General features: G+C 49.6%; 53 protein-coding genes and 3 pseudogenes. 36 read left to right on the top strand and 20 right to left on the bottom strand.

Annotated features, from left to right (window positions below):
* Positions 1–65 precede the first annotated feature (65 nt).
* The 6 genes from B5G04_RS09595 to B5G04_RS09570 all read left to right on the top strand — a co-directional run bounded on the left by B5G04_RS09595 (position 66) and on the right by B5G04_RS09570 (position 11160).
* Positions 66–416 carry a helix-turn-helix domain-containing protein gene (locus B5G04_RS09595; RefSeq protein ID WP_087247927.1) on the top strand — a complete coding sequence of 117 codons (351 nt, stop codon included), beginning with the start codon at positions 66–68 and terminating at the stop codon, positions 414–416.
* Positions 417–430: 14 nt separating this feature from the next.
* Positions 431–811 carry a helix-turn-helix domain-containing protein gene (locus B5G04_RS09590; protein WP_087248047.1) on the top strand — a complete coding sequence of 127 codons (381 nt, stop codon included), beginning with the start codon at positions 431–433 and terminating at the stop codon, positions 809–811.
* A gap of 6 nt (positions 812–817) precedes the next feature.
* Positions 818–2398: a DUF4099 domain-containing protein gene (locus B5G04_RS09585; RefSeq protein ID WP_087247929.1), complete on the top strand. Its 1581-nt coding sequence runs from the start codon at positions 818–820 to the stop codon at positions 2396–2398.
* A gap of 152 nt (positions 2399–2550) precedes the next feature.
* Positions 2551–4653, top strand: a complete 2103-nt coding sequence (locus tag B5G04_RS09580) for a type IA DNA topoisomerase (protein WP_087247931.1) — start codon at positions 2551–2553, stop codon at positions 4651–4653.
* Positions 4654–4817: 164 nt separating this feature from the next.
* Positions 4818–5270: a DUF1896 family protein gene (locus B5G04_RS09575; protein WP_087247933.1), complete on the top strand. Its 453-nt coding sequence runs from the start codon at positions 4818–4820 to the stop codon at positions 5268–5270.
* Positions 5257–11160, top strand: a complete 5904-nt coding sequence (locus tag B5G04_RS09570) for an N-6 DNA methylase (protein WP_087247935.1) — start codon at positions 5257–5259, stop codon at positions 11158–11160. Before B5G04_RS09575 ends, B5G04_RS09570 begins: the two co-directional genes overlap by 14 nt.
* Before the next feature lie 128 nt (positions 11161–11288).
* Here B5G04_RS09570 and B5G04_RS09565 read toward each other — a convergent pair whose 3' ends face one another.
* The 9 genes from B5G04_RS09565 to B5G04_RS09530 form a co-directional block, all read right to left on the bottom strand.
* Entirely contained in the window at positions 11289–12116 is an 828-nt protein-coding gene (locus B5G04_RS09565; RefSeq protein ID WP_239414074.1) for a Fic family protein, read from the bottom strand.
* A gap of 2 nt (positions 12117–12118) precedes the next feature.
* Entirely contained in the window at positions 12119–13321 is a 1203-nt protein-coding gene (gene pncB / locus B5G04_RS09560) for a nicotinate phosphoribosyltransferase (protein ID WP_087247939.1), read from the bottom strand.
* The gene (locus B5G04_RS20495; protein ID WP_239414073.1) at positions 13318–13521 is read right to left on the bottom strand and encodes a hypothetical protein; all 204 of its coding nucleotides are present in this window, start codon (positions 13519–13521) and stop codon (positions 13318–13320) included. The genes pncB and B5G04_RS20495 overlap by 4 nt, the downstream gene beginning before the upstream one ends.
* A 10-nt stretch (positions 13522–13531) precedes the next feature.
* On the bottom strand, positions 13532–13858 hold the full coding sequence (locus B5G04_RS20490; protein WP_239414072.1) for a hypothetical protein: 327 nt from the start codon (positions 13856–13858) through the stop codon (positions 13532–13534).
* Positions 13859–13874: 16 nt separating this feature from the next.
* On the bottom strand, positions 13875–14450 hold the full coding sequence (locus tag B5G04_RS09550) for a hypothetical protein (protein ID WP_087247940.1): 576 nt from the start codon (positions 14448–14450) through the stop codon (positions 13875–13877).
* The gene (locus tag B5G04_RS09545) at positions 14447–15130 is read right to left on the bottom strand and encodes a hypothetical protein (RefSeq protein ID WP_087248049.1); all 684 of its coding nucleotides are present in this window, start codon (positions 15128–15130) and stop codon (positions 14447–14449) included. Before B5G04_RS09545 ends, B5G04_RS09550 begins: the two co-directional genes overlap by 4 nt.
* An 11-nt stretch (positions 15131–15141) precedes the next feature.
* Positions 15142–15735 (bottom strand): hypothetical protein, encoded by a 594-nt coding sequence (locus B5G04_RS09540; protein WP_239414071.1) that lies wholly within the window; start codon positions 15733–15735, stop codon positions 15142–15144.
* Between the two features lie 23 nt (positions 15736–15758).
* A complete protein-coding gene (locus tag B5G04_RS09535) occupies positions 15759–16661 on the bottom strand; it encodes an NAD-dependent protein deacetylase (protein ID WP_087247941.1) in 903 nt (300 codons plus the stop codon).
* Between the two features lie 251 nt (positions 16662–16912).
* Positions 16913–17818, bottom strand: a complete 906-nt coding sequence (locus B5G04_RS09530; protein ID WP_087247943.1) for an AraC family transcriptional regulator — start codon at positions 17816–17818, stop codon at positions 16913–16915.
* Between the two features lie 332 nt (positions 17819–18150).
* Here B5G04_RS09530 and B5G04_RS09520 point away from each other — a divergent pair.
* The 9 genes and pseudogenes from B5G04_RS09520 to B5G04_RS09485 form a co-directional block, all read left to right on the top strand.
* A pseudogene (locus tag B5G04_RS09520) lies at positions 18151–18435 on the top strand (hypothetical protein); the annotation flags it as partial.
* A 2-nt stretch (positions 18436–18437) separates the two neighbouring features.
* Positions 18438–19289, top strand: coding sequence for an MBL fold metallo-hydrolase (locus B5G04_RS09515; protein WP_343211169.1), 852 nt, complete (start codon positions 18438–18440; stop codon positions 19287–19289).
* 6 nt (positions 19290–19295) lie between these two features.
* Positions 19296–20270, top strand: a pseudogene (gene tyrS, locus B5G04_RS09510) (tyrosine--tRNA ligase); the annotation flags it as partial.
* Between the two features lie 44 nt (positions 20271–20314).
* Positions 20315–20773, top strand: coding sequence for a phosphatidylserine decarboxylase (locus B5G04_RS09505; protein WP_343211168.1), 459 nt, complete (start codon positions 20315–20317; stop codon positions 20771–20773).
* Positions 20770–20979, top strand: a complete 210-nt coding sequence (locus tag B5G04_RS20725; RefSeq protein WP_343211167.1) for a phosphatidylserine decarboxylase — start codon at positions 20770–20772, stop codon at positions 20977–20979. Before B5G04_RS09505 ends, B5G04_RS20725 begins: the two co-directional genes overlap by 4 nt.
* 375 nt (positions 20980–21354) lie before the next feature.
* Positions 21355–22143 carry a Cof-type HAD-IIB family hydrolase gene (locus tag B5G04_RS09500; RefSeq protein WP_204247008.1) on the top strand — a complete coding sequence of 263 codons (789 nt, stop codon included), beginning with the start codon at positions 21355–21357 and terminating at the stop codon, positions 22141–22143.
* A gap of 50 nt (positions 22144–22193) precedes the next feature.
* Positions 22194–22763 carry an AraC family transcriptional regulator gene (locus B5G04_RS09495; protein WP_239414070.1) on the top strand — a complete coding sequence of 190 codons (570 nt, stop codon included), beginning with the start codon at positions 22194–22196 and terminating at the stop codon, positions 22761–22763.
* An 80-nt stretch (positions 22764–22843) separates the two neighbouring features.
* Positions 22844–25057 carry a TonB-dependent receptor gene (locus B5G04_RS09490; protein WP_087247951.1) on the top strand — a complete coding sequence of 738 codons (2214 nt, stop codon included), beginning with the start codon at positions 22844–22846 and terminating at the stop codon, positions 25055–25057.
* A 29-nt stretch (positions 25058–25086) separates the two neighbouring features.
* Positions 25087–25419, top strand: coding sequence for a heavy metal-associated domain-containing protein (locus B5G04_RS09485; RefSeq protein ID WP_087247953.1), 333 nt, complete (start codon positions 25087–25089; stop codon positions 25417–25419).
* A 337-nt stretch (positions 25420–25756) separates the two neighbouring features.
* Here B5G04_RS09485 and B5G04_RS09480 read toward each other — a convergent pair whose 3' ends face one another.
* From B5G04_RS09480 to mobV, 5 genes are all read right to left on the bottom strand, one after another.
* Complete coding sequence (locus tag B5G04_RS09480; protein ID WP_143270453.1) at positions 25757–26401, bottom strand: hypothetical protein; 645 nt, start codon at positions 26399–26401, stop codon at positions 25757–25759.
* Between the two features lie 2 nt (positions 26402–26403).
* On the bottom strand, positions 26404–27909 hold the full coding sequence (locus tag B5G04_RS09475; RefSeq protein WP_239414069.1) for a hypothetical protein: 1506 nt from the start codon (positions 27907–27909) through the stop codon (positions 26404–26406).
* Positions 27910–27933: 24 nt separating this feature from the next.
* Positions 27934–28626 carry a hypothetical protein gene (locus B5G04_RS09470; protein ID WP_087396940.1) on the bottom strand — a complete coding sequence of 231 codons (693 nt, stop codon included), beginning with the start codon at positions 28624–28626 and terminating at the stop codon, positions 27934–27936.
* A 3-nt stretch (positions 28627–28629) separates the two neighbouring features.
* Positions 28630–29874: a DarT ssDNA thymidine ADP-ribosyltransferase family protein gene (locus B5G04_RS09465; RefSeq protein WP_087396938.1), complete on the bottom strand. Its 1245-nt coding sequence runs from the start codon at positions 29872–29874 to the stop codon at positions 28630–28632.
* 308 nt (positions 29875–30182) lie between these two features.
* Positions 30183–31475 carry a MobV family relaxase gene (gene mobV, locus B5G04_RS09455; RefSeq protein ID WP_087396936.1) on the bottom strand — a complete coding sequence of 431 codons (1293 nt, stop codon included), beginning with the start codon at positions 31473–31475 and terminating at the stop codon, positions 30183–30185.
* Between the two features lie 163 nt (positions 31476–31638).
* Between mobV and B5G04_RS19800 the strand changes: the two genes are divergently transcribed.
* Complete coding sequence (locus tag B5G04_RS19800) at positions 31639–31833, top strand: hypothetical protein (protein WP_158100079.1); 195 nt, start codon at positions 31639–31641, stop codon at positions 31831–31833.
* A gap of 222 nt (positions 31834–32055) precedes the next feature.
* On the opposite strand, the gene B5G04_RS09445 is transcribed toward B5G04_RS19800, so the two are convergent.
* The 3 genes from B5G04_RS09445 to B5G04_RS09435 all read right to left on the bottom strand — a co-directional run bounded on the left by B5G04_RS09445 (position 32056) and on the right by B5G04_RS09435 (position 35110).
* Positions 32056–33249 carry a primase-helicase family protein gene (locus tag B5G04_RS09445; protein WP_087396933.1) on the bottom strand — a complete coding sequence of 398 codons (1194 nt, stop codon included), beginning with the start codon at positions 33247–33249 and terminating at the stop codon, positions 32056–32058.
* Positions 33250–33518: 269 nt separating this feature from the next.
* Positions 33519–33890, bottom strand: a complete 372-nt coding sequence (locus tag B5G04_RS09440; RefSeq protein ID WP_087396931.1) for a hypothetical protein — start codon at positions 33888–33890, stop codon at positions 33519–33521.
* A gap of 8 nt (positions 33891–33898) precedes the next feature.
* The gene (locus B5G04_RS09435; RefSeq protein ID WP_204247010.1) at positions 33899–35110 is read right to left on the bottom strand and encodes a site-specific integrase; all 1212 of its coding nucleotides are present in this window, start codon (positions 35108–35110) and stop codon (positions 33899–33901) included.
* A gap of 281 nt (positions 35111–35391) precedes the next feature.
* Here B5G04_RS09435 and feoB point away from each other — a divergent pair, with 281 nt between their 5' ends.
* The 8 genes from feoB to B5G04_RS09395 all read left to right on the top strand — a co-directional run bounded on the left by feoB (position 35392) and on the right by B5G04_RS09395 (position 44939).
* Positions 35392–37776 (top strand): ferrous iron transport protein B, encoded by a 2385-nt coding sequence (gene feoB / locus B5G04_RS09430; RefSeq protein ID WP_087247955.1) that lies wholly within the window; start codon positions 35392–35394, stop codon positions 37774–37776.
* Between the two features lie 130 nt (positions 37777–37906).
* Positions 37907–40228 carry a hybrid sensor histidine kinase/response regulator gene (locus B5G04_RS09420; RefSeq protein WP_239414068.1) on the top strand — a complete coding sequence of 774 codons (2322 nt, stop codon included), beginning with the start codon at positions 37907–37909 and terminating at the stop codon, positions 40226–40228.
* Complete coding sequence (locus B5G04_RS09415; RefSeq protein WP_087247957.1) at positions 40216–41502, top strand: sigma-54 dependent transcriptional regulator; 1287 nt, start codon at positions 40216–40218, stop codon at positions 41500–41502. Before B5G04_RS09420 ends, B5G04_RS09415 begins: the two co-directional genes overlap by 13 nt.
* A 392-nt stretch (positions 41503–41894) precedes the next feature.
* Positions 41895–42359 carry a hypothetical protein gene (locus B5G04_RS09410; RefSeq protein WP_204245626.1) on the top strand — a complete coding sequence of 155 codons (465 nt, stop codon included), beginning with the start codon at positions 41895–41897 and terminating at the stop codon, positions 42357–42359.
* A 196-nt stretch (positions 42360–42555) separates the two neighbouring features.
* Positions 42556–43182, top strand: coding sequence for an RteC domain-containing protein (locus B5G04_RS09405; RefSeq protein ID WP_087247959.1), 627 nt, complete (start codon positions 42556–42558; stop codon positions 43180–43182).
* 98 nt (positions 43183–43280) lie between these two features.
* Entirely contained in the window at positions 43281–43451 is a 171-nt protein-coding gene (locus B5G04_RS20210) for a hypothetical protein (RefSeq protein ID WP_164496631.1), read from the top strand.
* A 6-nt stretch (positions 43452–43457) separates the two neighbouring features.
* Complete coding sequence (locus B5G04_RS09400; RefSeq protein WP_087247961.1) at positions 43458–44063, top strand: GNAT family N-acetyltransferase; 606 nt, start codon at positions 43458–43460, stop codon at positions 44061–44063.
* 108 nt (positions 44064–44171) lie between these two features.
* Positions 44172–44939 (top strand): hypothetical protein, encoded by a 768-nt coding sequence (locus B5G04_RS09395; protein WP_087247963.1) that lies wholly within the window; start codon positions 44172–44174, stop codon positions 44937–44939.
* Positions 44940–44973: 34 nt separating this feature from the next.
* Here B5G04_RS09395 and mobC read toward each other — a convergent pair whose 3' ends face one another.
* The 3 genes from mobC to mobA all read right to left on the bottom strand — a co-directional run bounded on the left by mobC (position 44974) and on the right by mobA (position 48785).
* Positions 44974–46983, bottom strand: coding sequence for a conjugal transfer protein MobC (gene mobC, locus B5G04_RS09390; RefSeq protein ID WP_087247964.1), 2010 nt, complete (start codon positions 46981–46983; stop codon positions 44974–44976).
* Positions 46984–47133: 150 nt separating this feature from the next.
* Positions 47134–48381 (bottom strand): conjugal transfer protein MobB, encoded by a 1248-nt coding sequence (mobB, locus tag B5G04_RS09385; protein WP_087247966.1) that lies wholly within the window; start codon positions 48379–48381, stop codon positions 47134–47136.
* A complete protein-coding gene (gene mobA / locus B5G04_RS09380; RefSeq protein WP_087247968.1) occupies positions 48360–48785 on the bottom strand; it encodes a conjugal transfer protein MobA in 426 nt (141 codons plus the stop codon). The genes mobB and mobA overlap by 22 nt, the downstream gene beginning before the upstream one ends.
* 441 nt (positions 48786–49226) lie before the next feature.
* Between mobA and B5G04_RS19795 the strand changes: the two genes are divergently transcribed.
* From B5G04_RS19795 to traJ, 12 genes and pseudogenes are all read left to right on the top strand, one after another.
* Entirely contained in the window at positions 49227–49385 is a 159-nt protein-coding gene (locus B5G04_RS19795) for a hypothetical protein (protein ID WP_158099872.1), read from the top strand.
* Positions 49386–49512: 127 nt separating this feature from the next.
* A complete protein-coding gene (locus tag B5G04_RS09375) occupies positions 49513–50286 on the top strand; it encodes a ParA family protein (RefSeq protein WP_072541328.1) in 774 nt (257 codons plus the stop codon).
* Positions 50279–50689, top strand: a complete 411-nt coding sequence (locus B5G04_RS09370) for a DUF3408 domain-containing protein (protein ID WP_072541327.1) — start codon at positions 50279–50281, stop codon at positions 50687–50689. The genes B5G04_RS09375 and B5G04_RS09370 overlap by 8 nt, the downstream gene beginning before the upstream one ends.
* Before the next feature lie 20 nt (positions 50690–50709).
* Positions 50710–51012 carry a DUF3408 domain-containing protein gene (locus tag B5G04_RS09365; protein ID WP_072541326.1) on the top strand — a complete coding sequence of 101 codons (303 nt, stop codon included), beginning with the start codon at positions 50710–50712 and terminating at the stop codon, positions 51010–51012.
* A gap of 17 nt (positions 51013–51029) precedes the next feature.
* Positions 51030–51326 (top strand): DUF3408 domain-containing protein, encoded by a 297-nt coding sequence (locus B5G04_RS09360; RefSeq protein WP_072541325.1) that lies wholly within the window; start codon positions 51030–51032, stop codon positions 51324–51326.
* Positions 51320–52036, top strand: a complete 717-nt coding sequence (locus tag B5G04_RS09355) for a conjugal transfer protein TraD (RefSeq protein WP_072541324.1) — start codon at positions 51320–51322, stop codon at positions 52034–52036. Before B5G04_RS09360 ends, B5G04_RS09355 begins: the two co-directional genes overlap by 7 nt.
* Positions 52037–52207: 171 nt before the next feature.
* Entirely contained in the window at positions 52208–52519 is a 312-nt protein-coding gene (locus B5G04_RS09350; RefSeq protein WP_072541323.1) for a DUF4134 domain-containing protein, read from the top strand.
* Positions 52520–52561: 42 nt separating this feature from the next.
* Positions 52562–52894, top strand: a complete 333-nt coding sequence (locus tag B5G04_RS09345) for a DUF4133 domain-containing protein (RefSeq protein WP_071148924.1) — start codon at positions 52562–52564, stop codon at positions 52892–52894.
* Positions 52891–55401: pseudogene (locus tag B5G04_RS09340) on the top strand (TraG family conjugative transposon ATPase). Before B5G04_RS09345 ends, B5G04_RS09340 begins: the two are co-directional and overlap by 4 nt.
* A gap of 98 nt (positions 55402–55499) precedes the next feature.
* Entirely contained in the window at positions 55500–55913 is a 414-nt protein-coding gene (locus tag B5G04_RS09335) for a DUF3876 domain-containing protein (RefSeq protein WP_087247974.1), read from the top strand.
* A 36-nt stretch (positions 55914–55949) separates the two neighbouring features.
* Positions 55950–56588: a DUF4141 domain-containing protein gene (locus B5G04_RS09330; RefSeq protein WP_087247976.1), complete on the top strand. Its 639-nt coding sequence runs from the start codon at positions 55950–55952 to the stop codon at positions 56586–56588.
* Positions 56589–56591: 3 nt separating this feature from the next.
* Positions 56592–57617, top strand: a complete 1026-nt coding sequence (traJ, locus tag B5G04_RS09325) for a conjugative transposon protein TraJ (RefSeq protein WP_072542206.1) — start codon at positions 56592–56594, stop codon at positions 57615–57617.
* Positions 57618–57671 lie beyond the last annotated feature (54 nt).

Genomic DNA, 57671 nt, shown 5'->3' with positions numbered 1-57671 from the left:
CCCTTTGGAATAGCCGAATTTTGCTCCCGACAAATTGATTCATTAACGATTAAAGCGATTGAGAAATGGAAATCATCACGATGGAAAGCGCCGCCTACAAGGACATCGTAGGGCGCATCGAGGAAATCGCCTCCCATGTGAGGAGGCAAGGCATGGAGGGACAGCGGAACGATACCGCCTGCCTTCTGGACAGCCGCGAAGTGATGCGCCTGCTCTGTGTCAGCCGCCGCACGCTGCAACGGCTGCGCGACGAGAAGCGCATCGGGTATGTCATCATCCGGGGCGACTGCCGTTACCCTCCGGAAGAAGTGGAACGCATCATCCGGGAGAATGCGGTCAAGACTTCACCGGAGAAACCGGAGGAACTGAAACACAACTACCGGCTCCGCACGGGCGGAAAGGCGGGCTGGAAATGAAAGGAGGAACGGCTATGGAGTTTTTAGACAGACGCACTTTCGAGGACTGCATGAGGCAGGTGTTCAGCCGCCTCGACCGTCAGGAGGAGATGCTCTCCGCCATGCGCGGTGACGTGAATGAAAAGCCGCAGGGCACCGCCTTGTTGGAAGAGGACACGATGGACAACCAAGACGTGTGCATGCTGCTCCACGTGAGCAAACGTACCCTGCAACGCTACCGCAGCGACGGGCTGCTGCCCTACCGGATGCACCGCCACAAGACCTATTACCGCAGGGCGGACGTGGAACTGTTCATCAGCACCCACATGCGGGAAATACTCCGTGACAGGGCTCAGGATAAGGCGGACAATACCAAAAGAAAATCAAACGACAAAAAAACGAACCGTAAAAATTAAACTGAAATGGAACAGAAAAAGAAAAACGAGAAAGACGTGCTGGTCGTCCGCGACGAGAAGACGGGCGAAATCAGCGTAGTAGCCGGGCTGGACAGCAAGGGCTATCCGAAGACGGCTCCGGCAAAGGCGGAACACTCGCAGGACTTCCTGCGCTTCGACCGCCACGGTGACATGGTGGACAACTTCTTCAGGAACTTCTACCGCCAGTGCAAGGAGCCGACACGCTTCGGCTTCTACCGGGTGGCGGCAGACATGGCGGATGCGGTGCTGCCGGTCATCAAGGATTTGCTGAAAGACCCTGCGGCAAACGCAGAAATGCTCGCGGCGCACAAGGTGGACACTTCGGAATACCGGAAGCAGGCGGAAACGGAGAATGTAAAACAAGAAAGCGACAATGAACCCCTTAAAAAGACAGAAGAAATGGAACAGAAAAAAGAAGAACAGAAACAGGAAGTGCAACAGCCTCAAACGGCTGAAGCGCAAGATGAGCAGCAACCGCAGAAACAGGAGAAGCCGAACCTGATAGCGGATGACCAAGTGGACTGGGCGGAATTGCGCAAGTGCGGCATCGACAGGGAAAGCCTTTCAGAAAAGGATTTGAAAGCCCTGATGAATTACGGCAAGACGGGGCTGGTGACGGTGAAGCCGACCTTCGGCTACGAGAGCTACGAGTTGCAAGCCCGCCTTTCGTTCCAGAAAGCGGAGGACGGCAAACTGAAACTCACTCCCCACTTCGTGCGCCACGAACCGCGTCTTGACATCCCCCACAACGGCTACACCTTTACGGACGAGGACAAGAAGAACCTGAAGCGCACGGGCAATTTAGGCAAGGTGGTGGATGTGGCGGATACGAGAACCGGGGAAATGCGCCAGTCGTATATCAGCATCGACCGCCTGACGAATGAAATCGTGGACGTGCCCGCCGACAAGGTGCGCATCCCCTATCAAATCGGACAGACCGGCTTGACAAAGGAAGAAATGGACATCCTGCGTGCCGGGCTTGCCCTTCCCAAAGAAGTGACATTATCCAACGGGCGCAAATTTCAGGCATTACTTCAGGTAAGCGCCGAAAAACGCGATGTGGAGTTCGTGCCGGGGCAACGACGTCAGCAACAGTCGCAGCGTCAAAGCAAGAAGCAGGACAATCCCGATGCACAGGGGCAGACGCAGGAAAACGGCGAAAGGCAACCCCGCAACCGTTCGTGGACGAACGAGGACGGCAGCATCCGCCCGATAAGCAAATGGAAAGACGACCTGTTCAACGAACAGCAAATCGCCGACTACGTGGCGGGCAGGACGGTGGTACTCGCCAACGCAAAGGACGACCAAGGGCAGCCCTGCACGAAGTACCTGAAGTTCAGCTTCGAGAAAGGCCGTCCGCTGACCTACTCGCAGAACCCCGACCTCGCACAGACCGTCGCCCCGTCGAACGAGAGCAGGACGCAGCTTGCCGTGAACAACGAGGGCAAGACCAACGAGGCGACCAAGCACGTGAAAGAGCCGTTGCAGCAGGGGCAGACCGCACCAAAGGACGAAACCCAGCAGAAACGGCAGACAAGAAAATCCAAAGGTGTGAAGGTGTCCTGATTGCCGCCACTAAATCCATCCGACAATAATCAACGGATTGAAACGGGGAGCATACACCGCCCTGTACCGCATATCCCACGGACAAGGCCGTGCCCCGTTTCATTTCCACCCGAAAAGAAACAAAAGTATCAACAAATTAGACAGAAAAAGATATGATTACCATATTGGCAGAAAAACCGAGCGTCGCCCGTGAAATAGCACGGATTGTCGGCGCGATGAAGAAAGAAGAAGGGTATTTCACCGGAAACGGCTACCACGTGACATGGGCATTGGGGCATCTGGTACAGCTTGCCATGCCCGACGGGTACGGTATCAAGGGCTTCCGGCGCGACAGCCTGCCCGTTATCCCCGAAAGGTTCGGGCTTGTCCCCCGTCAGGTGAAGACGGACAAAGGCTACAAGGCGGACGCGGCAGCGGTGAAGCAGATTAAGGTGATTACCAAACTGTGGAACGAGAGCGACAGTATTATCGTGGCAACCGACTGCGCCCGTGAAGGAGAATTGATATTCCGTTACCTCTATGCCTATACCGGCTGTACCTTGCCCTTTCAAAGACTGTGGATAAGCTCGCTGACCGATGCCGCCATCCGCAAGGGACTGAAGGAACTGAAGGACGGTCACGAGTACGACAACCTCTACCAAGCCGCCAAAGCCCGGAGCGAAGCCGACTGGCTGGTGGGCATCAACGGCACGCAGGCATTGACCGTCGCCGCCGGACGGGGCACGTATTCCGTAGGGCGTGTGCAGACACCCACGCTGGCGATGGTCTGCAAGCGTTTCTGGGAGAACAAGCGTTTCACGCCCGAACCGGTACACCAGCTTCATTTTACCGTACCGTCGGTAAGCGCAAGTGAAGTGGTAAAGTTCGCCTCGGTGGAGAAATGGAAAGACAAGGAGGAAGCCGCCGCATTATATAATAAGGTAAAGGCACAAATGTGCGCCACCGTCGTAAAAACCGAAAAGAAGGAAAAGGTGGAGAACCCTCCGCTGCTGTACGATCTGACCACGCTCCAGAAGGAAGCGAACACGAAGCACGGCTTCACGGCGGAACAGACGCTCGACCTCGTGCAGAAGCTCTATGAGGCGAAGCTCGTCACCTATCCGAGAACGTCGAGCCGCTACATCCCGGAGGACGTGTTTGACGAAGTGCCTGCGCTGTTCGACCGTCTGGCAGGTCATTCGTCCTTTGCGGAGAAGATTGCAGATATGGGCGAACTGAACCGCCGCAGCGTGGATGCCTCGAAAGTGACCGACCACCACGCGCTGTTGGTGACCCCGAACCGTCCGCTGGCTCTTTACAAGAACGAACAGTTCATCTACGACATGATTGTGGGGCGCATGATTGAGGCATTTTCCCCGGAGTGCGTCAAGGACACGACCACCGTCCGTGCGGAGTGCGAAGGCGTGGCGTTTGAAACCAAAGGGTGCATCGTCCGCAAGGCGGGCTGGCGTTCGGTCTATGGCGAGGACAGGGAGGACACCGTACTGCCCGACTGGAAGGAGGGCGACACGCTGGCGATGAACGGCTGCACGATGAGTTCGGGCATGACCCGTCCGAAGCCGCTGCACACGGAAAGCACCCTGCTGGCGGCAATGGAGACCGCCGGACGCGAGGGCGTGGAGGACGAGGAAGCGCGGCAGGCGTTGAAGGACTGCGGCATCGGCACGCCCGCCACCCGTGCCGCCATCATCGAGACCCTGCTCCGACGCGAATACATGGTGCGCGTGAAGAAGTCGCTCGTGCCGACGGAGAAAGGGCTTGCCCTGTATTCCATCGTGAAGGAGATGGACATCGCCGATGTGGAAATGACCGGGCGTTGGGAGTCGGAACTGGCGGAGATAGAAAAAGGCAGGACGCCGCACGAGGCTTTCCTGCGCGACATCGAGGGCTACACCCGCAAGATAACCACCGAACTGCTCGCCTGCGACAAAATCTTTGGTCACAAGGCATCGGGCTGCGCCTGCCCCAAGTGCGGCACGGGCACGATGCTGTTCTATGGCAAAGTGGTGCGCTGCGACAACCCGGACTGCGCCCTGCCGGTGTTCCGCCAGATAGCGGGCAGGACGCTCACCGACACGGAAATGACCGACCTGCTGGCAAAAGGGAGGACGGGGGTCCTCGGCGGCTTCAAGAGCAAACAGGGCAAGCCGTTTAGCGCGGCGGTCGCCTTCGATGCGGATTTCAACACGAAATTCGTGTTCCCCGAAACCAATTCTGCAAGAAAATCCGCAAACAAGAAAGGAGGAAGAAAATAAATGTATAAATTTGCCACTGATTCATGTAATAATCTGTTTCAATTCGTTGATACTGTTTCTTTACATGGATTTAGTGGCGGCACTCGGAGGGATACCGGGTGCCTTTTTTCTTCTCCTTTATCCATATCAATATCCGATTTTTTCACCACTAAATCCATAAAAAGATGAAACAGAACAAGAAAACCGTTCCGGCGGAACTGTCCTATTACGGGCTGTACCTACTGGACTACCTGAGAAAATACCATCCCGACAAAGCATCGGATACCGGTTTCATTGCCGGACGCGAAGAAGCCGCCACCGCCACTTTCGAGAAGGAAAGGCTGGCGGGCGGCACGGTGGAGGACGCCCACGAGGAAGCCATGCGCGTGCTGCTCGAAGAGCTGCACTTCTCTCCCTACGCCCTGCTGACGGAGGTCGTGGAGAGGGAGTTTGCCGACGAGGTGGCGGAACAGGAGCGTGAACCGTTCTGCCGCAGGCTCTACCCCCACCTGAACAACCTGTTTGCCGGTTACGACACGTCGGATGACACCTTCGCCCTGTCACCCGCGCATGACCTGCTCTACACGGAGCTGGTAGGAACCGTCATGCTTTATCTGGAGTCCTATGGCGTTCAATAGAAAACAGAAACTGAGGGACAACATCGAGGCGGTACGCACGGCGTTCACGCTTGACCGGGAACGGCGCACCCCGACGGAAAGGGAACGTGCGCTGCTGGAGCGGTACTGCGGCTTCGGAGGGCTGAAGTGCATCCTTAACCCGGCAAAGGAACTGGCAGATGCCGTGCATTGGGCGAAATCCGACCTCGAACTGTTCGCCCCGACGGTGGAGCTGCACCGTATCATCCGTGAGAACAGCCGGGACGAAACGGAGTACAAGCGGTATGTGGACTCGCTGAAGGCCTCGGTGCTGACGGCGTTCTACACGCCGAAAGCCATCACGGACACCATAGCGGACGTGCTCCACGACAAGAAGGTGCGCCCGAAGCTCGTGCTGGAGCCGTCGGCGGGCATGGGGGTATTCATCGCCCCGGTACTGTCGGACAACCCGCAGGCGGAGGTCATGGCTTTCGAGAAAGACCTGCTGACGGGCAAGATGCTCGGACACCTGTACCCGCAACAGAAGATACGCACGGAAGGCTTCGAGAAGATAGAAAAGCCGTTTCTGAACCATTTTGACCTTGCCATCTCCAACATCCCTTTCGGGGATATAGCGGTGTTCGACCCGGAATACACCAATGGCTCGGTATTCAAAAAGATAGCGGCAAGGAAGGTGCATACCTATTTCTTTCTGAAAGGACTGGACACGGTGCGTGACGGCGGTATCGTGGCATTCATCACCTCGCAGGGCGTGCTGGATACGGAGGGCAACGGCGGCACACGCTACATGATGATGAGAAAGGCGGATCTGGTGTCCGCCATCCGCCTGCCGAACAACCTGTTCACGGAAGATGCCAACACGGAGGTGGGGTGCGACCTGATTATCCTGCAAAAGAACGAGGGCAAGGAAGAGCTTTCCGAAGAGGACAAGAGGTTGGGCGATGTCGTAAAGAACAACCATACGGGAATTTCCACCAACGGGTATTTTTTTGACCACCCGGAATACATCATCCACACCGACGCGAAAAGGGATACCGACCCATACGGCAAGCCGGCTATGGTATATACGCACAGCGGCGGCGTGGAGGGCATCGCCACGGACTTGTACCGGATATTGTCGGCGGACCTGTCGGCACGGCTGGACTTGGAACGCTACAATGGCGTCAAGGCTGAAAAGCGTGAAACACAGACGATTTCCGTCCAGCCGCAAGTTCAGGAAGTACAACAGCCGAAGGTGGAAATAGAAGAAAAAACGGTACAGCCAAATGCAGAAGCGGTAAAATCCGCACCGCAGGTCGTGGAAACGAAACAGCACGAAGCTCCTGTAATGGACTTGTATGACCTGTTCGGCTACACGCAGGAAGAGCGCAGATTGGCGGAACGGGGACTGAAACCGGAGAGGAAGAAAGGAGCCAAGTCCAAACGCCGGAAGCCGGTGCAACCGTCATTGTTCCCGATGCCTGCTGACGGGCAGGGGGTAACGGCGGAAAAAGAAAATGAAGCGGCAAGAGGCAGAAGTGCGGAAACGGCTCCTGCCATCAGCCCCGAAGAGGTACGGGAGATGGAGGAAATCATCCGTCAAGGGGCGAACGGAATACCGAAAAGACGGCACGAAGAGCCAGTACCCATGCACGGAAAGACCGAAGGTGCTACCGCTCCACCCGAAGACGGTGACCCGGAGGATGCCGTTTACCGCAGTCTGGACTGGGAAACCAACCCGCCCATCAACGGCTTCTATGAAACGATGATGTCACTCACACCCGAAAGGCGTGCCGAACTGCGCCGGATGGGAAAGGAAAAGATGGATGCCAACGCCGCCAAGCAAGCGGATACAGCCCGACCGCAGTCCATACGTCCGTTCTATCCGGTAGAGAACGGCTTTGAGGCAGAGGGAAGAAGACGGATTGAGCGTGTGGAAAGGGAGATGCGCGAGGAGGAAGCAGCCCTGACACCGGAAGAGCGGCAGCGCAGGAAGGAGGAAGCGATGATGCCCCGTCCGTTCAAGGGCATCATGGAAGCGCACCTAAAAGAAGGCTCGTTGGTATGGGAATATACCGGCGGCGTCCGCTTCCAAATCGGGGTGCTGAAGGATGTCACCAAGTACGGGGCGACCTTCCAGCCGCTCGACATGGAGGGGATGCAGGCGCAGAAGGCACAACTGTACATCGACCTGCGCAACACCTATGAACGGCTCTACGCCCACGAAGCGGAAAACCACGAGGAGAACGCCCTGCTGCGCCGCAACCTGAACACCTACTATGACGAGTTTGTCATGCGCTACGGCAACCTGAACGCCAAGCACAACGCCAAGCTCATCCTGATGGACGCTTCGGGGCGCAACATGCTCTCGCTGGAGCGCGGTGAGGACGGGAAGTTCGTCAAGGCGGACATCTTCGACCATCCCGTTTCCTTTTCGCAGGAAACGCTTGCCAAAGTGGAGTCGCCCGAAGAAGCCCTGTCCGCCTCGCTGAACCTGTACGGCGGCGTGAACCTGCCCTACATGGAATCACTCTGCGACCTGCCGCAAGCGGACATCTTGGAAGCGTTGAAGGGACGGGTGTTCTACAACCCGCTGGCGGACGGTTACGAGATAGCCGACCGCTTCATCGCCGGGAACGTGGTGCAGAAGACCGCCGACGTGGAAGACTGGATAAAGGAAAATGAAGGGCATGGGATGCTGCCGCAGGCGCAGGAGGCTTTGTCAGCGTTACGCGATGCAGTACCCGAACAAATCCCCTTCGAGGACTTGGACTTCAACTTCGGGGAACGGTGGATACCTACCGGGGTGTATTCCGCCTACATGAGCCGCCTGTTCGACACGGAGGTGCGGATAACCTATTCGGAAAACATCGACGAGTATGCGGTGGCGTGCAGCCACAAGACGATGAAAATCACGGACGAGTTTCTGGTGAAAGGCTATTACCGCCACTACGACGGCATGAACCTGCTGAAACACGCCCTGCACAACACCTGCCCGGACATGATGAAAAGCATCGGCAAGGACGAGCACGGCAATGACATCAAGGTGCGCGACAGCGAGGGCATACAGCTCGCCAATGCGAAGATTGACGAAATCCGTAACGGCTTTACTGAATGGCTGGAGGAACAGTCTCCGGAGTTCAAGAAGCGGCTGACGGACATGTACAACAACAAGTTCAACTGCTTCGTGCGCCCGAAGTACGACGGCTCGCACCAGAAGTTCCCGGACTTGGACCTGAAAGGTCTCGGTATCAAGGACCTGTACGTAAGCCAGAAGGATTGCGTATGGATGCTGAAAATGAATGGTGGGGGTATCGCCGACCAGGAAGTGGGCGGCGGCAAGACGCTGATAATGTGTGTCGCATCCTATGAGATGAAGCGTCTGGGACTGGTTCACAAGCCGATGATTATCGGTCTGAAAGCCAACGTGCGCGAGATTGCCGAAACATACCGCAGGGCATATCCCAACGCCCGCATCCTCTATGCGTCGGAGAAGGACTTCGCCGCTGCCAACCGGGTGCGTTTCTTCAACGACATCAAGAACAACGACTGGGATTGTGTCATCATGTCGCACGACCAGTTCGGGAAGATACCGCAGTCGCCGGAGTTGCAGCAGCGCATCTTGCAGGAAGAGCTGGACTCGGTGGAGGAAAACCTCGAAGTGCTACGCAATCAGGGTAAGGATGTGTCACGTGCCATGCTGAGGGGGCTGGAGAAAAGAAAAATCAACCTTCAGGCGAAGCTCGAAAAGGTGGAACACGCCATCCAGTCACGCACGGACGATGTGGTGGACTTCAAGCAGATGGGCATCGACCACCTCTTTGTCGATGAGAGCCACCAGTTCAAGAACCTGACGTTCAACACGCGCCATGACCGTGTGGCGGGGCTGGGCAACTCCGAGGGAAGCCAGAAGGCACTGAACCTGCTGTTCGCCATCCGCACCATACAGGAACGGACGGGCAGGGATTTGGGGGCGACGTTTTTGTCTGGGACTACCATTTCCAACAGCCTTACGGAGTTATACCTGCTGTTCAAATACCTGCGCCCGAAGGCGCTGGAGAAACAGGACATCCGCTGCTTCGACGCATGGGCGGCGATATTCGCCAAGAAGACGACGGACTTCGAGTTCAACGTGACGAACAACATCGTGCAGAAGGAACGCTTCCGCTACTTCATCAAGGTGCCGGAGCTGGCGGCGTTCTACAACGAGATAACCGACTACCGCACGGCGGAGGACATTGGCGTGGACCGTCCGAAGAAGAACGAGATACTGCACCACATACCGCCCACCCCGGACCAAGAGGTGTTTATCGAAAAGCTGATGCAGTTCGCCAAGTCGGGCGACGCGACGATATTGGGCAGACCGCCGCTCTCGGAAACGGAGGAAAAGGCGAAGATGCTCATCGCCACGGACTATGCACGGAAAATGGCATTGGACATGCGCATGATTGACCCGAACTACGAGGACCACCCCGACAACAAGGCGAGCCATTGCGCCAAGATGATAGCGGAGTATTACCGCAAGTACGACGCGCAAAAAGGCACGCAGTTCGTCTTTTCGGATTTGGGCACGTATCAGCCCGGAGGTGGCTGGAGCGTGTACACCGAAATCAAGCGCAAACTGGTGGAGGACTACGGCATCCCCGCCCATGAAATCCGCTTCATTCAGGAGTGCAAGAACGAGAAGGCACGGAAGGCGGTGATAGAGGCGATGAACGAGGGGCATGTGCGTGTGTTGTTCGGTTCGACGAGTATGCTCGGCACGGGTGTGAACGCCCAAAGGAGGGCTGTTGCCATCCATCACCTCGACACGCCGTGGCGCCCGTCCGACCTCGCCCAGCGTGACGGACGGGCAGTACGGAAAGGCAACGAGATTGCCAAGCTCTATGCGGATAACAAGGTGGATGTGATTATCTACGCCGTGGAGAAGTCGCTGGACAGCTACAAGTTCAACCTGCTGCACTGCAAGCAGACGTTCATCTCGCAGCTGAAAAGCGGCGCGATGGGCGCACGAACCATCGACGAGGGGGCGATGGACGAGAAGTCGGGCATGAATTTCTCGGAATACATGGCGATACTCTCCGGCAACACGGACCTGTTGGACAAGGCAAAGCTCGAAAAGAAGATAGCCTCATTAGAGGGCGAACGCAAGTCGTTCCATAGGGGCAAGCGCGACTCGGAACTGAAACTGGAGAGCAAGACCTCGACGCTCAAGAACAACCGGGCGGTCATTGCCGCCATGACGGAGGATTGGGAGAAGTTCACCGCCGCAGCACAGACCGGAACGGACGGCAACCGGCTCAACCTGATACGGATTGACGGGGTGGACACCACCGACGAGAAGGCCATCGGCAAGCGGTTGCAGGAGATAGCCAAGAACGCCACGACGGGTGGAGTCCCCCAACGCATCGGCGAACTCTATGGCTTTCCCGTCAAGGTCGTCAGCGAACGGGCACTCAGCGATGGGTTGGAGTTCACCGACAACCGTTTCTTTGTCGAGGGGAACTACAAGTACAGCTACAACAACGGCCATCTGGCGATGGCGGACACCCATGCCGCCGCCGTGAACTTCCTCAATGCGTTGGAGCGCATCCCCGCCATCATCAAGCAATACGAGGAAAAGAACGAAGCGTTGGAGCGCGAGATACCTCAGTTGCAGGTGATAGCGGGCAAGACATGGAAGAAAGAAGACGAGTTGAAACAACTGAAGTCCGACCTTGCCGCCCTCGACCGCAAGATACAGTTAGAGCTGGCTCCGAAACATGAGGAAATACCTGAACACGGGCAGGAACAGGGCGGCAGTCAGGCGGTGCCGAAAGCGGAGAACGTGCCGAAGCCGGATAATGACAATAATGATTACATCCGCAGCCATATAATAATAGGCAGGCCGGGACATACCGAACAGAAAGAATACCGTGGCGTGAAGTTGTAAATTGATATGTAAAAGAGCTGATAACGAATAAAAACAATATTTCGTTGTCAGTCTCTTTCTTACAAGATGTTAGGCGTTATGTGCCAACACATTTGAATGTTGTCAGATAATTTGTAAAATAAATCATCCTATCTGACAATTCTAAGAATTGCATTTTTCAAAATACGAAGAAAGAAATCTATCCATTGTTCATAGTTCCCCGTTTCATTCAAGCGTTGCAGCTCCATGTAATATTGAAAACTATGTTGATTTAGCACATCTGACAACTGCAAGATGGGCTTTCCAACTGCATCCTGCCTAATTAAAAAGAGCGTGTTCAACAACCGTCCAACTCTGCCGTTTCCGTCAATAAACGGATGAATCATCTCGAATTGGTAGTGTATCAAGGCTGCGCGAACAAACACATTCTCCGATTCTTCATAATGGATATAGCGTTCAAGGTCGGAAAAAGCATTGGTCATATCTTCATAGACAGGGGGGACGAACAGCGCATCATTCAGTCCGCTTCCTTTTCTGCCTATCCAGATAGGAGAATTGCGGAACTCGCCCGGATATTTCTTGGCATATCTTTCACTTTTACATATCAGATAATGGGCATTTTTCAATAGTCGGGCACTTAACGGCAGTTCATCCATCGCTTCAAGGGCATAAAGGGTGGCTTTAAGAAGATTTGCCGCATCCTCCATTGATTCATCATCCATACCCAATGCAAATGAAACAGGTTGTTCACCCGACGCTAATTTGCAGGAAGATTCAGCTTCCTGCCTCATGAATTGCAGGACTTGTTCATCGGATAATTGTGCTGCATAGGTGCTCAACCTGCGCATGGCATCCTCTAATTCCATTATCAACTTATCCAGCCTATCTGTATGGACTATGCGTATTTCTGAAAGCGGTGTCGGGATAAATGACCTGAAAGCCATATCTCCTGAAAGATGTTTGCGATAAGGTCCCATAATCATTTTATATGTAAGGCTTCCATGAAGCGTTTTACTACTTCGGGGTTTCCCGTATGCTTACCCTTATCTTCACTTATTTTACAGGTTTCATTGTAGAAAGCCCATGATTCCGTAATCTTTGCGGCAACCAGTTTTATGACGATATTAAGAGGCTTAACTCCGGCAAAGTCATTGGTAAAATGAGTGCCTATTCCGAATGAAGGCAAGCAATAATTTTTGGCATATTGCTGGATTTGGATTGCGTTTGAAACATCAAGTGCATTGCTGAATACGACTTGTTTTGTTTTGGGATCAATGCCCAGCGAACGGTATTTCTCAACGATTTTCATCAGTTGCTCATAATTGTCACCGCTGTCTATCCGCAATCCTTTGAACAGGTTGGCAAAATCCTCAGAGAAGTTCATACTGAAAATATCCCAACCGAAACTATCATACAGATAAGTGCCCAACGCTCCACGAAAAGTATTCCGCCAAGAATTCATGGCAATATGATTTGCCATTTGCGGACCATACATTCCACCGATAGCGCATACAAATTCATGAGCCATTGTACCGACTGGTAACAAATCATGCTTCATTGCCAAATAAACATTACTAGTTCCAACAAATTGTCCCTTCCAATTATTGTCATTACTGCACGTTTTTATAGCATGTATAACAACATTCTGCGCTTCAAAAGAAGCTCTACGTCGTGTACCGAAGTCGCTAAATACACACCCAGCTTTCAACAATTGCTTCCCTTTCTCGTAAGATTTGTCATAATAGGCTTGATAGTCAAAGCGGCTGTCCTTTTTGGTCATAATGTAATAAAGTTCTGAAATAATGGCAAGGACTTTTACTTCCAGTAAGATGGTATTTGACCAACAGCCTTCAATGTCCACACACAAGTGTCCGTTTTCGTCTTGACGTATCTTAACCCATTCATGGTCAAAACGGTATCCTTTAAGATAGGTGTAAAACCATTCTGGGATATATTTACATTTGCGTTTCATGAAATCTATTTCCTCGTCAGTGATGGTTACAGATTCCAACATCATTATCTGTTCTTCCAAAGCTTGGGCAAAGCCAATTGGGTATTCAGTATTGTCTCTGTCGGTAAACGTGTATTTAACCTGTGCTCTTGGGTAGTTGTCGATGACGGCACAGCACATGGTGAACTTATACAAATCGTCATCCGTAAAATGTCTGATGATTTGTTTCATGGCAATAGTTTTTTAATACTTATGCCCAAGACCTCTCCACCGTCCAAAGATGGACAGAATTCCTGCAAGACATGGAATATGGATGTCCCATACCTCTTGATACCGTCTTTTAGTGTATCAAGCACGCATACATCCCCGGCTATTCCGCACAAGTCTATCCGGTCGATATGCAAGCCATCTATCAGGTTATCCAAATGCATGGACAAGGTCTCAGTATTCTTCCGAATCCTTGCAAACACCTTTCCGCAGAATTATCACTTCACCGTGTGTTGTATAGAGCGGTTCCACCAATACCGAACAGATTGCCGCACCTGTTGTATTCTGTACGCAATGCATCGGCCACTCCCCGCCATTCTCTCTGAATGAGCAATGATTGTATGGATGCCAATCCATCGTAATTGCTTTTGCCGCATATTCCCCGTCTGTCCGTTTGATATATGCGGCCAATCCTTCCATTTTTGAAATTGCCTCCGGAACCGGCAGCGTGCCGTTTATGAAGTCAATTTGAGGGTCTATAATTAATAGCAAGCGTTTCATCTTCCTTTTGTTGAATCTAAACGGTTTGTCTTACCAAATCTCTTGCGAAATCCACTAACTGCACAGCCTCCTGATGGCGGAGAAAGCGTGTGTCCAGGCCATTCGCACCAAGGCGGAAGCGGTCGAGCGCATCGGCATCCTTAAATATCCGGTACAAACGGATGGTTCGTTCCGCTTCATTCGGAATTGATTGAGCGATGGCTTTGATGCCTGTTTCGTCATCCCTGTCGTGATATTTCATAACCAATGAAGCTGGTTTCAAGAATGCAATATCAGTGTTTATCTCACAATACTTCATGTAATAGGATGCCGCCCGTGCCCCATGCCCTGTATCCAGTCCATCGTCCAAACGACGGGTGTCATGGAATATGGCGGTATGTGCCAATACGCAAAGGTCTGTTTTCGTGTTTTCCGCCATCCTTTCGCCTATCAGTAAAGCATAAAGCAGCACTCTTTCGGAGTGGCCTTTCGTATGAATTTCCGAATTTGCCAAATTGAAGGACAAGTTGCTCTCCATGTATTCCGTCCAATGAAGATACGGAATTTTGACCTGTGCGGGCAGATTGTCAATGATATAACGAGGTGTTGTCATGCCAATTCCTCCTTTAAATTCCGAAGTGTATCGGCAATATCTCCTGCCAACCCGATAGATTTATTTGCTATTTCATCGGGAATATACAATTCCTGCGCGAGGTTCAGCGTAATATATGTGGCTTGCGGTTCACGTGCAGCCAGTTGCATCAACGGAAGCTTTATCAAACGGTTGCGGCTGCCTATGCCCAGTTCAATGATAACAAGCCGTTTGCCGTGATAACGGCTGAGGAAAGCATTGGCTTCTTGACTTTTGTCTTGCATCGGGCGGTTATGCAGCAAGTCCTCGAAAGTGCCTTCTACCTCGAACACCTTATCGGGCGCAAAACCGGACAATTCCAAATGCGTGTCGGCATTGGAGGTGAGAATGAAGTAGTCCTTATCACCGACTATGGCAAGCAGGTCTTTCATCACTTGCGAGGGACGGTAGTCTGTTACCCAATACTGCACCAGACGGTTCAGGAACTCCTGACGGTCCTTCTCGTTCGGGTAGTGATAAAAACATCCTTCGATGACACTGCGTATGCCGTATTTCTGCTGGAAGTCACCGAACTGGCGGCAGAACATCTCGTTGTCGGCGAAAATATGATAGCCTTCGGCGATGGACAATCCGTTGCTTGCCCCGATGAGCAAGGCATCGGCATCCTTGATGGCTTGGGCGGCTTGTTCTATCTTATTCATCTTGTAGAATTTTATAAAATCGGTTTCCAATAAATGTAAGTCATATAGTCTTTTTCCTCCGTCGAATAATGTCGGTCACGGTATGTTGTCGCCAATGTGAACCCATGGGTTGGGTAATAGTCATGGTCGCAGGAGGTATCCGTCCAAAGGAACATTTTCCGAAACCTGTGTTTGCGGAACTCTTCCGTGATGGCATTCAGCAACTCCCTGCCGCATCCTTTTCTTGTACTGACAAACAGGGACAGTTTCACATCTTCGTCCGACATTCGGGCAAGCGTGTTCCGGTCGGCTTCGTCCATGTATTCACAGAGCGTTTCCAGCAGGTCCTTTTCGATAGGCGACAGGTTTTCACTTTGTTTCTTCACCCAATCGGACAAATCTACAATTTTCCCTTTCCGCGTACCGAATATCAGCCCTTTCACTCCCTCTTCATCAGATATCTTAAGCGACAAATCGGCATCGGTGAAATTATGCCGGACGATGCACTCTGCTATACACAGAAGATAATCTTCCGAAAATCCGTCATAAAACGTATGCCACGCTTGTTTCGCCAAAGGCTTGACGACATTCATATCCTCTTCTTGGAATCTTTCTATTTTCATCATGCTTGTATTTCTCTGTTTCCTTATTAATATACTCTTGACGGGGTAAACGCTTCTTTGGGATTGAATCCTTTCATTCCGGCTATGGATTCGCCGAGCAGTTGTTTCAGCGTGATAGCGATGTCGTCGCCAATGGCAAGGCTCTTCTTTACAATCTCTTTCGGGATGATGGCGTGCTGCGGATTGATAGTGGCATAGAAGGCGTGCGGGAACTGGTAAGTCATGTTCATGAATGGTTCCTTGATGAACATCGGGGTCATCATGCCTACACCGAGTTCGAGGAACAGCACCTTGCGGCGGGCGTTGGCACGCAGGAAATCGAGATACCGCTTCATCTCGCGCTGGTAATATTCGCCTTCAAGGAAAGTGTAGCCACGCACCCACGGAGCTAACTCCTTGCCGCAATGCGGGCAACGAGGTATCAACTCGTCGGGCAGGGCGTCGCCCACAATCTTGTCGCTTAACTCAAATACCTTTTCCTTATTATAATATATCTCGTCGTGGCACGGACGGCTGCATTGCCAGTAACGGTTGTCTCCTTGTATCCGGGTAATCCTTTCGTCCGGAAACGTTCGGAAAAACTGTGCATCCTGATTGGTCGTGGCAATATAATAATTCTTCCCTTGAAGAAGTCTTGCCAGGTCCGTGTACGTTTCGCCGGTGTAGCACTCATAGACATAACGGGTGGCACGCAACATGGCAGCCCAAAGCTCTCCGCGACTAAGACGGCGGTCATAAAACAAGTCGAAATAATTATGGATGTCATATTTCTTTGCCAATCCTCCCGCCAACTTCCTGTAAACCTCGTCATCCTGATAATAGAACACGAACCCCGAAGCGGCGGACATTCCCGATGCTCCGCCCACCACGATGGCATCTGCCTCATCTATTTTCTGTTTTAGTAATTCAATCTTTTCTTTTGAAACCATTGCAAATATTTCTTTTAATTTATTTTGTTGCAAAGGTACGTGCATTACAAGAAGTAGACTCTACCAATTTATTGTAGTATTCTATCATTTCGATAAGAGAAATAGAAAGGAAATAGGATTAAACATAATTTTACTACATATCAAGCGGTAAGTATGCCCATGAAAATGATTATTCGAACTGATTATAGGTTTCGTTATTTAATGATGATGCCTATCCAACGAATGTGAACATTCGAGATTGTTTTTGGCATTTATAACGACGAACTATAATTATTATTTTTTTTATTTACTTCAGCTAGAAATTCACTAATAGTCTGTCCTGTCATTTGTTTGAAGAAACGCATCAGATGATTCGGTTCGGGAAAGTTCAAGCGATAGGCTATTTCGGATGCTGTACCTGTAGTATCGAGCAGTTCATTTTTCACTTCTAATAGTAGGCGTTTCCGAAGCATTTCCGTAGCGGTTGTTCCGAATTGTTCCTTTACAGCTTTGTTCAGCGTAATACGTGTGATACCGATTAATTCCGCATAGTCATTTACTCTGTGTTTCGTGTGGATATGTTTCTCTAACAATTGCCTGAACTGATAAGCATAGTTGTTTCGTACTTTGCATGTAGGCAAGCCGTAGGTAGTAGCATACGAGCGATTAATTTGTAATAACAAGTAAAAAAGTAACGAGCGCAGTATTTGCTCACTGTCACTAATGGTACGTCGTAATTCCTGTTTGATTTCTTTGAGAAACATAATATATCGTTGCATATCCTCTTGGGAAACAATAAGAAAAGGAGGAGTGTCATTTGGGTAACAATAAAGTAACCTATAAGTAAAGTATTTGTCCGCAAGAAAGTTGTGTAGGAAATCTTCTTGGAAAATTAGAAATCGAAAAAAATTAACATCTGTTTCCAGTTGCCATCTATGTCGTTGGTAAGGCGAAAGAAAAACGATACTGTTAGGCATCACATCGTAACACTTATGTTCTATCCACACGTGTCCGCCTTCTTCCTCGAAAAAGATAAACTCGAAGAAATCGGTTATATATTCTTTATCTGAGGTATAATACTGTAGATGTTCCATCCCAGTTCCTGTATTAATGAGAAAGTTCACGCCACATTCTGCCTTGTTGAAACGTATTTCTGTGAGGTTTGCTATTCGTGTCATAGACTACTTGTTTGCTTGCAAATATAGTGCTTTCTAGCGTGAATCGCAAATGGATTTATCAAATTGATAGTTCGTTTGGTATATTTGATAGAGTTTACAAAGAAAAATATCCTGACCTTTGCAAACGAAATAGAACAATAATTTATAGTAGTTTATATTATGGGAAAGAATAACATTACAAAATCCATCGAAGAAAAAAGGAAGTGGAAACTTCATAATAATCCCAATCATCCGATTTGTATGTTTAAAAAACATATACAACAATACTTTAAAGGGTATGAAATTTTTGACAATCTTGACGAAGTGGTCAGAAAGTTTACTCGAAGTATCCGTTCGTGCAAAGAGATATTTCTTTTTGGGTGAATGGTTTTGTCGAAAATCAAGAAGGTTTATGGATTGAGCACAATGATTTTTGCGAGATTGTTCGCGAACTAGGCGGTGATTTGATAGAAAGTGTCAGCGTAATCGACCGCTTTCAAAAACAATACAAGGTATCTTTGGCATATCGAATAATTTATCGCTCTAATGACAGAACCTTGCTGAACGATGAAATAAATCAAATTCAGGAGAACATCCGTAGTCAGATTTCAGATAGATTTAATATAGAATTAAGATAAGTATGAGAAAGATTTTAATATTTATAATGGCGATAGCAACACTTATGTCATGCACAAATAGCACAAAAGAAATAATAGAATCAACAAATAAAATTCAACTGATACGAAATGCGACATTGAAGATTGAGTATGGAGGAAAGACTTTTCTTATTGATCCGATGCTTTCCGAAAAAGGAAAACTGAAATCAGTAATTGGTACAAACAAAAATCCGACCGTACATCTTACAATGTCAGTCGAGGAGATCATGAATGATGTTGATTTCGTGCTTGCTTCGCACTCCCACTTCGACCATTTCGACAAACCTGCCGCCGCTGCGATGGGTGATACGCTGAAATTATACGTTCAGCCTGCCGATAGCGTGTTTTTTCTGAATGAGTTCGGTATGACCAACACTGAAATCATCAATGATAAGATTACAGTTGGAGAACTTACGGTTTATCGTACCGGAGGCGAGCATGGGAAAGGTACAATCAAGGAGATGATGGGAGAGGTTTCAGGTTTCGTGCTGCAAGCCGAAAACCAACCGACTGTTTATATTGTCGGCGATTGTTTGTGGACGGACGAAATCAAAGCGAATATAGAGCGATACCAGCCTGATTGGGTTATCATCAACACGGGAGGCGCAATCATACCCGCACTTTCGCCGACGTTCGGAACTCTGACTATGAATGAAAAGGACGTGGTACGCATGATTGAGGAGTCGCCAGCTAAATGCCGGTTCATTGCCGTCCACATGGATGCCATCGACCATTGCCAGACAACACGCAGCATTCTTCGCAATGAGGCAGACAAGGCAGGCATATCGAGAGAGAAACTGATTATTCCGGCAGACGGAGAAACCATCAAATTATGAGACACTATGAATTTCGTTGATGAATTGAGATGGCGCGGCATGCTGCACCAACTGATGCCGGGCACAGAGGAACTTCTTGAAAAGGAACAGGTAACAGCATATTTAGGTGTCGATCCTACTGCCGATTCACTCCACATAGGACATTTGTGTGGAGTGATGATTTTACGTCATTTCCAAAAGTGCGGTCACAAGCCGTTGGTGCTTGTCGGCGGGGCGACCGGAATGATTGGTGACCCGTCGGGGAAATCCGACGAACGGAATCTTTTGAGTATGGAAACTTTGCAGCATAATGTAAGCTGCATCAAGAAACAGTTGTCGCGGTTTCTTGATTTTGATTCCGAGATACCCAACCGGGCAGAACTCGTAAACAACTACGATTGGCTGACGCCCATTTCTTTTTTTGAGTTTTTACGGGAGATAGGCAATCGGGTTACCATTAACTATATGATGGCGAAGGATTCGGTTCAGAAGCGTCTCAATGGAGAGGCTCGTGACGGTCTTTCGTTTACGGAGTTCAGCTACCAGTTGTTGCAGGCCTACGACTTTTATTATCTGAACAAGACGAAGAACTGCAAATTACAGTTGGGCGGCTCCGACCAATGGGGAAACATCACTTCCGGAACGGATCTTATCCGGCGTATCAGCGGGAATGCAGCCTATGGCTTGACCTGCCCTCTTATCACCAAAGCCGACGGAGGAAAGTTCGGCAAAACGGAATCCGGAAATATATGGTTGGATGCCCGATATACTTCTCCTGCCGAATTTTTCAATTTCTGGCTGAATGTCAGCTACACGGATGCCTGCCGTTATATCAAGATATTCACCACATTGACACAGGAAGATATTGCCGCTCTTGTCGAGGTTCACACCAAGGACAGTTCATCGAAAGCCATGCAGATGCGCCTTGCCGAAGAGGTGACGAAGATGGTGCACGGTGAGGAGGTATATGAAACGCTTTCTGAAGCAGTCAGAATCAAATCCTGATGGGACATACTATTACAAATAGAGACTTTTAATCGGAAAATATGAAAATAAACAAGGAAGGGTATCGGATAATTTGGGGTTCAGGAATCATTTTCCTATCATGCTGGCTGTTGTTTTATTACCTGTTTGTCAACAATCGCAGTACGATTATATTCCAGCTCTGTACTGTATTGCTGGTCGTTTTCTGGCTTTATATCATTACTTTTTTTCGGGAACCGAAACGTATCCGTATCAGTGACCCGTCGTTGGTCTTTGCGCCTTGCGACGGCCGTGTCGTGGTGATTGAAAAGGTGATGGAGGATGAATATCTGCATCGTGAAATGCTGCAAATATCGGTCTTCATGTCGCTGACCAATATTCACATGAACTGGTATCCTGTAGGTGGAACAATAGAATACGTTAAATATCATCCGGGGCGTTATCTTGTAGCTTGGTTACCAAAAGCATCTAAAGATAATGAACATACGACAACTGTTGTGAGAATGCAAAAGGTCATTTGATACTTTTCCGCCAAATTGCTGGATTTATTGCCCGACGGATTGTGTCTTATATAAAACTGGGATACGAGGCGGAACAGAACACGACTGCCGGGTTTATAAAATTCGGTTCGAGAGTGGATATTTTGCTTCCATTGGAATATGAGATATTAGTGGAATTAGGTGATGCAGTCGTGGAAAGTCAGACACCACTGGCAAGAGTTAGGTAAACTATAATATAATCTATTAGGTTTTATAAGTAACCGTTTAATAGTTTTTCCCAATGTGAAGCAAACAATAAGAATTGATCAAAGGTTACGGATAAAAAAATATCTTAATATTTTAAAATACATATTATCGGAATGGATTTGGCTTTTGTTTGTTTTATAAGCTAAATTGTGTGCGTATAATAACACGTATGTAATACATAATTGGTAGAAAAACAATTGACTTTAATAAAGTAGCTTGTATTGGATTTTGCATAGAAGAATGGCTTTTCATTAGTTATTGTGATTGACGGACTGAAAGCATCAAGTATGGAGATTGTTGATCTATTCTTCTACATAAAATAACTATTATTAATGAGAATAAAAACAGATTGCATAATGATAAAAGCTATATTTTTTGATATTGACGGAACATTGGTCAGCTTCAAGACACATCGGATTCCGCAATCAACAATAGATGCCATTGTACAAGCAAAAATGCAAGGCATCAAAATATATATTTCTACAGGGCGTCCTTTCCCGCTAATAAACAACATAGACGGAATCAAGCATCTGGTGGACGGCTACATCACCGCCAACGGAGCTTATTGCTTTGTGGGGAACAAAGTCATCTCTTGCCAGCCCATACCCGATGAAGATGTCCGTACCGTTATCAGGTGGGCAGACGAAAAGGACTTTGCCTGTATGGTGGTCGGCGAGAAAGACTTGGCCATGTACCGCAACAATGCATGTGCCGACCGCATATTCCGTCAGATGCTGGATGTCCACAATTTGCAGACGGATGTCCCGATAGAGCCTGTCCTCCGGCAGCGTATCCTACAACTCACTCCGGTGATTCCGAAAGATGAAGAAGAACGGTTGATGCCGCTGTTGCAGGGCTGCGAGTCCAGCCGTTGGTATCCCGACTTTGCCGACATCACGGCAAAGAATGTAAACAAGGGAAATGGGCTTCTGGCTATCGCAGCGCATCAAGGCATCAAAGCGGAAGAAACAATGGCACTTGGCGATGGAGGCAATGATATGTCAATTATCAAGCAGGCAGGCATTGGAGTGGCGATGGGAAACGCGAATGAAGCACTGAAAGCCGTTGCGGATTATGTGACGGAGCCGGTGGACGAGAACGGGGTTTACCATGCGTTAAAGCGTTGGGTATTTATGCCACGCTAATTTTAATATGTTTTGTAACCCGAATGCCTATTTAATAAACAACAGATATTATGGAAGGAAACACTATCTATATCAAAAATATGGTTTGCAGGCGGTGCATCCTGACCGTTTCCAATATCTTTAAGGAGAACGGCATCATGCCTGCCAGCGTTGAACTGGGTACAGTCGTGCTGTCTGAGCCTATTCCGGAAGGAAAGAAAGACTGCATCCGCCGCAGGCTTGAAGAAAACGGCTTTGAGGTGATTGATGACAAGCGGATGCGCGTTATCGAGCAAATTCGTATCGGCGTTATTGAGTTCGTGCGCCATCCGGAATATCAGGAGAAGATGAACTTGTCAGACTATCTGCAGGACAAATGCCGCAAGGAATACAGCGCGCTCAGCAAGTTGTTCACTGAGATGAAAGGCATCAGCATCGAGCGGTATTATCTTGCGCAACGAATTGAGCTGGTGAAAGAGCTGCTTGTCTATGACGAACTGACTGTCAGCGAGATTGCGGATAAACTGCATTATTCGAGTGTGGCTCATCTGAGCGCGCAGTTCAAGGCGCAGACGGGACTGTCTCCCACACAATTCAAGGCGATGAAAGGACATAAACTGAAACCGCTCGACGAGATATAAATCGTATCCATAATAATGTAACAGCCCGACCCGGCTTGCCGTTTAACTTTGCACACGGAAAAATAAAAGAAGACTTATTTATGAAAAAGATTTTAGTATGGATGTTCCTTTCCTGCATAAGCTGCGCGAACCTTTGGGCTTCGGACAGGACGGTCAAAGGTTATGTGCTTGACAAGGAGGGAACGCCTTTGCCCGGTGCATATGTGTATGATGCCGACAAGCATACGGCAGTTACGGACGAGGACGGCTATTTCGAGCTTTCCATACCGGAGGAGGTGAGGGAGTTGAAAGCCGGCTACGTAGGCTTCAACACCCTTACCTACACAATGGAGCGTCCCGATGACGTACAGATTCTGGTGATGAGCCAGAGTACTGAACTGGAAGAGGTGGTCGTCACGGCAGGAGGCATCGGAACAATCAAGAACCGCAGCAATGTGCTGAATACGGAAAGTGTGACTTCACAAGCTCTGACACGTGCCGCCTGCTGCAACCTCTCGGAGAGTTTCGAGACGAACCCTTCGGTGGACGTTGCCTACAGCGACGCCGTGACGGGAGCCAAACAAATCCAGCTTCTTGGACTGGCAGGTACATATGTGCAAATGCTCACGGAGAATTTCCCGAACCTGCGGGGCGTGGCTTCCACCTACGGGCTGGACTACATTCCGGGACCGTGGATGCAAAGCATACAGGTTTCCAAAGGAGCGGCTTCGGTGAAGAACGGCTACGAGTCCGTGACGGGGCAGATTGACGTGGAATATAAGAAACCGAAAGTGGCGGATCCGCTGCTGGTCAATCTTTTCGCCAGCAGTACGGGGCGTTACGAAGGAAATGCCGTGGGAGCCGTAGAGTTGAACGACCGCCTTTCTACCGCCCTGTTCCTGAACTATTACAATGAGAAGCGGACGCACGACAAGAACAAGGACACGTTTCTGGATATGCCGGAAATGCAGGCGTTCAGCGTAATGAACCGCTGGCACTACCAGACACCCAAGTTCGTGTCGCAATCGGGCATTAAGGTACTCGCAGACCGCCGTACAAGCGGACAGACCTCCCACACCTTACACGGTGACGAAGATTTTGCTCCCTATACCATTCATAACGATGCTAACCGTGTGGAGCTTTTCTCAAAAAACGGATTCATCATCAATCAAGACCGGAATGAAAGTGTGGCGGTTATCGCGTCAGGCTCGTACCACGACCAGCAATCGAACTATGCGGACAAGATATATAACGTATATGAATCGAACATCTATGCCTCCCTGCTTTATGAAAGCGAATTTGGCGACAGGCATAAGTTGGCGGCAGGATTGAACTACAACTGGGACAACTATGCGCAACGGGGCAATGTCATCGAGCGTTACCGTCCGCAGGAACGCAACGTAAGCGAGAGCGTGGCGGGTGCATACGCTGAATACACGTGGACACCTGTGGAGAATTTCACGTGGATGCTGGGACTGCGCGCCGATTACAGCACCTTGCACCATTGGTTCGTCACTCCCCGTATGCACCTCAAGTATGCGCCTGCCCCCTGGCTCGACTTGCGGGCTTCCGCCGGAAAGGGTTACCGCACCACCTTCATCTTTCCCGAAAACAGTTACCTGCTCGCAAGCAGCCGCACGTGGCACATCGCTGACGACCTGCATCAGGAAGAAGCGTGGAACTACGGCATCAGCGCGTCTTTCCATATTCCGGTGAAAGGCGAGGAACTGACCGTAAACGCGGAATGGTTCTATACGGATTTTCAAAATCAGGTGGTAATCGATATGGACAGGAATGCGCACAGCATCTATTTCTACAACTTGGACGGCAAATCCACTTCCAGCGTATTCCAAATAGACGCCACCTATCCGCTGTTCCGTGGTTTCACCCTGCTGGGAGCCTACCGCTGGATGGACGTGGAATGCACGTATGGCGGCAAGACCTTGCGCAAACCGCTCACCAGCCGTTACAAAGCTTTGGTTACGGCATCATACGAAACGCCGTTGAAGAAATGGCAGTTCGATGTGACTGTCCAGTTCAATGGCGGGGGACGTATGCCGACACCCGATGCGGAACGTCCGTTATGGGGCAGCACCTTCCCGTCGTACACCCAACTGAGCGCACAAGTTACGCGCCGTTTCCGCCGGTGGAGCATCTATGTGGGTGGAGAGAACCTGACAAACTATAAGCAGAAGAACCCGATTGTATCGGCAGGAGACCCGTACAGCCCGGATTTTGACGCTACAATGGTATGGGGACCAACAATGGGCTACAAACTTTATGCGGGCATCCGCTACAACATACCCAAGATGTAACAAACAGAACTAAAAATAAATAGAAGACAATGAGAACAAAAACAATCATGCTGACAGCCCTGTTTTTGCTGGGATTGTCATCCGGCGTTTCGGCAAAGGACGTGAAAGAAAACAAGAAGGCAGAAGTGACATTCCTCGTGTCAATGACTTGTGAAAACTGTCAAAAACGCATTGAGGATAACATTTCTTTCGAGAAAGGGGTAACCGGACTGGACGTTAACCTCCCGCAAAAAACCGTCACCATCGAATACCGCAAGGACAAGACTACGCCTGACAAACTGAAAACAGCCATTCGTAAATTAGGATATACTGTGACACCGTTCCATAAGACAAAGGACAACTCAAAAGAGCCGTCAAAATAGAGGATATAGTATAAATACGGCTTTGAATAAAATAAATTGAGCCATTGACAAGGCGAAAGGAGTATTGGTGTAAAATCTTGAACGGTGCTTGAATTCTTCAGAAAGTACCGTTCGTTTTTTATATTAAAATCCGATAAACGAGTAGGAATAAATTAGAAATAAGCTACTTATAAGCTTTTCTCAAAGAACGAGGTAATGAGTTGGCAACTATCTCAAATTCTGCAATTTGCGGTATATTTCCACCATACAACTCGTATAGATTGCAAAGTTACACAAAAAAGTAGCAATAGGAAACTTTTGAAGTAATTTTCAAAGATGCCCTATTGCCACTTTCCAATTATTCTATGATACCAGGTTTCGGGATTATGTGTATAACAAATCGTTGGTTATCTTTATTCCCTCTAACATCAGGTTGAACTCTAAATTTGCTTGATTGTCCACTTCCTGAAATTAAGACCTCACAATTGCCAAGTGAATCGAACTCAATACCGTTACTTGACCAGAATTTAATTAGAGCCAATGCTCTTTCATAGCTGAGCTCATAATTTCTTGTATAATAATCTTTTGACGATTGTCCTTCTATGATAAGCATGTATTGAGCTTCTGGAATTTTGCTTTTTGCACTATTCATAAAACGGACGATTGCCTGACCTGCTTTTAATAACTTTTCAAGTTGTTCTCGCTCTATATCATGGATATTAGAACTATATGTATTAAAAGAGACTTCAATGTCTTTTAATGTATGCCTCTTGAATTGCTCATCGTATGCGAAATACTTATTATCTATCTCTTTAATCGAGTTATTTAGTTCTTCGATTTTTCTGAGCTGTTCCTCTTTTGCATTGACCTCTTTGTCTAATTGGGCATTAATGCCCTTCATTTTGACAACACACACTATAAATAGGACAAGCATAATGAAAAATAGGCTTGTCATGAGGTCAGAATAACTTAACCAGAAAGTATTATTTCTGTTTCTTGACATAATTATTTTCCTTCTTTAAAGCTCTTAATAGATTCTGTCATTGTTTCTATAGCCTTAAGAATAGACTTGTTTAACTCTATATTTTCAAGTTGAGCGTTATGATAGTCTGTTCTCAAGTTTAAAATTTCACCTTTCATATCCTTATAACATTCCGCTTGAACTTGCGTATATTGTACCATTGTATCAAGCACTTCTTTCAGTTTATCAAATGTATCAAAGAACTCTTTGTTGTTTGTGACAAAATTCTGAATGTATTCTGTTGATGCTGTAAGTTGTGTTGACAAACTTTCAGAAACGTGTTTCCCTTCAGACATAAGCAAATCAAATTCCTTTCTCCAAATCTCCCTTGCTTCTGCCCCTGTCGGGAAATGGGTCGTTATTGCTTCTTGAAACTCCCGCTGAAGCTCGGCAGTTTTATTCTGATTACTTATAACAATGGAAAGTCCCGTAGAGAAATTTTCGAATTTACCAATTAAAGTTTGTATTTGATTTATAACTCCTGATGCATTGGCTATTGTCGAATTGAGTTGTTCTTGGTATGTACGGAAAACAGCTAATGAATCGGCTGAATCTTTTAATTGCATAAAGGTTTCTGCAATTTTATTAGCGGTTCGAGTTAAACTCAATTTGTTTATTTCCGCTAAGACTAAATGCTGTTTCTCCAAATTGTCGTTTAATAATTCAGCAGAATCGGCATAAGCATCTAAATTCCTTCCAAATTTATCTACAAAGTGTCCTAATACTCCCTTTAATGAATTTAGGCTTGAAGCCATACTATTTGATAATAATGGCATCAATTCACGTCTTAGGAAATTCATATAATCTCCTTTACCGTCGTCACATTTGCTTGCAGCAGCCTTATATGTTACAGCACTATTATATACGGTAAAACCTAAGCCTAATAAACTTGCACACATAGCTGCAACTATGCCGTATAATAAATGCTGTAATCCATTCAAGTTATTCGTGTTACCAAAAATTTGGTCAAAATCAACACCTAATAATCCTGTAATAATTCCTATAAAAGTGCCTGCAAGTCCTAAATATAGAGGAACATTAAGGCTATTTTGTATTTCATCCTCTAATGTTTCTTTTTGACTGTCACATATATCTTCTAATACTCCTAAATCAGCACTTGTCCCTGTATTTTTGCACAAGTACTCATTCGTACGATTGATAATCATTTTAAATTTCTTATTGGAAGACTTACTCCCACCTTGAAAAACAATAAGTGATAAGTCTGTATAATCTTTGCTTTCATCACCGTTTTCATCATTATGTCGTGGTGGAATGCTTTGCAAAAATTTCTGTAGAGATTCTTTATTCCTTAGTACACTCGGTGTAATAGACGTTTCTTTTAGCGACAGAGTGTCAACATCTTCAAACAAGCTATCAAGTTCTTTAATTTTTCCTTTTGTTTTAAGAAAACTACGAATTTGAAATATGATAACAGCTGCTACAACAATGACTGCGATAATTAAACCGATGTATTCTTGTATTATTTCCATTTTTACAGATTCTAATTGTTAAACTTACTCTTCAAACGGGATTTTATTTTGTACGCTTTTACGTACTTTTACCTTACGTTTTAGTTCTTTCTTGAATTCTTTCTCCCTAATCTTCTTCGCATCCATTTCTTCCTGTGTCATTGGTTGGTAACCCTCTATGCCATTAGGATATTTTCCGTCAATGTATAATTTTACCAAACCTGCGTGTGACAATGGCTTTGAAATATCTCGAAAGTCTATATTTGTATTATAATCTAATAATACAATATCTTGAATTTTGCTTTGCGCTTTTATTCTTTCTATTACATGATGAACTTCGGGAACATTATCTAACACCCATTTATATGTTGGAAGATAAATAAGCATCCTTGCTTCAAAGTATCCCAATAACTCTTTACTATAAGCTCCTTTACTATGTCCTTTGGGCATTCCATATTTTCGTACAGTCCGTTTTAAATCTCGCATTGTATCATTTTTGAATGTCGCAAAATCCACGCCTGCATTCTCAAAGACTTTTAGTCCTTGCCAGACCGCTTCGACACAGGTTGCTTTTAATCCGTCAGTAAAAGGAATAGGTATATTTCCATGTGGATAAAACGGACTCAATATTTTTGCATATCGCGTCTCTGAATTAGAGGTAATATCCAGTATTACAGCATTAGGATATTCTTCCTTTATTTTTTCTAATTTCCTTTTTTTGCTTTCTATATAAATCATAACTCAAAAATTATCAAGATTTACAATATATTTCTTCGGGACAAATGTCTTTACCATGACTTCAGCCTGATGAGGCTTAAAATCATCATCGTCTTTACGGACATAATTCCTTTTAGTAGCGTTAAAATTAACCCTTTTCAAATCATCTAATTCTCCTCCGTGAGTATGAAGTTTATCTGCTGCATTAATATCGGAAAACAGTGTACCTTTTAATAAGGCAACATCTACTTCAATTTTTAGAATGACTATATCGCTCCCCGATTGTTGTAAACGATAAGCCATAGGATGGTCATTACAAAAGCTCAAACGAACATAGTCTTCTAAACCATATTTTTTATCTAACTCTTGGGAATCATAATCACCACCTTGACACGGAATAGTTATATTGTTTTTCTTGCAATAATGCCAAGAAAATAAACCTCCATGCCGCTTAATGGATGGAATATTTCGTCTATCCGTAAAATGGTATAGGTATCGAATACCATTGTTGTCCAATATTTGTTTGAAATCAGACCAATTTTCTTTTCGCTCAGTAGACAGAACCTCTAATCGTTCCTTTTCTGCTAATTCTGCTTGTTCTTTCTTTCTGGCTTCTTCGGCAAGTCTATTTGCTTCCTGTTGTTTCCGAATTCGTTCTTCTGCTATTCTTTTTTCATTCTCAACCCTTTCCTTTTCTTCTCTTTCTCTTTTCCTACGTTCTTCTTCCTCTTTGCGTTTTTGTTCTTCAGCTAGCTTAACAAGTCTTTCATGTTCTAATTCTCTTTCTAATTCAGATAAAGACTTTTGTATATCCGTGTATCGTTTTCTTATAATCGAATCTTTTATACGCACTATTTCATGCGTAATTTCATCCATTATTTGCTTTGCCTCTTGGAACTTTCGCTGAGCTATAAGGGTTTCAAGTTTATCTAATAATGATTTTGTTCTTTCCTCTCGTACTTTTAATTCATGTGCTTCTTTTCTTAATCTTTCATCTTTTAAAGTTTGGAGAGAAGGTATATTTTCAAATTTACGCGGAGAAAAGACGCGAGTTTGTAATTCAACTTTTCGGGGAGGAATATTTAAAGAATACCAATCAGTTGGTGATTGTTTAAGTTTGTTCCTGTTTTGCTTTACACGTTTCTCCCTTTTATCAAGTTCGTCATAAAGCGACTTAGGTGCAGATGGCTTGGGCTCACCATTTACAAGGGGTTCAGTTGGTGAACTGTCATATAATCCAAATAGTTTTTTAAGCCATTTAAAAATCATATCATATACCTTTTAACACGAAGCGTGGAACTGTATGCCACACTCTTACTTGAAGGTCGTAGGAAACCTTGGATACAGATGTAACAATAGCAGCCCACGCTATAGCGTGAGAACCACTATGCTATCCTTGTATCCAATTTGAAAATTTCCTACGTTTTCAAGTACAAGATAAGCATAACGCTTCTTCTTTTTCTCGTATGTCGTGGAAAGAGTTGCCTCAATCCGGTTACAAAGATAGGGGATTTTTGTGATAATCCCCTATCTTCTAATACTTTTATTTGCTTTCGGAATAGATTTTTGAGTTCATCCTATATTTTCAGCCCTTTATCCTGTCTTGTCGTTGCAATCCCTAAACCGTTTCTCCATTCCTTCGCTTTCTGCCTGAACCATTGCACAAGTGGTATATCATTTACGCATATGTGGTAGTGTCCTTTCCTGCTCTTGTCCTCTTTAAATGAGAAAACCGCATTTTCATCACGGAACTTTCGGTTGAATTCGGGAGAATAGAAATCACCTTTCAACCTAACTTTCTTCAACTTGCACAATTCTTGGATTACCCTTTCAGAGAAATGCAAGGTGTTTCGGCAAAAGTCAATCAATGGAAGCAGCTTCTCCACATGAGGGAAATAACGCTGTATCCTGTCCATATACTCATTGAACTTGGTGCGTTCTTCCCTATGTGTCTGTTCCATTGTTTCAATATTCCGTACCAATTCTTCGTTCTGACTTTCAAGGGCGGATATGCGTTGCTGCAATTCCTCCCTTTCCGCTTTCAACTTATTGCTGCCCAAAAGGGAGCTTACCTTTGCCACGAGTGCGGCTTTCGCCTCGGTCTTGGCGGCTTCCAGCTTCTCCGACTTGATTTCCTTTTTCACTTCGTCAAGCTGCCGTTCCGCCTGTTGTTGTTCGGTCTGCAACTGCCGCACATTAGCTTCAAGCTCTCCCGTCTGCCGTTTCAGGTTACGGTAGTATTGGGCGGTGGTGGTGTGCCGTGCTTCCGAACCACGGACACCACGCTGCAAGCCATATTTCGCCATTGCCTCTGCATAGCTGTCGTGGTAGGCAACCAGTTTCTCACGTGTCAGTAGGTCATCGGCACACAGGCGCACGGCGTTGGCTTTCTTGCGGTAAGTGCGTTTGGCGTCCGCCTGCTTCTTCTTGGCTTTCCTGCGCTCACCCGTCACTATCGGTACGACCGTAGCATGGATGTGCGGCGTATGCTCGTCCATGTGTAGCACCGCCGATACGGTATTTTCCCTGCCGAATGTGCGGTGCAGCCATTGCAGGTTGTCATCGCACCATTCGGCAAGCCTTCCCTCGTCTTGTACTCTCACCATGTCCTCGTGCGTACCCGAAAGCACGATGCGGATTGCCCTCACTTGGTCGGGCGTTATCTTCCGCCTAATGCCCGCCATGCGGATGCGGTGGCTTATTGCCTCGGTACGGTCTGCCACGCCATCGGGGAATTGCACCAGCTCACGGTTGAGGTGGGTGCGTGTAGGGTCTGCGTTCTTGGGCGTTGTCTTGCGTTCTATGTGGTCGGATGCGCCCGTGTCAGCCGACCCTTTCGCCTTGTTGATTTGGATGCTGATATATCCCATTCGTTTCTTGTTTTTGAGGTTGTACAAACTTGTTTGTCGGTGTCCGTCTGCCTGCGGTCATAGCCTCACGGGGCAAACGGGGGTGTCCAGAGGGGTGCAACCCCGCTGGCTCATTGGGGCGTTTTTAGCATTAGCGTCAGCGGTGCGTGAAGAAAACGCCCTAATGAGCTATGGCTTTTCGTTCCCAAAAGCCTGCGGCGGTGTCGGCGGTGATGTCGGCGGACATTGGTCGCCTTTTTCTTTTCGCCAGCCTTTTATGATATTCCGTGCCGTTGTGCCGTCACGATTGCCTGTCGGCACATGGGCATACAGGCAGGGATGGTGCTGCCGTTCCCACAGCGGACTTGATAAGGGTTGAAATTCCGATGAATTGATGATTGTATAGTCTAATATGTTGACAGCTAATAGAATAGCATTTCATCAGCGTCTCATCAAACGGCTCGCCAAAAGAAAAGTGATGTATGTGGCTGCATCCGCTTTCTCTTTTCATCAGCCAAATACTTTTGTTGAGCGTTTGATGAGTATGTAAGTTACTGTTATTCTTTATGTTTATATATACTTTCATCATTTCATCAAAATATCAAAGCATTTCCAACTGCGATTTGCTTACCGTATAGTAGCGTCCAATCCGTCTGACGGGAGAGTAACGGCATTCACGGTTGTAGTCGTATTGGTAGGTGGTGTAAGAAAGCGAATTGGATGCAGGAACCAGCTTCCAACACTCCTGCACCACTTTCCGAACCTGCGACTTTTCCACCTTGACTTGCGAGCAGACGAGCAACGGGATAATGTCATTAAGACAAAAAGAAACAGACTCAACATCCACGCTTGCCATGATGTCAAGCAGCAGTTCCGCCATCTCAATCTCCAGCCTATTACGGTTGCTTCGGATTATCTTCCGTAGGGCATCCGTTTCCAGCAGCTTCGGGTTGAACCACATGCGGCTCTCCTTCTCGGTGGATAGCTGTCTGTGTTGCAGGAAATGCAGAAAAGCGGGTATCTCCGTTTTCAGTTTTTGCAGGAAGTCGGTATCGTCACTTTTGAGCGGCACAATCTTCCGTACCCAATAGCGTGTCTCTCCTGCGTCAATGATGACGGGCAGGTGCTCGTTGTTGGAGCAAAGCACGAACTTGGCGAAGAAGCCTATCTCGTCACGGTCCTTGCCTTTCGCCTCTACCTTGTAGGAAAGCGTGGTGCTGAGGTTCTTCAACCGCTCGCTATCCTCACGGCGGTTGAGCAACACTTCATCCACCATGATGAGCAGCTTGCCCGCCCAATCGGAATTGAACTGGCTGCGGAAGTCCTCGTTGGTGTTGAACGTCACGTTGTTTTGGAAGATAGCTTTCAGGAAATTCAGGAACGTACTCTTGCCCGTGTTCCTCTCTTCGGACACGAGCAACAGGATGGGCAGCTTCTGTACGGGGTAAAGGTAGAGCAACTGCAAATAGTCCATGCCCAACTCGTACTGTTCGCCGAAGATGTGTTCCGCCAGCGAGCGGATGCAGGGGAAGTCGCCCTGCACGGGAACATGGCTTATCGGCTCGTAGAGGTTGAGGAACTTGCCGACTACGGACTTGTAGCCCACATGGTCGGGTACGGTGCAGAAGCCGTCATATTTGGGGATGCCCGCCATGTAGTCCTTGCCGTAGTCCTGCCGTAGGGTCTCGGAGTTCCATGCGATGCGCTTCCTCACATAGCCGCCGTTAATGCGGGGCTGGTTCACAATCTTGTAGAGCGTTGTGCCTACTCGGATGAATTCTTCTTTTTTATCCATGTTTATAATACAGTTTTAGTGCCGCCGACACCTTGTCGGCAAGCGGGTTGAACATGGATGCAAAGCTATGGCAGGACGACTAAAACCTTGATAAGTAAAACGATGCAGAACGGAGCAAACGAACCGAAGCAACAAGAAAATGCAGCAGGTTGGTCAACCTCAACCTTAAAATGGCGAAAAGAAAAAGCCCGAAGAAGCGAAAAATCTCACTTCTTCGGGCTAAGGGTATTGTGTGAATGCACGAACGTATTGACACGCAACCGCACTCGCTAACACTTACACGATTGCTTGCAGCCTAATGAGAACCAAAGCATTTGCCTTTCTTTTCGCAAGCACAACTTTTCCAACAGGGCATTACGCACCCTTGCGGCATTGGGTGTGTTGATACGGAAAGCGAGTGCCACGACCATAGGCAAGGCATACACATCCGCATAATAACCATTGGGCAGTCTGATGCGCCTTTCCACTTCGCAAGGCTGCAACACTCCGCTTTTGTACACGGCTCGAATTACGGCACGAAGTGGAGGGGCGATTACATCGAACAGCCTTACCAATTCCATTTCGCTCATCCATATATAGGCGATATCGGACGGTACGGCAATCCTGCCGTACTCGTCCACTGTGATTGTTGTCCGTTTCATAGGCTGTGCTATATGGCAAAACGTCCGTTTACCTTGCTCTCAAAGGCGGATATGTCGTTTTCAAGTTTCGTGTTGGTCACCTTCGCGTAAATTTGCGTGGTTGTGATATTTGTGTGACCTAAAATCTTGCTCACGCTTTCTATCGGCATACCGTAATTGAGAGCCAAAACAGCGAATGAATGACGGCTTAAATGGAATGAAATCGGCTTTTCTATCCCGCATTTCTTCGCCACGGCCTTGATACGCTTGTTCACCATGTCAAGCGAGCCGATATTGAAAAGCCGCTTGTCTGTTCTGAACGGCTCGTAGCGTTTGATAATCTGCATTGGGATGTCCATCAGCTTGATTTGGAACGGTACGCCCGTCTTTTGGCGTTTCGACACAATCCACGGTGTGCCGTTCATCTCCACGATGTTGTCAGTGGTCAGGTTCTTGATGTCCGTGAACGATATGCCCGTCCAACACCCGAACAGGAACAGGTCTCTTGCCAATGCAAAGTTGGGATTGTCCAGCTTGATTGCGCCCAATGCCCGCATCTCGTCCTCCGTGAGAAAGCCACGCTCCTTGTGGTCGGGGTCAACGTGGTACATCGCAAACGGGTTTCTCGGTATCTTGCCGTTGTAGTGCGCCGTGGTGACGATGTGTTTCAACGGTATGGAGTATATCCACACGGATGATTGCGCCAGCCCGACCTCGTTGCGCAGGTACAGGCAATAGTCACGGATGAAGTCCTCCGTCAGTTCGTTCATCGCCATATCCGTCCGCTTGTACTGCCGCTTGATGAACTCCGCCACGTATTTGCGGACGGTCAGGTACTTTTGGTATGTGCGCTTGGAGCGGTCTTTGCCCACCCGTTTGGCAAACGCCTCGTTCTCCTTGTCAAAGGCACGTAATAATGTTTCATATTCCGTGCCGATGCCTTGATAAGCATTGCGTACCATTTCTGCCGTTACAAACGCCTCACGGTCGGAAAGCCGCTGGTAGTGCTTTGTTATTTGCGCCTTGATGTTGTCAAGCGCATAGTTCACCGCCACCGCCTCGCGGCTCTTGCCTTTCGCCCTATTGCCTTTGGCATCCCATAAATCTTTGGAGATGCGCTGTTTGCAACTGAACTGTGCGATAGTCCCGTTGATTGTAACCCGTCCCATGATGGGGACAATTCCGTTCTTCTCCTTGCTTCCGTTTACATAGAAGACGGTCTTGAAAGTACTCCTCATAATCCTACTTTTTTGTTTGATGCAAAATTAGTCTATGGGAGTTGCAAAGGCAGAATGTAAACCTACGCAGAACGCAGAAATAGAGACTATTAGTGTTAAATGTGCATTCGGTGTCGGGTAATGGTTTGGAAGTGCATCTGTTGCTGCAATCCGCCCAAATCCGTTTTTCCGCCCTTATGCCATTTTGAGCCACACGAAGCCAAACTCTCTGACCGTCAGTGAGAATGCTCAAATTCGCTTTATTCTGCGTTTTATCCTATTATTTTATTGTAAAAGTAGCAAAAATGAGATTATCTGATTTACATACGGGCGAAAACGGGATAATTGTCAAGATATATGGTCGTGGCAGTTTCCAAAAACGGATAACTGAAATGGGATTTGTATTCGGGAAACGGGTAAAAGTCATATTGAACGCGCCGTTGCAAGACCCGATAGAATATGAGATTATCGGTTACAAGATTTCGCTGCGGCGGGAAGAGGCGGACAACATCGAAGTAGTGAGTGAAAAAGAAGCTAAGAACTTTGTACATAAGCAAAGTCAGGAACTCTCTATTGATGCCTCTCATTGTGATGACGTTCCATTTCTTGAAAAAGAAATGGAACGCATGGCGGCCGAACGGAATCATTCGATACGAGTGGCATTGGTCGGCAATCCGAATTGTGGAAAAACATCCTTGTTCAACATCGCTTCCGGTGCGCACGAACATGTCGGGAACTATAGCGGTGTGACCGTAGATGCCAAGGAAGGGACATTCGAGTATGGCGGCTATCGGTTCACCTTGGTGGATTTGCCAGGCACATATTCCATTTCGGCGTATAGTCCCGAAGAACTTTACGTACGCAGAAGCCTTGTAGAAGAAATCCCGGATATAGTCCTCAATGTGGTGGACAGTACCAATCTGGAACGTAACCTTTATCTTACGACACAGGTCATTGATATGGACTTACGGGTAGTGATGGCCTTGAATATGTATGACGAATTTCAAGAACGAGGTGACAAGCTGGACACAGAACGACTTGGGCAATTATTGGGCGTCCCAATTGTTCCAACCATCAGCAGGACGGGAGAAGGAATAGACCGATTATTCGACACCATCATCCATGTGTATGAAAAGAAGCAGCCTATATTGTGCAGGCACATCCACATCAACCACGGTGAAGAACTGGAAACGAGCATCCGCCGCATTCAATTGCTTATCCAACGCGACGAGGGCATCCGCCACAAATATTCTACCCGTTTCCTTGCCATCAAGTATTTGGAGAGGGACAAGGACATCGAGAATGTAGTGGAAAGCCTTCCTTGTCGAGATGAAGTCATTACGACCCGTTTTGAAGAACAGAAACGCATAGACGGATTGCTACATACTTCTATGGAAACTGCCATTGTGGATGCAAAATATGCATTTATCCAAGGCGCATTGAAAGAGACTTATTGCCCTGCGTCCTCGAAAGAGCCATCCAAACGGACAAAAACAGACAAAATTGATGCAATTGTCACTAACCGTTGGTTGGCATTCCCATTGTTTTTCTTCCTGCTCTATCTGATCTTTCAAGGTACATTTACTTTGGGCGAATACCCGATGGAATGGATTGAATGGTTCGTAGGGCAATTCGGTGATTGGATTTCCACATATATGCCGGACGGGATGCTAAAAGACTTGGTGGTGGATGGCATTATCGGCGGCGTAGGCAGCGTATTGGTGTTCCTTCCCAACATCATGATACTTTACCTATTCATCTCCTTGCTCGAAGATTCGGGCTATATGGCACGTGCCGCTTTCATTATGGACAAAATCATGCATCGCATCGGATTACACGGCAAGTCGTTCATCCCTATGATCATGGGATTCGGTTGCAATGTCCCGGCTGTGATGGCAACACGCACCATCGAGAGCCGGAGAAGCCGGCTGATAACCATGCTCGTCATTCCATTCATGTCGTGTACTGGACGTTTGCCTCTCTATATCTTGATGACAGGACTATTCTTTCCCCATTATGCCAGCATGGTTTTATTAGGGCTTTATGTGTTGGGCATCCTTGTGGCGGTATGTTCGGCGCACATCATAGGGTGGTTCATCAAGGAAGAAGACCTGCCTTTCGTAATGGAACTTCCTCCATATCGGATACCTACGGTAAAATCCGTTTTCCGACACACGTGGGAAAAAGGCAAACAATACCTACATAAAATGAGCGGCATCATATTGGTTTGTTCCATTATCATTTGGTTTTTAGGATATTTTCCTCGTCATGACAGCTATTCTACAGCTGCCGAGCAACAGGAAAACTCTTACATTGGACATATCGGCAAGGTCATCGAACCCCTGTTCGAGCCTTTGGGCTTCGACTGGAAAATGAGCACCAGTGTTTTATCCGGTATCGGGGCAAAGGAACTGGTGGTAAGTACGCTTGGCGTCATGTACAGTGCAGAAAACGAAGAAGCCGACAATAACATTAATTTGCAAGAAGCTCTGCAAAAGAACATCTCTTCTGCTGCCGCACTTGCTTATATGGTATTTGTACTACTTTATTTTCCTTGTATAGCCACTTTTGTAGCCATTAAACAAGAAAGCGGCAGTTGGAAATGGGCTGTATCTTCCGCCGTCTATACGATTTGTGTGGCATGGATGATAGCCTTTATAACGTATAGATTAGCTATGAGCTTAATATAATGCTAAAAAAATAATGATTAAAGCAATATTTTTGATATTGACGGAATATTGGTCAGCTTCAAAACGCATCAGATTCTGCAATCGGCAATAGATGTCATTTTCTAACCGAAAGCGCAAGGTGTAAAGATATATGAAATTTGAACAGAGGTTACAAGAAAAGATTACATTCGGATATGTTGTCATGTTTATTATCGGAATAAGCATGGTTTCTATTTTGGTGCATGAGCGCAAACGCATCAGGGAAATAGAAGCCGACACGGAAACCATCCGGCAAGTGCGCCGTGTCATCAGCGACACCCACCAGCGCATCACCCGGCTTGCGCTGCTGGGCGAGGGTGTTGTTGGCTGGGACGAAACGGATTACCACCATTACCATACCCAGCTCTTGCGCACCGACAGCCTGCTGCAAGCCATGAAACCGCTCTGTCGTGAATACGTGCGCCCGGCACAAATAGACACGCTCCGCTCCCTCTTGGCGGACAAGGAAACCCAGCTACGGCACATCATGCAAGCAATGGAGCGGCAGGAAGAGGCGGACAGCCTCTTGGTAAACCACCTGCCCGAAGTGGCACGTAGGGCGACACGTGTCCGCACCATAAAACAGAAGAAAAACGGACTGGCCGGCTTCTTCGGCGGCAAGAAGACCGTACAGGTACTGCCTTCAGCCAGGGAACTCCACGCCTTCAGCGACAGCCTAACCGCCATGCAACAGAGACAGGCGGCTGAGATGAAAGCCTATGCCGACAGCCTGCGCATCCGCAACCGGACGCTGAACAGGGAACTGGAGCGGCTGATACGCGACCTCGACACGCAGGCACAGACCGCCTTCGGACATCGGGAACGGAAGATAGCTGAAGCACAGGCATTGTCCGTGCGGCTGTTCACTATCACCATATCCGCCGCCATTGTCCTGCTGTTCTTGTCCTACCTCGCCATCCATCGGGAAATGAAACGCAGCGGCAACGAAAGGAAGAAACGGGAAAGCCTTATCACTGAACTGCAAAAGAGCAATGATACGAACGAGAAGCTAATCAAGCTGCGACGCAATCTCATCCAGAACGTCACCCACGAACTGCGCACTCCCCTGACCGTCATCGGCGGCAACGCCGAGCTGCTGCTGAACGACACGGAGGCAGACAACCGTATGCGCCACGCACAGACCATCGGGGATGCCGTCGGGCGCATGGCGGGAATGATAAACAACCTTTTGGTGTATTTCCGGCTGGACAGCGGCAAGGAAACGCCAAGCGTCAAGCCTTTCAAACTGCGCTCCATCGCCGAAACATTGGAAACGGAGTTTGCTACATTGGCGAAGAATAAAGGACTCAACTTCAAGACAGCAAGTGAAACGGACGAGATTGTAAGCGGCGACAGGAACCGGATTATAAGCATTGGCGGCAACCTGCTCTCCAACGCCATCAAGTTCACCCGAAGCGGTACAGTCACATTAAGCACCGGCTACAAGAACGGCATATTTACTTTGACGGTGGAAGACACCGGCACGGGCATGACCGGAGAACAGCAGGCGCGGATATTCATCCCGTTTGAGCGGTTGGGCAACGCCGTGACGGAGGACGGCTTCGGGCTGGGGCTTGCCATCGTAGCCGACACGGTAAAGCTGTTGAAAGGGAACATCACGGTGGAAAGCGAGCCGGGCAAGGGAAGCCGCTTCACCGTCAGCCTGCCGTTGGCAAAGGCGGAAGAAATGGCGGCTGCCGAAAAGACGAACGTCGGACATTCCACGCTGTCCGACTGCTCCGTACTGGCGATAGACAACAACGGGATGCTGCTGGACATGATGAAAGAGATGTACAGGCAAAACGGTGTGGATTGCGACACTTGCCAGACAGCAGGAGAACTGACAGACCTGATGCGCACAAAAGATTATGACCTGTTGATAACCGACCTGAAAATGCCGGAGGTGAACGGCTACGAGGTGCTGGAACTGCTGCGCACATCGGAAATAGGCAACTCACAAACCATCCCCGTAGTGGCAGCCACCGCCGGAGGCTATGTGGAGAAAGAAGAACTGACGGGCAAAGGCTTTGCCGCCGTGCTGTACAAGCCCTATTCCATAGACGAACTGCTGGCGGTGACGGAAAGCTGCATCAAACGGAACAAAGCAAACAGCATAGACCTCTCATCCCTGCTCGCCTTCGGCGACAAGCGGCGCACGTTGGAAAAGCTGGCGGCCACTACACAATCCGACATGGACGAAGTGCGCAAGGCGGCGGAAGCGGGGGACATGGAAGCATTGGATTACTGGGTGCATCACCTGAGAAGCTCGTGGATGCTGATAAAGGCGGAGCAACCGTTGGCGGCATTGTACGAGGCAATCCACAAGGAGGACATACCGGATGAAAAGGTGCAATCCGCCGTAAATGCGGTACTGGCACAGTGCAGACTGATTGTTGATTCGGCAAGAAAGGAGGCGGAAAGATGGGACGGGTAATCGTAGTGGAGGACAACATCATCTATTCCGACTTTGTATGCCGCCTGCTGGAAAGCAAGGGATACCCAAGCGTCAGTACCTCCACCTGCAACGGCGCACGGAAACTGTTTGCCAAGATGAGGGAAGATGACATCATTCTGGCTGACCTGCGCTTGAATGACGGTGACGGTATCAGTCTGCTGGAAGAACTGCGGAAACAGGGCAGGAACAATCCCTACATCGTCATGACCGACTATGACGAGGTGCCCACCGCCGTCCGGTCAATGAAGCAGGGCGCAGAGGACTACATCCCGAAAAAGCTGATTGAAGCCAACCTCTTCCCGCTCCTGAAAACCTTGCGGAAAAGGATGGAGCGGCACGATACGCCCATCCATGAGCGGCAGAGCGCGGCTTTCCGGGAGATAGACCGCAAGATAAGGCTGGTCGCCCCAACCAACATGAGCGTATTGATATTGGGCGAAAGCGGAACGGGAAAGGAACACATCGCCGAGAAAATACATACGATGAGCAAACGGTCGGCGGGGCCCTTTGTCGCTGTGGACTGCGGTCTGCTTTCAAAGGAACTTGCCTCCTCCACCCTGTTCGGGCATGAGAAAGGGGCGTTCACGGGAGCCGAAAGCAAGAAACAGGGATTCTGGGAGGAAGCCGCAGGAGGCACATTGTTCCTCGACGAGATAGGCAACCTTCCGCCGGAAGTGCAGCAGATGCTGCTCCGCGCATTGGAAGCCAAACGGTACAGACCCACGGGAGGCAGCAAGGACAAGCAGGCTGACGTGCGCATCATCGCCGCCACCAACGAGGACTTGCAGGCAGCCATCGCCGAAAAGCGTTTCCGTCAGGATTTGTTCCATCGGATAAAGGAATACACATTGAACATACCGCCGCTGCGTGAGTGCCGTGAGGACATCATGCCTTTGGCAGATTTCTTCCTGAAACTCTCCAATGAGGAACTTGACCGGCAGGTGAAAGGCTTTGATGCGGAAGCAAGAAAACAACTGCTCGCCTATGCATGGGGCGGCAACGTGAGGGAACTGAAACGGGTCGTGCGCATGGCGGTGCTGCATACCGAAGGCGATACGGTCACGGCAGACACGTTGGAGTTCGATGAAATACCGATAGCGGATGACGCTTCGCTGGCTTTGGACGACATGGAGAAGAAACAAATCATCCATGCGCTGGAACAGGCAAAGGGCAACCGCAAGTTGGCGGCAGCATTGCTCGGCATCGGGCGCACCACGCTGTACAACAAGCTGAAAGCATACGGGATAGAATAGAAAACAGTAAAAAGATGAAAGGAATTACAGGAAAAAGGCTACCTTTCGATAAGGTAAGCGGCGTTTCGGCATAAAAAACAATTGATTTGTTTTGTTCTGCCCTAAACTTGCATTACCTTTGTAGCAACATTTGAGAAAAGTCGGGTGCGGAAAGTAAAAAAATCCGTCCGATGAAAATATAGTATAGAATAAGACCGCAAGGCGCATCTGGTGAAAATCTGGACAATTGGAACTATGGAAGGCGATTGCGTGATGCTTATGCTATGCCTCGGCATAGCGTGCAGTCACGTACATTCCGTAGAGGCAGTCCAGAGCCGTCACCAGAAAGTAGTGTGATTTGCACGCTATTTTCGTATGACGGCTTTCGGTCGCAACCACTAAAAAAGAGACCGATGGGAAAAGTCATATTATTCGCCGTCCTCACGATGGACGGATGCCTTGCGGACAGTTCAGGGAAAGCGCAGCAATGGCTTGCCAAAACCGACACGCCGGACAGATTCGGCATTGTCGGAATGAAAGAAACCGCCCGTCCGCTCTCCGAATACACTTCCCTTACCACGTTGGTGCTTGACAAGTCCGACACCACCTGTTTCATAGAAGCCAACACCGCTACCGCAAGCATCATCAACGGCATGGCAAGGATGCACCTGCTGGACAAAATCATCCTCTGCACGATACCCGTCATTGCCGGGAACGGCTGCCGCCTGTTCCTTGGAGATTTGCCTGAAAGCGAATGGATGCGGGACGAGACAAAGACATACAAGGACGGTTCGCTGAAAGCCGTGTACCGCAAGAATGAGGGTGCGACTGTTCAGAAAGTGAACACCTCCCTGCTCAAAAGAGTGTTCAGATTATGAACACGTGTTCAATATCTGAACACTTCCGAAAGGCTGAATTTGGGTATTCCAATTTATTTTTATCAAATATGTCTGCTGTTTACCAGCAACTTGCAAAACAAACCGCAAAAAATTCCATCCGTTGGACTGCCGTTTGCCCGATAGTTTTATGTGCGCACACTTCAATCCAAGTGTAACAACATAAAACTGAAAGCAAATGGAACATCTCATATTGACAGAAACGGAGTTCTTCCGCCTGATAGACAACCCTGACAGCCGCAACGGGCTGAGTGCGGCATACGACGAGTTCGTGGCAACGGTCATTTCGCTCTGCACGGGAGCCGCAACCCCCTGCCATCCGCTGCCCGCGTTGAGCTATGCGGAAACGGAACTGCAATACCACAAAGCCCTGCAAGATACGGGAACCCACCACAGCGTGTACGTGCGCAAAGCCCTCGCCTTCGTGCGCAAGATGCTGAAGCACATTTCCATGCCACACAGCCAAGTGCCGCCACTATCCTCCATCCCCTCCAAAGATGAAAAGAAAGACGATACGCCTGCCGATGCCCCGCCCATGCGGTGGACGGGCAAGGCTTCCGACCTCGTGGAACTTATCTATGGCGTCAGCGAGATGCGCTGCATCAACGGTGGAGAGGCTTCGCTCAAGGAGATTGCCGCCTACTTCTACAAGGTGTTCGGCGTGCAGGCGAAAGGCTGCTACAACATCTTTGGCGACATCAAGATGCGCAAGAACGAGAGCCGCACCTATTTCCTTGACCGCGCCGCGGAGAAGGTGAACAAGCGGATGCTGTTGGACGAGGAACGGGAGCGGATGAGGAGATGAAAAGGCTTTTCGCCCCACATAACGCAATATACGTGAATATGTTAGGTTTTCTCGCGGAAAAGCCGTACCTTTGCAGGGAAATCAAAAGACTATATATTATGGCAATAGAAATCAAACCCATCCCGGTGCTTCGCGGCAAAGCTGCGGCACGTTTCGTGGAGGAAGCCGACCGCAACGCAAAAGAAAGGCGCGGTTCCATAGACTTCACGAAGCAGGTGGCGAAAATGCGCTCCATTCTGAAGCGTTCCAAACTGTATCGGGAGGGATAGTACGGTATGTTGGAGCGTTGCGAGTTCTGCGAACTGAATGAGGAGGTGCTGCGTGAGTGCGGCGGTTTCTCATGCGAGGACAAGGACATAACCGAGTTCTTCACGAAAGAGTATGCTGATTACGCTTACCAGCTTCTCGGCAAGTCCTATTGTTTCGTGGAACAAGAGGAACGGCGCATCGTCGGAGCTTTCACCGTAGCCAATTCGAGCATCCGTGCCGACCTGCTCCCGAACAGCCGCCGCAACAAGCTCAACCGCAACATACCCAACGAGAAACGCCGCCCGCAATACCCTGCGGTGCTGGTAGGACAGCTTGCCGTCAGCGAGGACTACAAAGGACTCCACGTGGGCGACGAGTTGCTGGATGCCATCAAGTCGTGGTTCATCGAGCCGCTGAACAAGACGGGATGCCGTTATGTAGTGGTGGACGCACTGAACCGTCCCAAGGTCTTTGACTTTTACCTGCGCAACGGCTTCAAGTTCCTGTTCGCCACGGAGGAAGAGGAATGGACGTTCCTGCACGGCAGGCGGACGGCGAAAGAGGGAACAGCCATGCAGCCCATGCACACCCGGCTGATGTATTTCGACCTGATACTCCTGCGTACCGAATAGCAAGACAAAAGCAACAGACAATAAGCCTCCCATAAAAGTTGAAGATAACTAACTTTTTGGGGGCATTTTTCATTTATGATGATATTTATATTAAAATGATATATAGCTATGGCAACGGAAATTTACCAACAAGAAGAAGAAGATAAATCGTTAATAGCAAATTCTATGGACGAGGTAGAAAATGTTAGTTTTCGTGAATGTATGGTTTCTTTTCATACAAAATCCATATATAATGTTTTATCAGAAATGGTTCGTCATTATTTAGGCTTTGTAACATCATATGATTCTAATTATATTATGCAAAAAGCCAAGGAGTTTGCTAATCAAAATTTTGATTCATTTGCTCACAAAGAAATTCCTACGTGCTTTACTGAAATTTTGGAAAAACCTATGAAAAAGAAGGAGCAAATTAAATTACTAAAGGGAGCAAATCTTACATATGACCAATTAGGGGCACTTTTTGCACAAGCTGAAAATAAAGGATATAGTTTTAGCCATTATCACTATCAAGGAGCCCCGTCATCTGTAAATAAAGATGAACTTCCTAAATTTATTCATGTTAAAGAAGATGGTACAGTGGAATATTATGGAAAAACAACTTTAACTGAAGGGCAGATGAAACAAGTTGTAGAACAAGCCGACGTATTGATTGCAAGAATATTAGACAATGATGAACATTGGCATTGTTTCTTGCAAACATTTAAAGGACTTAAAGGACAAGAGGCGGGGCTACAAGGGAGTCAGCCACACTTACATTATATTTCAGACTCATTTGGAATTTCTCGTAACTCATTAGTAGAAATGTTGAGAAAAGGAGAATATCCATCGACGCCTGTCCACATACCTCTTAAAGAAAATGAGGAAAAGGTTGAATAATATTTTACCTTTTCCTCTTTTCGCCTGTGGTGTATTACTTGTTCTGCAACAGATGTTGTAGTTCGGGGTCGGACTGGATGCGCTGCAACTCGTCGGCGACAATCTGCCGCACCTCGGCACGGATGCGGTTGTAGTTCTCCTGAATCATCTCCTTCATGCGGTCGTTGCCGTCGGCATCGGTAAAGTCCGTGATGACGGGGATGGGCTTGTAAGCCTGTTCCTCGCGCTTCACCTTTTCGGCATCCACCACTATCTCGCAATGAAAAATCTTCTGCTCGATGCGCTCATTGAAGTTGTCCGCCACCGCACCGACGAACATACCCTGCGTGAGCGTGGAAATCTTGCTTGCCGGGATAAGGCTCTCCATCTGCGTGTTGATAGAGGTGGACTTGTCCTCGCGGTTGATGGTGATGCTCTGACGTTTCTGCAAGATTTTGCCGAAACGCTCCGAAAGGGTCTTGGCGGTCTCGCCCACCACCTGACCAGAGAAGATGTTGCCCACCGTGTTCATCACTACGGCGGCTTCCTTGTCGCCGTAGTCGCGCTTGAGCTGCGAGAAGTCCTGAAAACCGAGGCAGACAGCCACCTTGTTGCTTCGGGCGGTGGCGATAAGGTTGTCCAGCCCCTTGAAGTAAATGGTGGGCAGCTCGTCAATAATCACTGCCGACTTCAGCTTGCCCTTCTTGTTGATGAGCTTCACGATGCGCGAATTGTACAAGCCCAATGCCGCACCGTAGATGTTCTGTCGGTCGGGATTGTTGCCGACACAGAGTATCTTCGGCTCGTCGGGATTGTTGATGTCAAGGGTAAACTCGCTGTCGGACATGACCCAATAGAGCTGCGGGGAAATCATGCGGGATAGCGGTATCTTCGCCGACGCTATCTGTCCGGCAAGCTGTTCCATCGCACCGCCCTGCCATGCGTCCATGAACGGGGAAAGGTAGTTCTCCAGTTCGGGATAGCTGGTGAGAATAGGAAACACGTCCTCGTAACGGCGGTTCAAGAGTTCGATGGCATGGGGAAAGGTGCAATACTTGCCATCCTTGTAGATGCGCAAAAACCATATCACGGCGGCAAACAGGATAATCGGAGACTCCACAAAGAAGTCGCCCTGTTTTTGCACCCAAGTTTTGTTCAAATTGAGCATTATCGTGTAGGCACTCTCGTAGGCATCGGTGATGTCCTCCATGAAATCGGGGTGAATGGGATTGCAGCGGTGCGAGCGGCGCGGGTCGTCGAAGTTTATCACGTAGAACTTCGGCTTGACCTTGTACCCCTCCGGGTGGTTCATCAGGTGGTTGTAGGCAATAGTCGATAAGTCGCTGAATTTGAAATCATAGATATACATTGAATAACCTTTCTCAATCTGTTGTTTGATAAAACTGTTTACCACGGCATACGACTTTCCGCTGCCCGGCGTGCCCAGTACGATGGACGCACGGAACGGGTTTACTACGTTGATATATCCGTTGTTCCACTTCTTCCTGTAATAGAAGCGTGTGGGCAGGTTCACTGAATACTCGTTCTCGATGAGCCGCGTTTCCTGCTGGAAACTCTCGTTCTCCACGTTGAACACGTCTTCCATAAGGTTGGTGCGCAGAAGGCGGCTCATCCATGTGCCGGACATCAGCAGGCAGACATAGCCCGCCGCAACGGTGGCGGTGTACAATGCCGCGTTTGCCTCTACGGGCAACGGCAGGGACAATATCCACCAGTTCAGAAAAAACAGCACCAGCCCTGCTGCAAGCACCGTCCAAATCCTTGCCCACGTGATTTTTTCCTCCTTGACCCCCTTCGTGCCCAGACACGAGAGTGCCAGCAGCACCAACGCAAAAAGTTTCGTATAAAGGATGGAGCGGAACAATCCTGCGGTGCGGTCGAAGTTCAACAGTACCCTGTCCACCACGCCGATGTCGATGCCCCACAGCCTTACGGCTTCGTAACAATACCAATAAAGGTGGATGACCACCAGTAAAATGCTTACGGCACGCAGAAAATCCATGATTTTCGCCAATGCCCTCAAATCGTCTTCCTGTTGTGACATAAATCTGTTTCTGTTTTTAAGTTGAACAATATCTCCGCAAGGCACGGTACGGAGGTGAGCATACATCACCCCGGACTTCATGGTACATGAGGCCGGACTTGATGTAGGATGAAGTCCGACCTCATCCCCTATGCCCTGCGAAGGGATAAATTACAGCCCCAAACCCTTGCGGCGTTTCTTCTTCCTGCGTTTAAGGTCACGCTCGAAGGCGGCTTCCTGGGCCTGTGCGCCCGACGCATCGCCACCGAGCAGCCCCAAGCCGGTGGAGTGCCCCTCGTCGTGTTCCTCATAGGAACGGATGTCTGCCTGTGGCGTGTCCTCCGTAATGGTGAACGGTATCGGCGGAGTGCCGGCATACGGCAGGGTGAAATGCTCCTGCAAGGCGTTGGCAGAAAACTCCCTGCCCAAGCGCGAGCCGTTCAGCACGCAGCCCGTGCGGTGGTCGATGAAGGTCGCCCCGTAGATGCGCCCCTCGTCCGTGTGGCGGAACACCACATCCACACCCTTTGCGCGAAGCAGGTCGATGAACTCCTCCTTACGGTAGGTCTGGGCGAGCGCAGCGGCGACGGTCTTGCGTGTCCTGTCCGCCAGACGCTTGTCGCGGATCTGCCCTTTGGAAAATTCAAACCTGCGCAGCACAGCTTCATAGCCGACGGACTTCCCGATACGGGATGCCTTGAAAGGATTGCCAACCTTGTTCCCGGCATCGTCGGTGGCAGCATAGACCAGCCCGTGATACTCGCGCCCGTCCACGTTGCCACGGGCTTCCTCCACCGTGACGTTGTAGAGGGAGAGCAGGGCGCGGTATTCGCCCATCGTCCGGAACTTGTAGGTCGCCATGACCGCCTTGGCGGTGTTCGCCACCTGACGCTTCACGTCGCCCTGCGAAACGTCCACTTTCCGCAAGGGGTTGTCATGGCGGTGCTGCCTGCGGTCGGCGGGGTGCAGGCCGTACTTGCGTTCCAGTTCACGGGTAATCTCCCGGCTCCTGCGGAAGTTGTAGCGGTCGCTGATGCACCTGCCGTTATCATCCACGCGGATGGTCACGATGTGCAGGTGGTGGCGGTCGATGTCCTCGTGTTTATAGATGATGTACGGCTGTTCGCCGAACCCCATCCGTTCCATGTACTCACGCGCAATGCCCTCCAGTTCCATGTCCGTCAGGCGGTCGTCGGGATGCGGATTGAGCGATACGTGCATGACGGGCTTCTCCGTCCTCACGTGGGGCGAGAGGTAGCGCGAAAAGTCCTGCATGGCGCGGCTGATGTCCATCCTGCCGGAACAGCCGTCGAAGATTTTGTTCGTGCCGAGCAGTTTGCCCTGTTCCTTGTTAATCTTCTCCCCGTTGTACGCCAATGCCCCGAACAACGATTTCCCTAAACTGATTTTTGCGACCATCGTTCCTCGAACTCCTTTGTCAGTTCCACGATTTGGCGGATCAATGCCGCCAGTTCCTTCGTGCATCGCTCCAGCCGGTAGAGCAATGCCATCGCCTTTTTCTCGGAGAAATGGCAGCGCAGCTCCTTGACGGCCTGGTTGTAGTTGTTGCCTATCATGCGGTACTGCGCATGGAAGGAGGACAGCTTGGCGTAGTATTCCACCAGCGTCCTGTCCTCCCGGAACACACGGAACTCCCCGCCGAAGATGCGTGCCTTGGCGAACACCGCCTTTGCCTTCACCTCCGTCTGTTCGTACATGGCGAGGAACCTGAGCCATTCCTCGTCGTTGAAACGCAGCATCACATGGTGCGTTTTCTTTTCCAACTTGGGGTGTCTTCCCCCTTTCTTACGTTCTCTGTTCATTATTACTATGGATTTAGTGGTTTCACGGCATAAGCGCAGCTTCCGGCACACGTGCCGCAGGTAGGAAACAGGCTTCCCGACTTCGGAGAGGAAGCCCCCTTCCCCTTTCAGGGGCAAGGCTTGCGGGAGTAACCCGCAAGGTTTCGGGTAACTCGAAACATACCTTGCTGTGTCTTAGAGGACACAAAAATCCGTAGCAGACGGATTGGGGATATACCTGTTATAACAATCCCATAAAGGTATCGGTCGCCCGATACCCTCCGGCTGCCCAAAAGAAGGACGGAGCCGGGGGCTGCGGTACGCGCCGGGAGCATTGCCCTGCCGCTTGGGTACAAAGGTAGGGCGTTTAAGCCCTTGAAAACGTGACAAGAACGAAGCCACTCCCTACCACTTGCTGCCAGAAGCTGCCACCAAACTCCAAAACGATACGGATATGGAAAAATGCCCTTTACTTTGCAGGCAGAAAGGTCGGCAAGCCTGCCTATTTCCGTACAGGCATATCCGCAAATGTGCAAATCCTTGCACCTGTCTGCCCTCCTGCCTGTGTGCCTGCCTGCCGGCACGCAAGCGTACAGGCGGAAACGCAAGCAGGCACATTAGATTGCAAGCAAGCGAGTAACCTCATGAGCATACAAGCAAAGCCGCAAATGTGCAAATGAACAAGTCTGCGAAATGGCATATATGCCGACCTGCAATAAACCGATGTCTAACAATTAAAAAAAGAAGAATGAAAAAAGAACCTTTGTTCATCGCCTTCTCCACCCAGAAGGGAGGAGCCGGCAAAACGACACTCACCGTACTGATGGCGAGTTACCTGTATTACGTGAAAGGGTACGACGTGGTAGTCGTGGACTGCGACTTTCCCCAGTTCAGCATTAAGGACATGCGCGAGCGTGACCTGAAGAACATCGAGCGCAACCCGTACCTGCGCAAGCTGGCATATGACCAGTTCAAGCGCATCGGCAAACGTGCCTACCCGATTGTGGGCAGCCGACCCGACAATGCGATAGAAACGGTCAAGCCCTTCATTGAGTCGGCGACACCGCCCGATTTCATCTTTTTCGACCTGACGGGTACGGTGAACAACCTCGGATTAATCAAGACGGTGGCGACCATGGATTACATTTTCTGTCCTATAGCCGCCGACCGATTCATCATGGAAAGTTCGCTGAAGTATGCAAGCATTATCAATGACACGCTGATCACCACTGGCAAGTCGAACATCAAAGGTATCCGACTGTTGTGGAATATGGTGGACAAACGCGAGAAAACCGACCTGTACGACATCTATGACAAAGTGATTGCCGGGATGGGGTTGGAAACGCTGAAGACAAGCCTGCCGGACAGCAAGCGTTTCCGCAAGGAAGGTTCGGAAGAAGGCGACCGCCCGTTTTTCCGTTCCACGCTGCTGCCACCAGACAAAGCACTGGCGAAAGGTAGCGGCATCGATGACCTTGCGGAAGAAATACTCGGTATCGTAAAGCGCCCGACGCATGGCTAAAAAACTTGATGTCGATATTGATCCCGGCAAGTTTCTGGACTCGTTCCGTCCAGAAATGCCCACGTCCGCCGCCCCTGAAAATGCTGGAACGGATGAAAATGCCCCAGACAAGGTGACAAGACCAACGGAGAAACCGTCAATAAAGGCGAAAAAGGAAGAAACCATACAGGAAGAGGAATATATGGAACTCTTCCTACATGCGCCGAAAACTCCCATATGTTCAGGCAAGACTGCCTATATCCGTAAGAATTACCATGAGCGGATACAGCGCATCGTACAGGTCATCGGGAAAAACGGGATTTCGCTGTCAGTCTATGTGGACCGTGTGTTGGAACAACATTTCCGCGAGAAAGAGGAAGTGATACGCAGGCTCTACAAAAAGAATTATGAAGACGTTTATTAACATTAAAAGCAAAAATGACAATGGAAAGAAAAATAGACAAGAAAAAAAATTCAGGAACAGGTATCGCGCAAGATGCGAGTGAGGTGGAAAAAGTAAAAAACTACATCTATACATACCTGAAGAGTGCGGACTTTACCGCCCGCACATGTAAGACAGCTTATATCCGTGACGAACACCACGAGCGGATACAACATATTGTCCATATTATCGGGAAGAACAAGATTACGTTATCCGGTTACATAGACAATGTACTGGCAGAGCATTTCGCAAGCCACAAGGATGAGATGACCAAACTGTATGAATTAAGCAAACCGATTTTCTAACTCAAAAGAAAATAATCATGAAACTGAACATCAACATTTTCAGACGCAAGGGAAAGGAAGAAGCCTATGCGGGCAAGTACCTCAACGGGCGCAGGCCGGAAGGAACCGCACAGAAGGCGGTGTACATCAGCCGCGAGAACCATGAAGCCGTCAAGCGGATCGTAGGCATGGCGGGAGGGCAAGGGACAACCATATCCGGTTACATAGACAGCATTGTCACCGAACACCTTGAACAGCACAGGGCTGAACTGGAAACCCTGCATGGGAAGAAGAGCCACGGGATGGTCGAACAGATAACGATAAGCCGATGGTGACGTTCCTGATTGTCCTGATGATGATGTGCAACCTGTGGATACTTTTCTATCTGACATGGGAGCAGCAGGAACGGCAGAAGGCCGGCAGTCAAGAAAACACAGACCGGAAACGGCAGGAACCGCCGCCCGATGTCGTGGGCAGGAGCAAGTTCAAAATATCGGACTGGATTGGGACAGAAAAGGACACCACAGTGCCGGAAGCTGCCACTTCCGTGGAAGCCGAGGCGGTGGAAGAAAAGGACGTTACCTTTGCCGATGAAACGGATACCGACGGAGGACAAGCACCGGAAAACAAGCCGTCACGCCAAGTGCCCGATGACGAACTTGATGAAACATTCAGCGACAGCCGCGTGTCGGACATGGCAGAATATGACGGGAATGAGGATTACGATGGCGAACCCCATGAGGCAAGCGGCTTCACCTTCGAGGACATCGACCTTGCCATGCGGACGGTAAAGAAACCGGCAGCCACAATGGAGGAACGCCGCCACGCCGGGATGGTGTTCTGCGACATGAAGGGTAACGAGCTGTTCGCGATGATAGAAAAGAGTTCGGAAGCGACCCGCAGGAAACTGAACGAACTGATGGACTTCTATATGGACAGCGTTTCCGCCACCATACGGAAGGAACCGACCCCGACGGCGGTACGGACTACAGTCCCAAACGTGCCGGACAATATTGAGGATTTCAATATCCGTGATTTTGTATAACAAGTAAAACGAAACAATGATGCGAAAAAAGAAAATCGACTACGGCTAAACCCCGGCTTGCCACCGAACCACTAAATCCACAAGCCGGCTTCATCCAAAGCCGCAAGAAGTAAAACAAGTATCAACCGCCAAAGGGACTATCCAACCCGGAGGCACAAAAAAGAAACGATTATGACAAAGACATTGAAGAAAAAACAAATCATTCTCGCAGCCCTTCTGCTGGCTGCAAACATCTCAGCGTCCGCACAAGGCAACGGTATGGCGGGCATCACCGAAGCCACCAGCATGGTCACTTCATACTTTGACCCGGCGACGAAACTCATCTACGCCATCGGCGCTGTCGTCGGGCTTATCGGGGGCATCAAGGTATATGGCAAGTTCAGCGCCGGCGACCCCGACACCTCGAAGACCGCAGCAAGCTGGTTCGGGGCGTGCATCTTCCTGATTGTGAGCGCGACGATTCTCCGTTCGTTCTTCCTTTAATAAACGGGCATACCTATACATATATAATAAGGTATAAGGACAATGGCTGAATACCCTATCAACAAGGGCATAGGCCGTCCGGTGGAGTTCAAGGGACTGAAGGCGCAATATCTGTTCATCTTCGCAGGCGGACTGCTTGCCGCCTTCATCCTCTTTGTCATCCTGTACATGGCAGGCGCGGGACAGTGGCTCTGCATCGGCTTCGGTGTGGTGTCGGCTTCCGCCACCGTCTGGCTCACGTTCCGCCTGAACGCCAAGTACGGCGAACACGGGCTGATGAAGCTGGGCGCGGCACGGATGCGCCCCCGCCATGTGCTCCACCGCAGACGGGTGTCCAATCTGTTAAGACGAAAAAAGAAAGGAAGAAACGTATGAGAAATGTAATGAAAGCCACCACGCTGGAAAGCCGCTTCCCGTTGCTCTCGGTGGAGCACGGCTGCATCGTCTCGAAGGACGCGGACATTACCGCCGCCTTCGAGGTGGAACTGCCGGAGGTCTATACCGTCACGGCGGAGGAGTACGAGGCCATCCATGCCACGTGGTGCAAGGCGATAAAGGTGCTGCCCGACTACTCGGTGCTGCACAAGCAGGACTGGTACGTGAAGGAGCGGTACCGCCCCGACACAGGCAGGGAAGGCATGGGCTTCCTCGCCCGCAGCTACGAGATGCACTTCAACGAAAGACCTTTCCTCCATCACAAGTGCTACCTGTTCCTGACCAAGACGACGAAGGAGCGCATGAGGCAGCAGAGCAACTGGAACACCCTGTGCCGGGGGCACATCGTGCCGAAGGAGATGCAGGACAAGGAAACGGCGGTGAAGTTCATCGAGGCGGTGGAACAGTTCGCGCGTATAATGAACGATTCGGGGCATGTCAGGCTGCGCCGGCTCTCCGATGGCGAAATCATCGGCACGGAGAAGGAAACTGGAGTCATAGGCAGGTACTTCGCGCTCTCGCCGGGCAATGTGGACTGTCTGGAGGACATGGAAATGACGGCGGGGGAGATGCGCATCGGCGACAACCGGCTGTGCCTGCACACCCTGTCGGACACAGAAGACCTGCCCGCTGCGGTGGCGACGGACTGCCGTTACGAACGGCTCTCCACCGACCGCTCGGACTGCCGCCTGTCGTTCGCCGCTCCCGTGGGTCTGCTGCTTCCCTGCAACCATATCTACAACCAGTACGTTTTCATCGGCAACAGCGACGAGGAACTGCGCCGCTTCGAGAAAACGGCGAGGAACATGCAGTCGCTCTCGCGGTACAGCCGCCAGAACACCATCAACCGCGAGTGGATCGAGGAATACCTGAACGAAGCGCACTCGCAGGGACTGAAGTCCGTCCGCGCCCACTTCAACGTGATGGCGTGGAGCGACGACGCGGAGGAGCTGAAACGCATCAAGAACGATGTAGGCAGCCAGTTGGCTTCAATGGGCTGCGTGCCGCGCCACAACACGACGGACTGCCCGACGCTGTTCTGGGCGGGCATCCCCGGCAACGCAGCCGACTTCCCGGCGGAAGAAGCGTTCCACACGTTCATCGGGCAGGCGGTGTGCCTCTTCGCCGGCGAGACCAACTACAAGGACTCGCCCTCCGCCTTCGGCATCCGCATGGCGGACAGGATAAGCGGCAAGCCGCTGCACATCGACATCTCCGACCTGCCGATGAAGCGGGGCGTGACGACGAACCGAAACAAGTTCGTATTGGGCCCTTCGGGAAGCGGCAAGTCATTCTTCATGAACCACCTTGTCCGCCAATACTTTGAGCAAGGCTCCCATGTGGTGCTTGTCGATACGGGCAATTCCTACTAAGGGCTGTGCGAGATGATACACCGCAAGACCAAAGGAAAGGACGGCATCTACTTCACCTACACGGAGGAAAAGCCCATCTCGTTCAACCCGTTCTACACGGACGACGGGGTGTTCGACGTGGAGAAGAAGGACAGCATCAAGACGCTGCTGCTTACCCTGTGGAAAAGCGAGAACGAACCCGCCACGAAAACGGAGTCGGCGGAACTGGGCAGCGCGGTGAACGCCTACATCCTGAAAATCCAGCAGGACAGGAGCATCGTGCCGTCGTTCAACTCGTTCTACGAGTACATGCGGGACGTGTACCGCAAGGAGATGGAGGAACGCTACATCAAGGTGGCGAAGACGGACTTCAACATCGACAACTTCCTGACCACGCTCCGGCAGTATTACCGGGGCGGACGGTACGACTTCCTGCTCAACTCCACGGAGAACATCGACCTACTGCACAAGCGGTTCGTGGTCTTCGAAATTGATTCCGTGAAGGATAATGCCGAGCTTTTTCCGGTGGTCACGATTATCATCATGGAGGCCTTTATCAACAAAATGCGGCGGCTGAAAGGCGTCCGGAAACAGCTCATCGTGGAGGAGGCTTGGAAGGCCCTTTCTTCGGCGAACATGGCTGATTACCTGAGGTATATGTACAAGACAGTCAGAAAATACTTCGGCGAGGCGATTGTGGTGACGCAGGAGGTGGACGACATCATCTCGTCGCCTATCGTGAAGGAAAGCATCATCAACAACTCGGACTGCAAGATACTGCTCGACCAAAGAAAATTTATGAACCGCTTTGACCAGATACAGTCCCTCTTGGGGTTGACGGAAAAGGAGAAGTCGCAGATACTCTCCATCAACCAGTCCAACGACCCGTCAAGGCGGTACAAGGAGGTGTGGATAGGCTTGGGCGGCACGCAGTCGGCGGTGTACGCCACGGAGGTGTCCATGCACGAGTATCTTGCCTACACGACGGAGGAAACGGAGAAGATGGAAGTCCGCGAACTGGCGGAGAAGTTGGGCGGCGACATGGAAGCCGCCATACGGCAGATAGCGGAAAGGCGGAAAGAAGAAAAACAGTAACAACACAACGTCCTACCCCACACGGCGTATGAGCCTGCCTCCAACGGCGTATGAGGGAAGGACACATTTTTACCAACTAAAAAACAAGATTGAAGAAAATGAACATTGAACTGACAAAGACACAACGGCTGCTGCTTTGCGGCGGTCTGATTGGCTTGGCATCGCTGATGCTGCAAGCCTGCGAAACGGTAATGAAGGAAAACGAAGACGTCCGCGAGAAGATTTGCGGCAACTGGCAGAGTGCGGAGGCGGGACCCGACATACTGGTGTACAAGGAGGGTGAACACTACAAGGTGACGCTGTTCCGGCGGTCGGGCGTGCGCCGCAGGCTGAAGCCGGAAACCTACCTGCTCCAGCGGGAGGAGAACGGCAACCTCTACATGAACACGGGCTTCCGCATCGACGTGGCGTACAACGAGGAAACGGACGTGCTGACCTTCTCGCCGAACGGCGACTACATCCGGGTAAATATGGAGGACGCTTCGGACGGCGAAAAGAAGGAAGGACAATAAAAAACTAATGTACCACTAAATCCAACGTGAATGAGAATGAAACAGAAACTGAAAATGCCGCTGATAGCGGTCTGCCTGTGCCTCACGGGTGCGGGCACGGCAAACGCCCAGTGGGTGGTGTCCGACCCCGGCAACCTCGCCCAGAGCATCATCAACTCCGCCAAGGAGATGGTGGAGACGGCGGGCACGAAGGCGAACACCCTGAACGGCTTTCTGGAAACGCAAAAGATTTTCCAGCAGGGAAAGAAGTATTACGACGCGCTGAAATCCGTGCATGACGTGGTGAAGGGCGGCGTGAAAGTATCGAAAAGCATAGGGCTGGTGATGGAAATCTCGGAGATATACGTGGACAACTACCAGCGTATGCTCTCGGACGAGAACTACACGCCGGAGGAGCTTGCCGCCATCTCGTCGGGCTACGCCATGCTGATAGACGAAAGCTCGGACGTGCTGCAAGACCTGAAGAACGTGGTGAACGTCACAGGGATGTCGCTCTCGGACGCGGAACGGCTGGCAATCATCGACAACGCCTACCGCAGCCTGATGAACTACCGCAACCTCGTGCGCTACTACACGGGCAAGACCATCTCGGTGAGCTACCTGCGGGCAAGAAAGAAGAACGACATGGACCGGGTGATGTCGCTGTACGGAACGGCTAACGAAAGGTACTGGTAGCCTATGGGAGAGTTCGACAACCTTCACCAGATACTCCTTTCGCTCTACGACGAGATGATGCCGCTTTGCGCGGACATGACGGGCGTGGCGAAAGGGCTTGCCGGGCTGGGCGCACTGTTCTACGTGGCGATGCGCGTATGGCAGTCGCTTGCACGAGCCGAAGCGATAGACGTGTACCCGCTGCTGAGACCTTTTGCATTAGGTCTGTGCATCCTGTTCTTCCCGACCATCGTATTGGGCACGATGAACAGCGTGCTGAGTCCCATCGTGCAGGGCGTACACGGGATTCTCGAAGAGCAGACCTTCGACATGAACGAGTACCGGGAGCAGAAGGACAAACTGGAGTACGAGGCGCTGATGCGCAACCCGGAAACCGCCTACCTCGCCTCGGATGAGGAGTTTGACCGGCAGCTGGACGAGCTGGGCTGGTCGCCCTCGGATCTCGTGACGATGACGGGGATGTACATGGACCGGGCGGCGTACAACATCAAGAAAAGCGTGCGTGACTGGTTCCGCGAACTGCTTGAACTGATGTTCGCCGCAGCCGCACTCATCATCGACACGCTACGGACGTTCTTCCTCGTAGTGCTCAGCATCTTGGGACCGATAGCCTTCGCCTTCTCCGTGTGGGACGGCTTCCACTCGACGCTCTCGGCGTGGTTCAGCCGCTACATACAGATTTACCTCTGGCTTCCGGTGTCCGACCTGTTCAGTACCATACTGGCGAAAATCCAGATTCTGATGCTCCAGCAGGACATCGAGCGTATGCAGACCGACCCAAACTTTTCGCTGGATGCAAGCGACGGGGTGTACATCGTGTTCCTTATCATCGGCATCGTGGGCTATTTCACCATACCGACGGTGGCGGGCTGGATTATCCAAGCCGGTGGCGGCATCGGCAGCTACAACAAGAACATCGGAACCGCCGGGGCTTTGGGCGGCAGCGTGGCAGGTGCAGCCGCAGGAAACGTGGCGGGGCGTGCCGGGAAGCTCATCAAGGGAACGGCAGGAAAGGTGTTCAAGAGGTAACAGCCGGAACAGTCGAAGTGGCACATTGGGGTTGCCTATGTGCCACTCTGACCT

The organism is Bacteroides sp. An51A, assembly GCF_002161565.1.
GTDB lineage: Bacteria > Bacteroidota > Bacteroidia > Bacteroidales > Bacteroidaceae > Phocaeicola > Phocaeicola intestinalis.
This window is presented reverse-complemented; position numbering and strand designations above follow the sequence as displayed.

Coding starts and splice junctions, on each gene's coding strand:
- B5G04_RS09550 (WP_087247940.1), bottom strand. CDS start 14,450: ATGACAACACCTCGTTATATCATTGACAATCTGCCCGCACAGGTCAAA.
- B5G04_RS09350 (WP_072541323.1), top strand. CDS start 52,208: ATGACAAAGACATTGAAGAAAAAACAAATCATTCTCGCAGCCCTTCTG.
- B5G04_RS20490 (WP_239414072.1), bottom strand. CDS start 13,858: ATGAAACGCTTGCTATTAATTATAGACCCTCAAATTGACTTCATAAAC.
- B5G04_RS09480 (WP_143270453.1), bottom strand. CDS start 26,401: ATGTCAAGAAACAGAAATAATACTTTCTGGTTAAGTTATTCTGACCTC.
- B5G04_RS09530 (WP_087247943.1), bottom strand. CDS start 17,818: ATGACACGAATAGCAAACCTCACAGAAATACGTTTCAACAAGGCAGAA.
- mobC (WP_087247964.1), bottom strand. CDS start 46,983: ATGTCACAACAGGAAGACGATTTGAGGGCATTGGCGAAAATCATGGAT.
- B5G04_RS19800 (WP_158100079.1), top strand. CDS start 31,639: ATGAGCTATGGCTTTTCGTTCCCAAAAGCCTGCGGCGGTGTCGGCGGT.
- B5G04_RS20210 (WP_164496631.1), top strand. CDS start 43,281: ATGGCAATAGAAATCAAACCCATCCCGGTGCTTCGCGGCAAAGCTGCG.
- mobV (WP_087396936.1), bottom strand. CDS start 31,475: ATGGGATATATCAGCATCCAAATCAACAAGGCGAAAGGGTCGGCTGAC.
- B5G04_RS09595 (WP_087247927.1), top strand. CDS start 66: ATGGAAATCATCACGATGGAAAGCGCCGCCTACAAGGACATCGTAGGG.
- B5G04_RS09475 (WP_239414069.1), bottom strand. CDS start 27,909: ATGGAAATAATACAAGAATACATCGGTTTAATTATCGCAGTCATTGTT.
- B5G04_RS09395 (WP_087247963.1), top strand. CDS start 44,172: ATGGCAACGGAAATTTACCAACAAGAAGAAGAAGATAAATCGTTAATA.
- feoB (WP_087247955.1), top strand. CDS start 35,392: ATGAGATTATCTGATTTACATACGGGCGAAAACGGGATAATTGTCAAG.
- B5G04_RS09500 (WP_204247008.1), top strand. CDS start 21,355: ATGATAAAAGCTATATTTTTTGATATTGACGGAACATTGGTCAGCTTC.
- pncB (WP_087247939.1), bottom strand. CDS start 13,321: ATGAAACAAATCATCAGACATTTTACGGATGACGATTTGTATAAGTTC.
- B5G04_RS09495 (WP_239414070.1), top strand. CDS start 22,194: ATGGAAGGAAACACTATCTATATCAAAAATATGGTTTGCAGGCGGTGC.
- B5G04_RS09575 (WP_087247933.1), top strand. CDS start 4,818: ATGAAACAGAACAAGAAAACCGTTCCGGCGGAACTGTCCTATTACGGG.
- B5G04_RS09335 (WP_087247974.1), top strand. CDS start 55,500: ATGAACATTGAACTGACAAAGACACAACGGCTGCTGCTTTGCGGCGGT.
- traJ (WP_072542206.1), top strand. CDS start 56,592: ATGGGAGAGTTCGACAACCTTCACCAGATACTCCTTTCGCTCTACGAC.
- B5G04_RS09410 (WP_204245626.1), top strand. CDS start 41,895: ATGGGAAAAGTCATATTATTCGCCGTCCTCACGATGGACGGATGCCTT.
- B5G04_RS09355 (WP_072541324.1), top strand. CDS start 51,320: ATGGTGACGTTCCTGATTGTCCTGATGATGATGTGCAACCTGTGGATA.
- B5G04_RS20495 (WP_239414073.1), bottom strand. CDS start 13,521: ATGCATTTGGATAACCTGATAGATGGCTTGCATATCGACCGGATAGAC.
- B5G04_RS09470 (WP_087396940.1), bottom strand. CDS start 28,626: ATGATTTATATAGAAAGCAAAAAAAGGAAATTAGAAAAAATAAAGGAA.
- B5G04_RS09405 (WP_087247959.1), top strand. CDS start 42,556: ATGGAACATCTCATATTGACAGAAACGGAGTTCTTCCGCCTGATAGAC.
- B5G04_RS09375 (WP_072541328.1), top strand. CDS start 49,513: ATGAAAAAAGAACCTTTGTTCATCGCCTTCTCCACCCAGAAGGGAGGA.
- B5G04_RS09545 (WP_087248049.1), bottom strand. CDS start 15,130: ATGAATAAGATAGAACAAGCCGCCCAAGCCATCAAGGATGCCGATGCC.
- B5G04_RS09535 (WP_087247941.1), bottom strand. CDS start 16,661: ATGGTTTCAAAAGAAAAGATTGAATTACTAAAACAGAAAATAGATGAG.
- B5G04_RS09465 (WP_087396938.1), bottom strand. CDS start 29,874: ATGATTTTTAAATGGCTTAAAAAACTATTTGGATTATATGACAGTTCA.
- B5G04_RS09540 (WP_239414071.1), bottom strand. CDS start 15,735: ATGATGAAAATAGAAAGATTCCAAGAAGAGGATATGAATGTCGTCAAG.
- B5G04_RS09370 (WP_072541327.1), top strand. CDS start 50,279: ATGGCTAAAAAACTTGATGTCGATATTGATCCCGGCAAGTTTCTGGAC.
- B5G04_RS09440 (WP_087396931.1), bottom strand. CDS start 33,890: ATGAAACGGACAACAATCACAGTGGACGAGTACGGCAGGATTGCCGTA.
- B5G04_RS09580 (WP_087247931.1), top strand. CDS start 2,551: ATGATTACCATATTGGCAGAAAAACCGAGCGTCGCCCGTGAAATAGCA.
- B5G04_RS09345 (WP_071148924.1), top strand. CDS start 52,562: ATGGCTGAATACCCTATCAACAAGGGCATAGGCCGTCCGGTGGAGTTC.
- B5G04_RS09400 (WP_087247961.1), top strand. CDS start 43,458: ATGTTGGAGCGTTGCGAGTTCTGCGAACTGAATGAGGAGGTGCTGCGT.
- B5G04_RS09585 (WP_087247929.1), top strand. CDS start 818: ATGGAACAGAAAAAGAAAAACGAGAAAGACGTGCTGGTCGTCCGCGAC.
- B5G04_RS09570 (WP_087247935.1), top strand. CDS start 5,257: ATGGCGTTCAATAGAAAACAGAAACTGAGGGACAACATCGAGGCGGTA.
- B5G04_RS09330 (WP_087247976.1), top strand. CDS start 55,950: ATGAAACAGAAACTGAAAATGCCGCTGATAGCGGTCTGCCTGTGCCTC.
- B5G04_RS09420 (WP_239414068.1), top strand. CDS start 37,907: ATGAAATTTGAACAGAGGTTACAAGAAAAGATTACATTCGGATATGTT.
- mobB (WP_087247966.1), bottom strand. CDS start 48,381: ATGGTCGCAAAAATCAGTTTAGGGAAATCGTTGTTCGGGGCATTGGCG.
- B5G04_RS19795 (WP_158099872.1), top strand. CDS start 49,227: ATGCCCTTTACTTTGCAGGCAGAAAGGTCGGCAAGCCTGCCTATTTCC.
- B5G04_RS09515 (WP_343211169.1), top strand. CDS start 18,438: ATGAGAAAGATTTTAATATTTATAATGGCGATAGCAACACTTATGTCA.
- B5G04_RS09485 (WP_087247953.1), top strand. CDS start 25,087: ATGAGAACAAAAACAATCATGCTGACAGCCCTGTTTTTGCTGGGATTG.
- B5G04_RS09415 (WP_087247957.1), top strand. CDS start 40,216: ATGGGACGGGTAATCGTAGTGGAGGACAACATCATCTATTCCGACTTT.
- mobA (WP_087247968.1), bottom strand. CDS start 48,785: ATGAACAGAGAACGTAAGAAAGGGGGAAGACACCCCAAGTTGGAAAAG.
- B5G04_RS09365 (WP_072541326.1), top strand. CDS start 50,710: ATGGAAAGAAAAATAGACAAGAAAAAAAATTCAGGAACAGGTATCGCG.
- B5G04_RS09505 (WP_343211168.1), top strand. CDS start 20,315: ATGAAAATAAACAAGGAAGGGTATCGGATAATTTGGGGTTCAGGAATC.
- B5G04_RS09360 (WP_072541325.1), top strand. CDS start 51,030: ATGAAACTGAACATCAACATTTTCAGACGCAAGGGAAAGGAAGAAGCC.
- B5G04_RS09590 (WP_087248047.1), top strand. CDS start 431: ATGGAGTTTTTAGACAGACGCACTTTCGAGGACTGCATGAGGCAGGTG.
- B5G04_RS09490 (WP_087247951.1), top strand. CDS start 22,844: ATGAAAAAGATTTTAGTATGGATGTTCCTTTCCTGCATAAGCTGCGCG.
- B5G04_RS09445 (WP_087396933.1), bottom strand. CDS start 33,249: ATGGATAAAAAAGAAGAATTCATCCGAGTAGGCACAACGCTCTACAAG.
- B5G04_RS09565 (WP_239414074.1), bottom strand. CDS start 12,116: ATGGGACCTTATCGCAAACATCTTTCAGGAGATATGGCTTTCAGGTCA.